This is a genomic window from Bradyrhizobium sp. Kon56 (assembly GCF_055807635.1).
In genome coordinates, this window is record NZ_JBVVOU010000002.1 from 112,274 (window position 1) to 167,856 (window position 55,583).

Below are 55,583 nucleotides of genomic sequence, written 5' to 3' on the forward strand. Positions count from 1 at the left end.
CCTTCCTCACGTCCCCCGCCTCGGCCTCGCTCGCTTCCAGCGACGCCGGCTCGAGGTGATAACGCTTGGTCAGCGGCATCTGGGCGATGGCGAAGATCATGGTGATCGGTGTGACGCCGAACACCTTGAAGTTCACCCAGAAGTCGGTGCTCTGGGTGCGCCAGACGATCTCGTTCAACACCGCCATGCCGGCGAAGAACAGCGCCCAGCGTAGCGTCAGGATGCGCCAGCCCTGCGGCGTCAAATTGAACATCTGGTCGAACATGACGGCAATGAAGGAGCGGCCGAACAACAGGCCGCCGCCGAGGATCGCAGCGAACAACGCGTAGATGATGGTCGGCTTGAGCTTGATGAAGGTCTCGTCATGCAGCACCAGGGTCAGCGTGCCGAACACCAGCACGATGACGCCTGTCACGATCGCCATGATCGGGATGTGGCGCGTCACCACATAGGAGGCGATCATCGCCGCAACGATCGCGACCATGAAGGCGCCGGTCGCGGCGAACAGGTTGAACTTCGCATTCACGAAGAAGAACACGAGCAGCGGGCCAAGCTCGGTGGCAAGCTTGAACAGCGGATGCGGCTGGGTCTTGTCCATTCTTCAGCTTTCGATTCCGGCAATGGCGCGGGCGAAATCGCGCGCGGTGAAGGGCGCGAGATCGTCGACGCCTTCGCCGACGCCGATGAAGTGCACCGGCAGTTTGAATTTCTCCGCGAGCGCCACCAGGATGCCGCCGCGGGCGGTGCCGTCGAGCTTCGTCATCACGAGGCCGGTGACCCCGGCGGTGCGATGGAAGGCCTCGACCTGCGACAGCGCGTTCTGGCCGACGGTGGCGTCCAGCACGAGCAGCACCGCATGCGGCGCAGTCGCGTCCACCTTGCGGATGACGCGCACGACCTTTTCGAGCTCGTTCATCAGCTCGGCCTTGTTCTGAAGCCGCCCGGCGGTGTCGATCAGGAGCACGTCGATGGCCTGCTCCTTCGCGGCCGTCAGCGCGTTGAAGGCGAGGCTCGCCGAATCCGAACCTTGCGCACCTGATATGACGGGCGTCCTGGTGCGCTCGCCCCAGACCTTGAGCTGTTCGATCGCCGCTGCGCGAAAGGTGTCGCCGGCCGCCAGCATCACCTTGCGGCCTTCGGATGCGAATTTTTGCGAGAGTTTCCCAATGGTGGTGGTCTTGCCGGAGCCGTTGACGCCGACCACGAGGATAACGAACGGCTTCTTGCCAGCGTCGATCTCCAGCGGCTTCGCCACCGCCGCCAGTACCTTCTCGACCTCGGTCGCGACGACGTCCTTGACCTCGTCCGCTGAGATAGCCTTGTCATAGCGCCCGGTGCCGACCGCATCCGCGATCCGCACCGCGACGGAGGTGCCGAGGTCGGCGCGGAGCAGCACGTCCTCGATGTCGTCGAGCATGGCGCGGTCGAGCTTGCGCTTGGTGACGAGGTCGGCGACCGCGGTCCCGAGCGAGGACGAGGTGCGCTTCAGCCCGTCGGACAGGCGGCGCCACCAGCTCAGCTTGGGGGTCTCGGGGGTGGTATCGTTCATGGTGGCGGTGTGTTAGCCGTTCCGGCTCGCAAACGAAAGTCTTGACCGAAAGTCCTGCAATTGCTCGATGTTCCCGAATTGACGGCCGACGAAATCCTGGCGCGCGTGCTCCATCGCGACGGATTGATGCTGGTCATCGACAAGCCGGCCGGCCTGCCGGTGCATCGCGGACCCAAGGGCGGTGCCAATCTGGAAACCTCCTTTGAGGCGCTTCGTTTCGGCCTGCCGCGGCCGCCGGTGCTGGCCCACCGGTTGGACAAGGACACCTCGGGTTGCCTCGTGCTCGGCCGCCATCGCAAGGCGACGGCCTCGCTCGGCCTGCTGTTCAAGCATGGCAAGATCGGCAAGACCTACTGGACCATCGTCGAGGGCGGCCCCACAGAGGACGAAGGCACCATCGACATGCCGCTCGGGCGGCTGAACGCCGAACGCGGCTGGTGGCAGAAGCCCGATCCCGAGGGCCAGAAGGCCATCACCAACTGGAAGGTGATGGGCCGGGGCGACGGCCTGACCTGGCTCGCCATGGAACCGGTGACCGGGCGGACCCATCAATTGCGGGTGCATTCGTCCGCGACCGGCTGGCCGATCTTCGGCGATAACATTTACGGCAAAGGTCCGCGCTTCGGCGAGCCGAAGCTGCACCTGCATTCCCGCGAGATCGTGGTACCGATCTCCCGCAACAAGGAGCCGGTCCGCGTGGTGGCGCCTGCCCCGCCCCACATGCACGAGCGCCTCCGCGCCTGCGGGTGGAACGGGGAGTAGCCCGACTGCTCGCCTTCATGGTGAGGAGGCGCGCAGCGGCCGTCTCGAACCATGAAAGGCCCGCATCTCGCCCGTGGCCGTCCTTCGAGACGCCCGCTTTGCGGGCTCCTCAGGATGAGGAGCAGTGCCCGCCGCGCTCCCTATAGTTTACGAAACGTTCAGTGCTCGTCGCTAATGATAATGGTTGCTTAGAACAAGCTTCCGTTAATCTGCTCAGGACGAGCTGCGCGTCATGTCCACGGCCGAGTTATCGATCATCGACGAGGTCGAGTCCGCGCTTCGGACAGGCTCCGCGGAAAAGGGCCTGGCAACAGCCCGCCGCGTCACCGACCTGTTCCTGTCCTCCGCCGGCAGTTTCGACGACGAGCAGATCGCATTGTTCGACGACGTGCTCGATCGCCTGATCGGCACCATCGAGCTCCGCGCCATCGGCGACATGGGCGCGCGCGTAGCGCTCGCCGAGATCAGCGCGCAGCTCGCGCCGATCGCGCAGGCGCCGCCATCGGTCATTCGCCGCCTCGCCAACAATGACGAAATCCGCATCGCTGGTCCCGTGCTGCAGGAATCCGCGCGCCTCGACGACGGCGCGCTGGTGCAGATCGCATCATCCAAGGGCGAGCCGCATCTGCTCGCGGTCGCCGGACGCTGGTGGCTGAAGGAGATCGTCACCGATGCATTGCTGGCGCGACGTTATCCCAGCGTCAGCCGGCGGCTCGCCGCCAATCCCGGCGCGCGCGTCTCCGGAAGCGGATTTGCCGTCATCGTCGGACAGGCGGAGGCGGATCCCGAGCTCGCTGTCAGCGTCGGCGTCCGCGTCGATTTGCCGTCAGACCTGCGCCGTCAATTGCTGCGCTCGGCGAGCGAGGCCGTGCGGACCCGCCTGTTGTCGCGCGCGCCGCCGCATCTGTTCGAGGAGATCCAGAGCGCGATCGCCGCAGTCACCGTCGGTGTCGAGCGCGAGATGTCGGGTGTCGATTTCGAAGGCGCCAAGCGCGCCGTCGCAGGTCTCAGGGCGACCGGCCAGCTCAGCGAAGCGACGCTGCTCGGCTTCGCAACACAGCGCCGTTATGAAGAAGCGGTGGCCGCATTGGCGGCATTGTCGGGATCGACTGTCGAAGTCATCCGCCCGCTGATGCAAAGCCTGCGCGAGGACGGCCTGCTGGTGCCGTGCAAGGCAGCGCAGCTCAGCTGGGAAACCACCGCCGCCGTGCTCGTAAGCCGCTTTGCGAGCGGCGCGATGAAGCCGGCCGATATCGCAAGGGCTCAAAGCCATTACGCGCGCATGACCCCGGAGAATGCGCGGCGGACGCTGCGCTTCTGGCAGGTGCGGGCGTTGTAGTTTTTCCCTCTCCCCTTGTGGGAGAGGGTGGCTCGCCGCGCAGCGGCGAGACGGGTGAGGGGTCTCTCTCCGCGAGTCCACATTGAGTTGAGTACGCGGGAGCAACCCCTCATCCGGCGCTTCGCGCCACCTTCTCCCACAAGGGGAGAAGGGAAGGAACCGTCACACCGTCAGCCGCGCGCCATCACGACCGGCGATCCGCAGCGGCGCGATGCGGCCCACACGCTCGCCCGCAATCGCCACCGGCAGATAATGCTCCGTCCGTCCCTGACCGTCGCTCTCGATCAGCACCTCACGCGTGGCGCCTATCTCGGCTTGCAGCCGCTGCAGGAGCGCGGTCTCACCGGCCGAGCGCAGCCGCTTCGCACGCTCCTTGATTGCACCGCCCGCCACCTGTGGCATCCGCGCGGCCGGCGTGCCGGGACGCGGCGAATAGGGGAAGACGTGGAGGAACGTCAGGCCGCATTGCTCGACCAGATCGAGCGAGCGCGAGAACATCTCCTCGGTCTCGGTCGGAAAGCCCGCGATGATGTCGGCCCCCAGCGCGATATCCGGGCGCAGCCGGCGGACCTGGTCGCAGAACGCGATGGCGTCGCCGCGCGTATGCCGCCGCTTCATGCGCTTCAAGATCATGTCGTCGCCGGACTGCAGCGACAGGTGCAGATGCGGCATCAGCCGCGAATCCTCAGCAATTGCATCCAACAGATCGCTGTCCGCCTCGATCGAATCGATAGAGGAGATGCGCAGGCGCCTCAGCTCCGGCACATGCCGCAAGATCTGCTTCGTCAGCATGCCGAGTTTTGGCGTGCCCGGCAGGTCAGTGCCGTAGCTGGTGAGGTCGACGCCCGTCAGCACGATCTCGGCATGGCCGCGCTCGGCCAATGCCCGGACCTGATCGACCACGGCGCCCATCGGCACCGAGCGCGAATTGCCGCGCCCGAACGGAATGATGCAAAAGGTGCAGCGATGGTCGCAGCCGTTTTGCACCTGCACGAACACGCGGGGCAGCCCGCTCGCAAAGCCGTCGATGAGATGCGGCGCCATCTCCTTCACCGCCATGATGTCGCTGACGGCGATTTTTTCGCTCGTACCGAGATCGAACGCCGTACGCGCCTCGCGCCACGCAGACGACCGCATCTTGTCGTCATTGCCGACGACGCGATCGACCTCGGCCATCTCGGCGAACATGCCGCTTTGCGTCTGCGCCGCGCAACCGGTGACGACGATGCGCGCTCCCGGCCGCTCGCGCTTCAATTTGCGGATCGACTGCCTCGCCTGCGCCACCGCTTCGTTGGTGACGGCGCAGCTGTTGATGACGATGGCATCTGAAAGGCCCGCGCCCTCGGCCTCGCGGCGGATCACCTCGGCCTCGAAAGCATTGAGGCGGCATCCGAAGGTGACGATGTCGACGCTCATCACCCGACCGGCGCGAACAGCGCCGGATCGAAACGGCCTTCATATTCGAAGGTCGCCGTGCCCGTCATCAGCACGTGATCGTCGCGCTCGCGCCATTCGATCCCGAGCTTGCCGCCGGGCAGCGTGATCTCGACATTGCGCTCGGCGCGCTTCAGCCGCGCCGCCGCGACCGCCGTGGCACATGCGGCCGAGCCGCAGGCCCTGGTCAGGCCGGCGCCGCGCTCCCAGGTGCGGATCGTGATGTGCTGGGGATCGACGATATGGGCTAGCGTGATGTTGGCGCGCTCCGGGAAGATCGGATGGTTCTCCAGCAGCGGACCGAAACGCTCGAGGTCGTAGGCGTTGACGTCATCGACCCAGAAGATCGCATGCGGATTGCCCATGCTGACCACCGAGGGCGAATGCAGGATCGGATTGTCGATCGGGCCGATCTGCAATTCGATGTAGCGGGTGTCACGAAATTCCTGGTCGAGCGGAATGTCCTGCCAGCCGAACTTCGGCGCGCCCATGTCCACCGTATAAAGATCCGGCGCCGGACCCTGCCAGGCATTGAGCAGGCCCGCGGCCGTCTCGAACGTTGCCGTGCTCTGGCCAGTCTTTTCGAAGATGCGCCGCACGACGCAGCGCATGCCGTTGCCGCAGGCGCCGGCCTCGGAGCCGTCTCTGTTGTAGATGCTGATGAACGCTTCGGTGCCGTCGAAGCGCGGCTTCTGCAGCACCATGAGTTGGTCGTAGGGCACGCCGCCTCGCGGCGATGCCACCGCGCGGGCATCGTCCGGGGTGACCTTTGAGGTGGAATCGCGCATGTCGACAACGACGATCTCGTTGCCGATGCCGTTCATCTTGGCAAATGCGTGGTTGGCCAGCGCGCTCATGAAAATTCCCGAATTTCGCCTGCCTTATATGGCGATCCTTGGCCCTCTTGGCCAGTGATTTGCCGAGAAGAGCCAGGACGCTGCCATGACGCATCTGTCATGGGACGAATTCGGCGCTCGCGTGTTAGAACGGCGCAATTCGCGCGATCCGGGACATGCGGCCGGGCTAAGGCTTCGGGGACGTAAGGCCTTGGCGGATAAGCTATTGGGGAGAATAAAAATGTTCAGGTTTCGTCGTCTCGTTTTGGCCGCGCTGATCCCGGCAGCGGCCTTGTCGTTTAGTCTGTCCGCCACGCTGGCCCAAACGCCGAGCCCGGCACCGGCCGCATCAGCGAGCCCCTCGCCGGCCCCGTCGGCTTCGCCCGCCCCGGCCGCGAGCGCTGCCCCCGTCGCCACGCCCTCGCCGGCGGCCAGCGCCACGCCAAGCCCTGCAACGTCCCCTGCAACCTCGCCCTCGCCAGCCGCCAGTGCGTCACCCAGCCCGGCCACTCCGCCCCCGGCTGCCGCCGCGACGCCGGCTCCCGTGCAGACGGCCGATCCTTTCGGCCAGGAGACCACGCTCGAGTCCAAGAAGGTTTTGATGGTCAAGGGCACTGCCAATTGGGACTCGGCCTTCGACACGCTGATTGACGCCTTCAAGGCGCTGAACACGCTGCTGGACAAGCAGGGCATCAAGCACGCCGGCAATTCGATGATCGTCTACACCTCGACCGACGACACCGGCTTCACCTTCCTAGCCGAGATCCCGGTCGAGCAGGACCCGAAGAACCTGCCCAAGGACATGAACGTCGGCAAATCGCCGGAGGGCAAGGCGCTGAAATTCGTTCATCGCGGCTCCTACGACAACATGGACAACACCTATGAGGCGATCACCAATCACCTCGACGACAAGAAGCTGGAAGCCAAGGACACCTTCATCGAGGAATACCTCACCGATCCCCTGAAGACGGCGGAGGACAAGCTCGTGATCAATGTTTTCGTGCCGCTGAAGTGAGACCGATGAAAAAGCCTGCCATCCTTTTGACCTCCCTTGTTGCGTCCTTTGCCGCCACGATGCTGGCAACGCCTGCGCTCGCCGACGATTTTCCGTCCGCGATTTCGGTGAGCGGCGAAGCCACGATCTCCGCCGCGCCTGATCTGGCGCAGATCGACGCCGGCGTCGCCAACGACGCCAAGTCTGCGAAGGAAGCCTGCGACGCCAACAACGCCGCGATGGGCAAGGTGCTGCTGGCGCTGAAGGGCGCAGGCATTGACGAGAAGGACTACCAGACCTCGCGGCTGTCGCTGCAGCCGCAATACGGCCAGAACAAATCCACCGGCGCCTCGCCCGTGGTCGGCTTCCGCGCCTCCAACCGCGTCACCGTGAAGATCCGCGACGTGACCAAGGTCGCCGCCATCATCGACACGCTGGTCGGCGCCGGCGCCAATGATATCGGCAACATCTCCTTCGAGGTGACGCAGGCCTCGAAACTGCTCGACGATGCCCGCGAGAAAGCTGTCGCAGACGCCCGCCGCAAAGCGGAGATCTACGCCAGGGCCACCGGCGTCACGCTCGGAGCGCCGCTCAGCGTCTCCGAAGGCGGCGCCCCGATGCCGCTGTTCAAGGGACGCATGGCCGCAGCTCCCATGGCCGCACCGCAGGCCGCGGTCGCGCCGGGCGAGGAAACGCTAGCGGTGACGGTGAATGTGAGCTGGGCGATCAAGGCCAAAGAGCAATAGGCGCAGCTGCCGCTACAGACTCCATTGTCGTCCCGGCGAAGCTAAATCTCCACCACCTGCCCCGGCTTCATCGCCACAAATCTTTCCTGCGAAACCTTTGCCGCGTCGAGCGCCTCGACCAGCGCTTTCGCCGGCGCATCGATTGCTTCATCGGTCAGCTGAAACGTGCCGTGGTGATGCCCGAGTGCGGCTTGCGCGCCGCAATCCGCGAGCGCCTTCACCGCGTCTTCCGGGTTCATGTGCTGGTCGCGCATGAACCAGCGCGGCTCATAGGCGCCGATCGGGAGGATCGCCAGGCGGAGCGGCCCGTGCCTCTCGGCGACGCGGCGGAAATGCCCGCCATCGCCGTAGCCGGAATCGCAGACGACGTAGATTTTCCCCGCAGGCGTCTCCAGCACGAAACTCGCCCACAGCGCCTTGTTGCGATCGAACATGCCGCGCGCCGACCAGTGCCGGGTCGGCACCAGGGTCACGGCGATACCGCCGCCGAGCTCGACGCGATCATGCCAGTCGAACGCTTCCACCTTGATCGTCGCATCGGTGCTGCGCATCGTGACGTCATTGCCGAGCGGGGTCACCACACGCGGCGCAAAATTCTTGGCGAGCCGCGACAGCGTCGCCATGTCGAGATGATCGTAATGGCCGTGCGAGACCAGCACGACATCGATCTTCGGCAGCTTGTCGAACGCAATGCCGGGATCGTTGTGCCGTTTCGGCCCGGCGAAGCTGACGGGCGAGACCCGCGTCGACCAGACGGGATCGACGAGAATATTGAGGCCGCCGGTCTGGATCAGCCAGCTGGCGTGGCCGACGAAAGAGAGCCGCACCTTGTCGCCGTGGACGCGGTCGGGCGGGGCGTCGGCATGGGGGCTCGGCGCCCAATCCGGCCAAGTCGCGCGCTGCCGCTTGCCGCCGAATTGCCAGCGCAGGACCTCACGAAGCGATTTCGGCGGCACGCCGTCCGGATCGAAGAAGTTCAGGCCGTCGAAATGGTCGGAGACCGGGCCGTCATAGGTTTTCATGCGGGACATCCAAAGGGAGGGCACGCCGACCAATGCGCCGGCACCGGCGAGCAGTCCGAAAAGGCGGCGGCGGGTGATCGGCACGGAACTGGCTTCAAAGATGGTCGGAGGGGGAGGACATCACCGCTATATGGGCGGGGTCTGCGGAAAAGGAACCCGCCGCCGGAAAGTTCATCTTTTCAAGGCTTTGCCTTCCAAAGCAGCCCCGGCCACCCTAACTTTCCTTGACTTTCGGGCGTCAGCGGCGTTTAACCCCGGCACTTCTCGGAAAGGCTTTCTTTTCGACCCGCCGACTGGTCCCAGAGGCCAGAGGCCAACGCCCGACAGCGCGATGCGCCCTCGGGCGTGAAGGTGTTTGGATTTCTGCTCCCTCGCCCCGCGCTTGCGGGGAGAGGTGAAAAAAGGACAACGGCATTGTTCGACAATCTGTCGGAACGGCTTGGCGGCATTCTCGATCGTCTGACGGGGCGCGGTGCGCTGACCGAAAAGGACGTCGACGCCGCGATGCGCGAAGTGCGCCGCGCACTGCTGGAAGCCGACGTCGCGTTAGAGGTGGTGCGCAGCTTCACCGAGCGGGTCCGCGAGCAGGCGATCGGCGCCACCGTCGTCAAGTCGGTGACGCCAGGCCAGATGGTGGTCAAGATCGTCCATGACGAGCTGATCAACACGCTCGGCGCCGAAAGCCAGACCATCGACATCAATTCCGTGCCGCCGGTGCCGATCATGATGGTCGGTCTGCAAGGCTCCGGCAAGACCACCACCACCGCAAAGCTCGCCCGTCGCATGGTCCAGCGCGACAAGCGCAAGGTGCTGATGGCGTCGCTCGACATCTACCGTCCCGCGGCGATGGAGCAGCTGGCCGTCCTGGGCCGCGATCTCGACATTCCGACGCTGCCGATCGTCGCCGGCCAGCAGCCGGCGCAGATCGCGAAGCGCGCGCTCGAGGCCGGCAAGCTCGGCGGCTACGACGTCGTGCTGCTCGACACTGCCGGCCGTACCACGCTCGACGAAGAGATGATGGCGGAAGCGGCAGCGATCAAAGCCGCCGCCAATCCGCATGAAGTGCTGCTGGTGGCGGACAGCCTCACCGGCCAGGACGCCGTCAATCTCGCTCGCGCCTTCGACGAGCGCGTCGGCCTCACCGGTATCGTGCTGACGCGCGTGGACGGCGACGGCCGCGGCGGCGCCGCGCTGTCGATGCGCGCGGTCACCGGCAAGCCGATCAAGCTGCTCGGCACCGGCGAAAAGACCGATGCGCTGGAGGATTTCCATCCCGACCGTATCGCCGGCCGCATCCTCGGCATGGGCGACGTGGTCTCGCTGGTCGAACGCGCTGCCGCCAACATCGATGCCGAAAAGGCCGCGCGCACCGCCGAGCGCATGCGCAAGGGTCAGTTCGACCTCAACGACATGCGCGAGCAGCTGTTGCAGATGGCCAATATGGGCGGCATCAGCGGCCTGATGGGCATGATGCCCGGCATCGCCAAGATGAAGAACCAGATCGCGGCCGCCGGCATCGACGACAAGATTTTGAAGCGCCAGGTCGCGGTGATTGATTCGATGACGCGCGACGAGCGCCGTCATCCGGATTTGCTCAAGGCCAGCCGCAAGAAGCGCATCGCCGCAGGTTCCGGCCAGAGCGTCGAGCAGGTCAACAAGCTGCTCAAGATGCACCGGAACATGGCCGATATGATGAAGGCCATGGGCTCCGGCAAGCGCGGTCCGCTCGCGGGCATAGCGCAGGCGATGGGCTTTGGCGGCGGCATGAAGCCGCCTTCGCCGGAAGAGATGAAGGCGCTGCAGGAGAAGATGCAGGGTGGCGGCGGACAGGGTCTGCCCAGCCTGCCGAAGGATCTACCTGCCGGGCTGCGCCAGGGTCTGCCGAACGTTCCGGGCCTGACCGGGCTGAGCGGCAAGCCGATGCTGCCGGGTCTCGGCGGTTTCCCTGGCAAGAAGAAATGAGGAATTCGTCGCGGGAGATCGCAGCGGTCTCGCGCAACGCGGAATACCAATCAACCGAACAAAACGTACTTTGAAGGAGAACTTAGATGTCCGTCGTTATCCGTCTCGCCCGCGCTGGCACCAAGAAGCGTCCCGTCTATCACGTCGTCGTCGCCGATTCGCGCTTTCCGCGCGATGGCCGCTTCATCGAGCGTCTCGGCTATTTCAACCCGCTGCTGCCGAAGGACAACGAGACCCGGCTGAAGCTCGACATGGACAAGGTGAAGGCCTGGCTCGCCAAGGGCGCGCAGCCGTCGGACCGTGTATCGCGCTTCCTCGACGCCGCCGGCGTCAAGAAGCGCGAAGTGCGCAACAACCCCGAGAAGGCCGTGCCGCGCAAGGAGCGCAAGGCGCAGGCCGAAGCCGCCGCGAAGGGTTAAGGCCAGATCATGCCGGCGCTGGTCTGCGTCGCGCGGATCGGCGCCGCGCATGGTGTGCGCGGCGCGGTCAAACTGTGGACCTTCACGGAAGATCCGTTTGCCGTGCGGAGCTACGGTCTGCTTTCGTCCAAGGACGGCAAGCGCCAGTTCGAGGTCGCAACGGCGCGCGCGGCCAAGGATCATCTGGTTGCAACGTTCAAGGGCGTCACGACTCGCGATGAGGCCGAGCGCCTCAACGGCATCGAGCTCTACGTCGCGCGCGAAAAGCTGCCCGCGACGGACGAGGGCGAATATTACCACACCGATCTGATCGGGCTCGCCGCCGTCACCATGGCCGGCGATGCGCTCGGCCGCGTGCTCGCGATCCACAATTTCGGCGCCGGTGACATCATCGAGATTGCGCCGCCCACAGGCACCACGATGCTGCTGCCGTTCACCGATGCGGTGGTGCCGGAGGTCGACATCGCCGGCGGCCGCGTCGTGATCGCGCTGCCGGAGGAGATCGCGGGCGAGGATCCCTCCCCGGGTCGTCCCGGCGAAGGCCGGGACCCATAACCACCGCCAGAATTTTTAGCTAAGCTGATCGCTCCAGCCGTCGCAAAACGAAGTGCGGTGGTTCCGGGTCCCGGATCTGCGCTCCGCTTGTCCGGGACGACAATAACTGAGATCCGATGACCAACCCCTCACCCTGGCGCGCGACGGTGCTGACGCTGTTTCCGGAGATGTTTCCGGGGCCGCTGGGCGTGAGCCTGGCCGGCCGGGCGCTGGCTGGCGGGCTCTGGGAGCTGGAGGCGCGGGACATCCGGGCCTCGGCCACCGACCGCCACCGCAGTGTCGATGACACCCCGGCCGGCGGCGGACCGGGCATGGTGCTTCGGGCCGATGTTCTGGCGGCCGCGATCGATGCCGCCGGGATCGGCCCGGACCGGCCGAAACTGCTGATGAGCCCGAGGGGTCGGCCATTGACCCAGGCCCGGGTTCTCGAACTCGCCAAGGGCCCGGGTCCTCTGATCGTCTGCGGGCGGTTCGAGGGGGTGGACCAGCGCGTGATCGACGGGCGGGGCCTGGAGGAGGTCTCGATCGGGGACTACGTCCTCTCCGGCGGCGAAATCGCGGCCCTGGCCCTGATCGACGCCTGTGTTCGGCTGCTTCCGGGCGTGATGGGCAAGGAGGCCTCGGGAACCGAGGAAAGCTTCTCGGACGGCCTGCTCGAATACCCCCAATACACCCGGCCGCAGCGGTTCGAGGGAACCCCGATTCCGGAGATCCTGACCTCCGGTGACCATGCCAAGGTCGCCAGCTGGCGGCGGGCGGAATCCGAGGCCCTGACCGCGGCCCGGCGACCGGATTTGTGGGCCCAGATCCCGAGCAAAGTCCCGAATCGGGGCGGACGCCAAAAAACGCCAAAAAACAAGACAGACGGGTGACAAACGCTCCGGCTTGCCTTATAGCAGCGGCCACATCCGCAATGGCTGGATAAACGAATTTCGCGCAGCCCCCGTTTTCCAAGGCTGGGCGCGCCGATGGAGATTTACCCATGAACCTGATCCAACAGCTCGAAAAAGAGCAATTCGACAAGCTCTCCGCCAACAAGGAGATTCCGGAATTCGGCCCCGGCGATACCGTGATCGTCAACGTGAAGGTTGTCGAAGGCGACCGCACCCGCGTGCAGGCCTATGAAGGCGTTTGCATCGGCCGTTCCGGCGGCGGTCTCAACGAGAGCTTCACGGTGCGCAAGATTTCGTACGGCGAAGGCGTGGAGCGCGTGTTCCCGGTGATGTCGCCGATGATCGACTCGATCAAGGTGGTGCGCCGCGGCAAGGTGCGTCGCGCCAAGCTCTATTATCTCCGCAACCTTCGCGGCAAGTCGGCCCGCATCGTCGAGAAGAAGCAGGACCGACCGGCTGCTGCCGTCAACGAGTAAGCTCCGCTTACAGGCGAGTTTCCAAAAGCGCGGGGCCAACCCCGCGCTTTTTTGTTGCGTCAGCCGTGCGCGTCAAAGCCCTCGCGATTCCGGCTCGGCCTGCTATATATTCTCGGAATGTTTCCAGATTTGACCAGCCTCTCGCCCGTCAAGCGCGTCGTCATCGACGATCGCTCGCGGCTGCCTGGCCGGTTCTTCGGACGCTTCGCGACCTCGGCAACGTCAGAGCTTACGCGCGCAGCCTAAAAGCTGCGCTGACGATTTTGTTGCCCGCGCGCTATCCGCGCAACCCGCTCTACACAACATTCCTGGAGCTGACGCTCATGTCCAAGCCGACCACATTGTACGACAAGATCTGGAACGACCATCTGGTGCACGAAGCCGAGGACGGCACCTGCCTGCTCTATATCGATCGCCATCTGGTGCACGAGGTCACTTCACCGCAGGCGTTCGAAGGCTTGCGCGCCACCGGACGCAAGGTGCGCGCGCCGGAGAAGACGCTGGCCGTCGTCGACCACAACGTGCCGACCACCGACCGCACCAAGCCGAACCCCGACCCTGAAAGCATCGAGCAGATCAAGGCACTGGCCGACAACGCCCGGGAATTCGGCATCGAATATTACGACGAGTTCGACAAGCGTCAGGGCGTCGTCCATGTCATCGGCCCCGAGCAGGGCTTTACGCTGCCCGGCACCACCATCGTCTGCGGTGACAGCCACACCTCGACGCATGGTGCGTTCGGCGCGCTCGCGCACGGCATCGGCACGTCCGAAGTCGAACATGTGCTGGCGACGCAGACGCTGATCCAGAAGAAGGCGAAGAACATGCGCGTCATTGTCGACGGCAAATTGCCGGATGGCGTGACGGGCAAGGACATCATCCTCGCCATCATCGGCGAGATCGGCACCGCGGGCGGTACCGGCTACGTGCTCGAATACGCCGGCGACGCGATCCGTGCGCTCAGCATGGAAGGCCGCATGACGGTCTGCAACATGTCGATCGAAGGCGGTGCACGCGCCGGATTGGTCGCGCCGGACCACAAGGCGTTCGACTTCCTGCGCGGCCGCCCGAAGGCGCCGAAGGGCGCCGACTGGGACGCGGCGATGCGCTACTGGGAGAAGCTGCGCTCGGACGAGGGCGCGCATTTCGACCACGAGCTGCGGCTCGATGCCGCGAAGCTGCCGCCGATCGTGACCTGGGGCACGAGCCCTGAAGACGTGATCTCGGTCACCGGCAGCGTGCCCGATCCCGACAAGATCGCGGACGAGGCCAAGCGCCTGTCGAAGCACCGCGCGCTGAAATACATGGGCCTGACCGCGGGGACGAAGATCACCGACATCAAGCTCGACCGCATCTTCATCGGCTCCTGCACCAACGGCCGGATCGAGGATCTGCGCGCCGCCGCCAAGATCGCGGAAGGCAAGCAGGTCGCAGGCGGCGTCAACGCCATGGTCGTGCCGGGCTCCGGCCTCGTGAAGGAGCAGGCCGAGGCTGAAGGTCTGGACAAGATCTTCATCAAGGCCGGCTTCGAATGGCGCGAGCCCGGTTGCTCGATGTGCCTCGCGATGAACCCCGACAAGCTGGCTCCGGAAGAGCGCTGCGCCTCGACCTCGAACCGCAACTTCGAGGGCCGCCAGGGCTTCAAGGGCCGCACCCATCTGGTGTCGCCGGCGATGGCCGCAGCCGCTGCGATCGCGGGTCACTTCGTCGACATCAGGGAGTGGCGGTAAGCTGCTCCCTGCAATTTGAGTGATTGCGGCAAACCGCCGTTAATCGGCAGCGCCGACACTGCGTCCTCGCGAGCGTTTCGCGAGGACACCAGCTCATGGCCAGCAAGCCTGAATATGTCGATCTGATCAGCGCGGCGACGCCCCAGCACCGGCGGCGCGCGGCACCGCTGCGCATGGTCGCCAAGCCCGAGGTCGAGGAGGCCTCGAAGCTCAGCCGCTGGCCGCCGGCGATGTTCAAGCAATGGAAGATCGAGAACCTGGCGCGCTGGACGTCGGCGACGTGGAAACTGAAGGATTGGCTTTAAGCCACCGGATGAACAAAGGGCGCCGTCGAGGCGCCCTTTTCATTTCGATCGTGCTTACCAATAGCGGTACGGATGGTGCCAGCGATGCCAGCGGCAGACGCGGCGCGGGCCGTAATAGGTCCAGATGACCCGGCAGCGGCGCGGATGGTGGTAATAGGGATAGTAGCCGCCATAGTAGCGCCGATGGAAATGGCGATAGCCGTAATGCGGGCGATAGATGCCGTAGCGATGGAATCCGCCTCCGCCATAGTGGCGAACTCCGCCGTAGCGATAGCCGCCGCCATGAAACGCGGGCGCGGCGCGGAAGCCACCCGCGTGGAAGCCACCGCCGCGGAAGCCACCGATATGTCCTCCGCCACCGTGGAAGCCGCCGCCACCGTGGAAACCGCCGCCGCCATGAAAGCCGCCGCCATGTCCACCACCACCGCCGCCGCCGTGGCGAACCTGGATCATGTCGTCACTTGCGGCCTTCGCCGCAGGCAACGCGGTCGGATTGATTGGTGTCATCGCTTCAGCGCGGCGCGTCGTGCCGGCCGACAACATCAGCGTCGCGGCGGCCGCAATTCCGAGCAAGCGCATCGGGCTTGCCTTGAGACCCAATATCCTCAGCATCGACTTCTCCCTGAATCTGGACAGCGGAGTTGCGACGCTCGCTCCCGGCTCGCGTCATCCGTGTTCATTGGCGGTCGCTCCCGAGATTAAATTACGGACAGCGACGTGAACCCATCATGAATGAACGGCATTCCGCGGAAGCGCCTGCAGGCTAGTGCATCACCGCCACGGTCCATAGCCGAACACGAATGGCGCCGGCACGGCATAGGGATAGGGGCGGTAGAACACCGGCCGCGCGTAATAGTGCGGATCAGGACGCGGAGCGTAATGCATGATGTCGGGCCGCACATGTCGCCCTCCGTCGAACGCCGCGCGCCCTGCCGAGGCATCCGGCAGCTTCGTCACCCTATGCGCTGCAAAAGCGTGAGGCAGGCCTGCGGCAAGTCCGGCAGCGACGGCCAACGCGATCCATCTCATCATGACGGCCTCTGCCTGCAACATGGCGCTTCATCGGCGCGCGACGGCATCGCGCTCGTATCAGCCCCGGCGCCAGTAGCAGCTCATATGCGGCACGATCACCGTGCCGCTCGGGCGATATTCCTGCACATAGGTGGCGTTGCACTCGCGGACCGCATCGGGACCGGGATTGTAGCGGGGATAGACGCCATCCGGACTGTAATAGGGCGTGACGCGCAGGCGCGCCGGGGGCCGCTTGCGCGGCGGCGGCAGATCGTCTCGCGAGGCCGCTTGGGCCAGCCTGATCCCGAGAGCCGCGGTCTGGGCCTCCGCGCCAACGCAAAACTGCGAAAACAACCCCATGCACAGTAGCGTCAGCGCTGTTTTCGCTCGCATTTTTCTGCCCACCTGAACGTCCACTTCGAGGCCTACGCTCCCCGTTTTGACGGCGCTCGTCAACCTCGCCGCGCTTATAAAGCCGGATGCATCGCCGCGAAACCCACGCTATGAGAAGCCCATGTGGACGGAATTGAAAGCGCCCTCGCTGGCCGAGATGGAAGCGATGGCGCATGAAGTGTTCGAACGCCTGCCGGCGGAGTTTCGTAGGCTGTGCGAGGGCGTGATCATCCGCGTCGACGACTTCCCCACCGAGGAAGTCCTGGACGAGATGGCATGCGAGAGCGAGTTCGACCTGCTCGGCCTGTTCCAGGGCGTCGGCCTGCCGCAGCAGAGTTTTGCCGACGTGGCGCGGCTGCCCAACATGGTCTGGCTCTACCGCCGGCCGATCCTGGATTACTGGGCCGAGCACGACGAAAGCCTCGGCCATATCGTTCGCCACGTCCTGATCCACGAGATTGGCCATCATTTCGGCTTGTCGGACGACGATATGGCCGCGATCGAGGCTCAAGAGCCGGGTTGAGCAGAGAGCCCGGTTAGGCAGACGAGATCTGCCGAATTCGGCCTAGGATTTCCGCCCCGATCGCGATAAATACCGGTTCCCTAGACCATCCCGGGAAAGCGCAACCATGGACAAGTTCACCACGCTGGAAGGCGTCGCGGCGCCGCTGAAGATCATCAATGTCGACACCGACATGATCATTCCGAAGCAGTACCTCAAGACCATCAAGCGCACCGGCCTTGGCAAGGGGCTCTTCTCCGAGCAGCGCTACAAGGACGACGGCAGCGAGAACCCCGATTTCGTCCTCAACCAGCCCGCCTATCGCAACGCGAAGGTGCTGGTCGCCGGCGACAATTTCGGCTGCGGCTCGAGCCGCGAGCACGCGCCCTGGGCGCTGCTCGACTTCGGCATCCGCTGCGTGATCTCGACCTCGTTCGGCGACATCTTCTACAACAACTGCTTCAAGAACGGCATTCTGCCGATCCGCGTGGCCCAGGAAGACCTCGACAAGCTGTTCGACGACGCCGAGCGCGGCGCCAACGCGACGCTGACGATCGACCTGCCGAACCAGGAGATCCGCGGTCCCGACGGCGGCAAGGTCAAGTTCGAGATCGACCCGTTCCGCAAGCACTGCCTGATCAACGGCCTCGACGACATCGGCCTGACGATGGAGAAGAAGGCCTCGATCGACACCTATGAGGACAAGCTCAAGCGCGAACGCGCCTGGGCCTGATCTCAAGTTTTTGTTCAAGCCCCGGTGCTACAAGCGCCGGGGCTTTTTCTTTGTTCTGATTATCCCGTATCTTTCGAGCATGATCTTGTCGGAAAACCGCTGCACACTTTTCCGGATCATGCTCTAAGCTCCGCGCATGCTGCCCGACATCGTCACCTTCTGGCACGGCCCGATGGACGCCTTGCGCCAGACCTGTCTGCGCTCGCAGCTGGCTGCCGGCCACAAGGTCACGGTCTACAGTTTTGACACCATTCCCGGCCTGCCCGCAGGCGTCGAGAATGCCGATGCCGAAGCTATCCTGCCACATGCGTTCTCCGAACGATTGCGACCGCCGCAGCCGGACGGCAGCTGGCGCGACTGGACCACGCTTCAGTTCAGCGACTTCTTCCGCATGAAGCTGATGGCGAAGGACCTCGGCCTCTGGCTCGACGCCGACGTGCTGCTGCTCAGGCCCGTCGAGATCGATCCGGCAAAGCCCTATTTCGCGTGGGAGCGGCCGCGCCAGCTCGGCAACTCCGTGATTTACCTTCCACCTGAACACGGCATCGTTGCCGCTTTCGAAGAGCTGATGGAGCAGGAGGAGCTGACGCCGAACTGGCTGTCGCTGCGCCATCGCGTCACGTTTGCGATGCGCCGCCTGCGCGGCGGCTCGAACCGCCTCTCCGACATCCGCGTCGCGATCTTCGGGCCGGCGGCACTCACCGCGCTCGCGCGCCGCACCGGCGAGCTGCACTGCGCCTTGCCGAAGCAATCGTTCTACGCCGTGCATGCCGAGCCAAAACTGTTCTTCGATCCCTCGAGCTATCTCGGCCTCGTCACTGACCGCGACATCATCGGCCTGCATATCTCGCCCAAGGGCCGCGGCGGTGAGAAGCCGATCCCGGGCAGCCTGTATGCGTGGGCGGCGGAGCGGTTCGCATAATTTTCTCCGCTGTGCGGCGCTCTCGCGCCCGGACGCAGCGCAGCGCGAAGCGGTGCGTTGCTGAGCCGGGGCCCAGCGATGCGGCGAGATGGCTCCGGCTCTGCGAGCAGCGCTTCACGCTGCAGCGCGTCCGGGACACGAGAGCTGTCTTTGATCCAGCGCAACGCGCACCTGCACCATTGTGCCTAATCTCGCTCCAATTCCGTCGTTCGAATGGAGCTTCGCATGAGCACCGCAACCAGGCCTTATCCCATTGTCCAGGACCTCATCGAGTCCTTTGCAAGCTGGCTGAAGCATCGCCGCGAGCTGAACGAGATCCGGCAGCTCGACCGCGCCGATTTCGACCGGATCGCGCAAGACCTGCGGATCGCGCCTGACGATCTGGAATATCTGGTCCGTCACGGCAAGCACGCCGCCGACGAGCTGCCGAAGATGCTGGAGCAGCTCGGCATCAGCGCCGAAGGGCTCGGCCGCGCGCATCCGCTGCTGCTGCGCGACATGGAGCGGGTGTGCGCGCTTTGCAGCCACAAGGGCCAGTGCGATCGCGAGCTGGCCGACGGCACCGCCGCGGAGAACTATCTCGGCTTCTGCGCCAATGCCTCGACACTGGAGTCGCTCGACCGTGCGGATCACGCGCATCGCTAAGGCATTGCCCTTATCAAAGGATTAGTTTAGCGGCGGATGTCCCGCCGGTGCTAGATCACGCCCGTACGGGCACAAGCCTCGCGCCGGGCAAATCCTTTGACGAGCTTTCTGCAAACACGATAGCGCTCTTCCATGCTCGTCCCACTGACATTGCCTGACGGGCTCGGTTCGGCCGCGCGTTCCTTTTTGGCGGCACGAGGCTGCGAGGTTTTCTCGCGCTTGCTTGAAGCATCCTCCGGCGCTGGCACGAGCTTGCAGACAGGGCGGAGCTCTATGTTCGCCTTCTCAGTTGGATTTTCCTTGTTGACGGACGACAGCGTAAGGACGTTCTTGTCCATCCTGACGGTGACGGGTGTTCCGCTGATGGAAAATTTGTCGTTCACAATGTATTCGGCAAACGACCGGTACCCCGCCTCATCCTTCACCCACGATGCCTTTGTCGGCGGTCCCCAGAGGTAGTGTCCCTTGGCTAACCCGGTGGCAGAGACCTCCGTAACGATCAGCATGGCATACCGTCCTTTGCCATTCGTCCATCCACGTTTGTTGGACCACACGCCGACAAATCTGGAGTTAGCATTGAGCGGATCATTCTGATCAGGCGATATAGCGTAGCTTGGCAGTTTGAGTTGCTGAGCTGCCGCGATGGCTGCAACTTTCTGGTTATCTTCGGGCGCAAATAGATTTCGGACGACGGTTTTTGCGTCCGGTTTCGGAGGGGCAGCTGGGGATGAGAGCACCGCAACTTCGTTGGCCTTGAAATTCTTCACCCGCTGGCGCGCTTCTGCGGCGTGGCTGCTGCGGGGGTACCTGGTCAGAAACTCCTCGTAGAGGCCTGCCACCGTGGACGTCTGGATAGCCAGCCAAAACTTCTCGTCCTCCGCGGCATCTGCAGGCGCGGGAGCCGACGCGACTGGCGCTTGAGCGCTCGCCACCGGAGCTCTCAGGTAAATCTCTTCCTTCGACAAAGAGCCGTATACGAAAGGCTGCTGCTCGCGTCTGGTGGCCGCCATCACGTCGTCACGAACACGACGAAACAGAAACGATATCTCCAGCCCCGGCGTTTCAATGTGGCGAAGGAGCGATGCCGTGAATGGGCTGTTCCGGCCATCCCCGTCGCTTGCCGTAGTACCGTCCCGGGCGGCGTACGCAATCAGAACGTTATCGGATGGCTCCGTCGGAGCGAGTCCGCGAGCCACGGCCCGGGTGCTCAGCGAGCGTCTCATCTTTGCGGCAAAAGGATTGTTGCGGCATGCGTCCAGTATCACAAGGCCCAACTTTCGTGCCTTCGAAACCTGAAGGCTCACCGAGCGCAGGCTGATGGCCTCGCTTTCGATGTCGGTATCGCTGCGCAGCTCTGCGCCGACCGGAATCAGCCAGTTCTCGCCGCTGACCTCCATGCCGTGCCCGGCATAGAAAACGACCGCAAGGTCTGCTCCCTCCGCAGAGCGGCCGAACTCGACGACAGACTTCCTCATCTCTTGCGCAGTCGCGTTCTTGACCTGGGTGACTTTGAAGTCGAGCCGCTCCAGCGCGCGGCCGATGTCGGCCGCATCGCGCGTCGGGTTCGGCAACTCGGGTACCTTCTCGTAGGCGCCGTTACCGATGACGAGCGCAACCCGAACCTGCTGCGCAAGCGCCGGCGTGGCGAATGAAAATGACGTAACGAGAAGGACTGCTAGAAAAAAAATGCGCATCAAATGCTTGCCCGGATCAATATCGAGCGTGAGGGTAGCATTGTCTTTCACCACCGCAACGGGAAAAGCCGGGATCGTGGTCGTTCAGAGAACCACGGCTCCCCGAGCATACCGGTGACCGCGTCAATGTTCGTTCGGCTTGAGCGCAACCGCGTGCCCTCAGCCCTTCCCCATCGCCGCAATCGCGTCCGCGATCTCGATCGTGCGCCGTGCCATGTCGGCGTGCAGGCGCTCCACCATGGCGCCGTCGAGACGGATCGCGCCGCGCGAGACGTTCTCCGGCAATCCGAACGCGGCGATGATCTTTCGCGCGCGCGCGACTTCCTCCTCCGGCGGGGTGAAGATCGCGTTGCAGGCTTCGATCTGCGAGGGGTGAATCAGCGTCTTGCCGTCGAAACCGAGATCGCGGCCTTGCGCGCATTCGGTGGCGAAACCATCGGAGTTGGCGATGTCGCTATAGGGGCCGTCGAGGATTTCGAGGCCATGGGCGCGCGTCGCCAGGATGCAATGGGAGATCATCGGGATCATCGCCGCGCGGCCCGGCAGCATCTTGATGCGCGTCTCGCGCGAGATGTCGTTGGGCCCGAACACGAAGCCTGACAGGCGCCGCGCTGGATCGCGCCCGGCGGCAGCGAGTTCCTCGGCATGCAGCACCGCGCGCGCGGTCTCGATCATGGCCCAGACCTTTACGGTCGGCGCCGCGCCGAGCTCGGCGAGACGGCGGCCGATCGTGTCGAGCTCCTCCACGCGTGAAACCTTTGGAACCAGGATGCCGTCGGGCGAGGCCTTCGCCGCCATCGCGACGTCGTCGGCCCACCAGGGCGTGTCGAGGCCGTTGGTCCGGATCAGGATCTCGCGCTTGCCGAACCCTTTGGCCGCGATCGCGGCCGCGATGCCATCGCGTGCCACTGCCTTGGCATCGGGCGCGACGGAGTCTTCCAGGTCGAGGATCAGGCCGTCGGCGGCGAGATTGCGCGCCTTTTCCAGCGCGCGGGGGTTGGAGCCGGGCATGAACAGATGGCTGCGGCGCGGGCGGGTCATGCAAGCGTTCCTTCCGGTTTCCTCATCTCATTCCGACCGAAGCCGATAGCATCTGGCCTGCCTATTCGAAAGGCTTGTTCGTCCCAGCGGTATATGATTAGGCATAGGCCATGACCACATTCCCAGAGCATTTGCTGGAAGGCTACAAGGCCTTCGCCACCCAGCGGCTGCCGACCGAGCAGACCCGCTACCGCGAGCTGTCGGTGAAGGGGCAGTTCCCTGAAGTGATGGTGATCGGCTGCTGCGACAGCCGCGTCTCGCCCGAAGTGATCTTCGACGTCGGGCCGGGCGAACTCTTCGTCGTCCGCAACATCGCCAATCTGGTGCCGGTGTATCAGCCCGACGGCAACGCGCATGGCGTCTCGGCGGCGCTGGAATATGCCGTGACGGTGCTGAAGGTGAAGCACATCGTGGTGCTCGGGCACGCCCAGTGCGGCGGCATCCGTGCTTTCGTCGACAAGATCGAGCCGCTCACGCCGGGCGACTTCATCGGCAAATGGATGCAGATGTTCATCAAGCCGGGGGAAGTGGTGGAGCAGCGCGACCACGAGACCATGGCGCAATTCGTCGAGCGCATCGAGAAGGCCGCGGTGTTCCGCAGCCTGGAAAACCTGATGACCTTCCCGTTCGTGCAGAAGGCGGTCGAGAGCGGCCAGATGCAGACCCACGGCGCCTATTTCGGCGTCGCGGAGGGATCACTGTTCGTGCTGGACAAGGCGGCGAAGGAATTCAGGAACGCGCGCGAGATGGCGTAGGTCCGCAGCTCTTGTGGGGTGGGCAAAGCGAAGCGTGCCCACCACTTTTATAGCAATTGTGGAGAGATGGTGGGCACGGCGCTTCGCGTCTTTGCCCACCCTACGGCAGCACGGCTTACGCCGCCTTCTTCTTCGCGCTGATCAGCTTGCGGTTGATCAGGACTTCCGCGATCTGGATCGCGTTGAGCGCGGCGCCCTTGCGTAGATTATCCGAGACGCACCACAGCACGAGACCGTTCTCCACCGTCGCGTCCTCGCGGATACGGCTGATATAGGTGGCGTCCTCGCCGGCGGCTTCATACGGCGTGGCGTAGCCGCCGGGCTCATGCTTGTCGATGACGAGACAACCCGGCGCCTTGCGCAGGATGTCGCGTGCTTCGTCCGCGCTGATCGGGTTCTCGAACTCGATGTTGACGGCCTCGGAATGGCCGACGAAAACTGGCACGCGCACGCAGGTCGCGGAGAGCTTGATCTTGGGATCAAGAATCTTCTTGGTCTCCGCCATCATCTTCCACTCTTCCTTGGTGTAGCCGTCCTCCATGAAGACGTCGATCTGGGGGATGACGTTGAAGGCGATGCGCGCCGGAAACTTGTTATTGATCAGCTCCTGGTTGGTGTAGACGGCCTTGGTCTGCGAGAACAGTTCGTCCATCGCGTCCTTGCCGGCGCCCGACACCGATTGATAGGTCGAGACCACGACGCGCTTGATCGTCGCCTTGTCGTGCAGGGGCTTGAGCGCGACCACGAGCTGCGCGGTCGAGCAGTTCGGGTTGGCGATGATGTTCTTCTTCTTGAAGCCCGCGGTGGCGTCCGCATTCACTTCCGGCACGATCAACGGCACGTCCGGATCCATGCGCCAGGCCGAGGAATTGTCGATCACGACCGTGCCGGCGGCGCCGATCTTCGGCGACCATTCCTTCGACACCTCGCCGCCGGCCGACATCAGGCAGATGTCGACGTCGGAGAAGTCGTAATGCTCGAGCGCTTTGACCTTCAGCGTGCGGTCGCCGTAGGAGACCTCGACGCCCATGCTGCGGCGTGAGGCCAGGGCCACCACCTCGTCCGCGGGGAATTTACGCTCATCAAGGATGTTGAGCATTTCCCGTCCGACATTGCCGGTCGCGCCGACGACTGCGACTTTGTAACCCATCGTTCACTCTCCGACGAAAAAGCTCTTTCCTGAAGCTCAGGCTTAAACAGGAAGAGCAGCGCTTCTATGCGAGAACCGGCCTCAAGACAACGTTGGACCATGCCTTAGGGACGTGGATGCAGTCGCCCGAGGCCAGCACGGCCACAACCCCTACCCAGATCCATCTGGCGCTTGCAGCCTTCGCCGACGAGGTCGTCGGCACGCTGGCGCGCCTGTTCGCCTATGTGGGGATTTTGGTACTGTTTGCCATCCTCGGCCTTGCCGCACTCGGCCAGCTGCCCAACTTGCGCGACGATGATCCGGCGCTGAAGCCCGATTGGAGCGTGGCCGACCGGTCGCCTCCGGCCTTCGCCCTCAGCCGGCTGGATTCGTCAGAAAAAACAGCTTCTTACGCGATCTTCAGGCATCCCGAAGGCGGCCGCAGGGACGTGATGCGCTGGGCCAGCGAGGCAGACAGGACCGTGGCCGAGCTCGAGATTTACCGGGAAGGCGGCGAATTCGACGTGACGCGTCCGGCAACAATGGATCTGGCCGTCCGGATGGGACTGGGCACCGCGACCCCGCTGGAGCAAGCCGGCCTGATCGACACGAAATTCGGCCCCGTCGCCCTATTCCAGCCGACCGGTCCGGCGGAGGGCGCGCGGGCCTGCCTCGGCTACCTCAAGCGCAGCGAGGAGCCGGCGCTCCAGATCTCCGGATTCTCCTGCCAGGGCGACAGCCTGCCTCCGCGGCGCGCCGCGATCGCCTGCACGCTGAACCGGCTAACGCTGCTGACCTCGGGCAACGAGCCGAAGCTGGCCGAATTGTTCGCCCATGCGGAGCTGAAGCGCCGCCCCTGCGCGCCCCCGGGCGCGTCGGACTGGCTGCTCGGCGCCGCCAATGCGCAGTTGCGCGGCGCGCTCTGATCGGCATCAAGCTCAAGTGGCTGTATCCATGCAACTTTTGCCGGCGCGCACGATTATTCAGCGCTGGTGTGACCCAATAGACCTAGTTGCAGCCGCCCCGGCCGGGTTAGTATGAGCGTGAAATTGATTGGCGGCTTGCCGCCTGAAGGGGACGTGATGAGCTCGAATTTCTCTGCCGCGAACAAACTGGCGATGTGGCTTACGGCCGGCGCCGTGATTGCCATGTCCTCAGCCTTCGCGACACCCGCCTCGGCCGACACCAAGAAGCAGCGCTATGACAGCGGCCGTCACTATTACGGCCCGAGCGGCCCCAATTCGAGCTATCAGCAGGGCCGCACCCGCATCTATGTGAGCAAGCGCTCCTGGCTCGACGGCGGCACCGAGGTCAATCCGGGCGACCGCAAGTTCTCCGACTACGCCTTCCCGCCGGCGGTAGGCTATCCGACCTTCGCGCGCGAAAATCTCAACCGCCCGATCGATCGCCAGCCGCTGAGCACGCCGCAGGATGTTGGCGGCTATCCGCAGAATTTCCCGCTGTACTGAGGCGGACATATCGACCGAATCAAATGGCCGGGCTCGCGCCCGGCCATTTTTGTTTGTCGTGTAGCCCGGATGGAGCGAAGCGCAATCCGGGATTTTCGACACGCGGGAAGAACGCCGGATTTCGCTTCGCTCCATCCGGGCTACGGCTCTAAGCGTGCAGCTTCTGCAATTCCTTCAAAATCGCTTCGCCCATCTGCGTGGTCGAGGCGGCAGTGGTGCCTTCCGACTTGATGTCGGCGGTGCGCAGGCCGCTGGCCAGCACCGCGGCGATCGCGGCGTCGACCTTGTCGGCGAGCGCGCCCATGTCGAAGGAGTAGCGCAGCGCCATGCCGAAGGACGAGATCATCGCGATCGGATTGGCGAGGCCCTGGCCTGCGATATCAGGCGCCGAGCCGTGCACGGGCTCGTACAGCGCCTTGCGCTTCTTGCTCTTGACGTCGACCTCGCCGAGCGAGGCCGAGGGCAGCATGCCGAGCGATCCCGTCAACATCGCAGCAATGTCGGACAGCATGTCGCCGAACAGATTGTCGGTGACGATGACGTCGAACTGCTTCGGCCATTTCACCAGCATCATGCCGCCGGAATCGGCGAGCTGATGCTCGAGCGTGACGTCGGGATATTCGCGCTTGTGGACCTGGGTCATGACCTCATTCCAGAGCACGCCCGACTTCATGACGTTGCGCTTCTCCATCGACGTCACCTTGTTCTTGCGCTTCTTCGCAAGCTCGAAGGCGACGCGGCCGATGCGCTCGATCTCATAGGTGTCGTAGACCTGGGTATCGATGGCGCGCTTCTGGCCGTTGCCGAGATCGGTGATGGTCTTGGGCTCGCCGAAATAGACGCCGCCGGTGAGTTCGCGCACGATCATGATGTCGAGGCCCTCGACCGCCTCGCGCTTCAGGCTGGAGGCCTCCGCCAGCGCCGGGTAGCAGACCGCGGGACGGAGGTTGGCGAACAGACCGAGATCCTTGCGCAGGCGCAGTAGGCCGGCTTCGGGGCGCACCTCGTAGGGCACCGCGTCCCATTTGGGACCGCCGACCGCACCGAAGATGATGGCGTCGGCCTCCTTGGCCTTGGCCATGTCGCCTTCCGAGATCGACACCTTGTGTGCGTCATAGGCCGAACCGCCAACGAGGCCGGTGTCGGTCTCGAACTTGGCGATGCCCGCCGAATTGAGCCAGTCGATCAGCCGCTTCACCTCGCCCATCACCTCGGGGCCGATACCGTCGCCGGGAAGCAGCAGCAGTTTGTGGGTCGCCATGGTCGTTTCCTCTGAGGTCGATTTCGGCCGGAGTGCTAGAGCGGCGTTGCGTGCTTGGCAAGACACCATTGCCGCTTCGGTTCTGTGCAACGCGGGCAGGGCCTGCCACACTGCGCATGCCGGAGTACCCATTTGCACGCCCCTGAACGTCCCCCGCCCGACGCCCATCCCGCGCGGCTGATCCTGACCCTGTCGCTGGCTGCGACGGTTGGGCTGGGTATCGGCCGCTTCGCCTATTCGCTGGTGCTGCCCGACATGCGGGAGGACCTCGGCTGGTCCTACTCGGCGGCCGGTTTCATGAACACCATCAACGCCGTCGGCTACCTCGCGGGCGCGCTTGTGGCATCCCGGTTGATCGAACGGGTCGGCTGGTCGGCCGCGATCCGTGGCGGAACCCTGGCCTGCGTCGCCGCGCTTGCGACTTGCGCGCTGACCGGGAACTTCGTTGCGCTGAGCCTGGCCCGTCTCGTGCTGGGCGTTGGCGCCGCGGCCGGTTTCGTCGCCGGCGGCGCGCTGGCCGCTTCCATTGCGCAGTCGCGCCCGGAGCGGGCCAATTTCCTGCTGAGCCTGTTCTATGCCGGACCCGGCATCGGCATTCTCGCCTCGGGCCTGATCGCCCCGTTCACGCTGCAATATTTCGGGCCGGGCTCGTGGTGGATCGTGTGGTGGGCGATGACGCTGCTGTCTGTCGTCATGACCGTGCCGCTGTTCCTGGTCCGCATCGAGAGCGGCGTGCGTTTCTCGCAAGGCGGCCACGGCGCCTTCGCCATTTTTCCGGTGCTGATCTACCTCGCCGGCTACTTCCTGTTTGGCGCGGGTTACATCGCCTACATGACCTTCATGATCGCCTATGTGCGCGACGGCGGCGGCGGGGCCGCAGCGCAGGCCGCGTTCTGGAGCCTGATTGGCTTGAGCGCCTTCGTCACGCCGTGGGCCTGGCGCCGCGTGCTCGCGCTCGATCGCGGTGGTCTTGCCACCGCCATCATCCTCGGCACCAACGCGCTCGGCGCCGCCCTGCCGATGCTCGGGCATTCGCCGGCATGGCTCGCGGTCTCGGCGATCGTGTTCGGCGTCGCCTTCTTCGCCGTAGTCGGCTCGACCACCGCCTTCGTGCGCTTCAACTATCCGCCCGAGGTGTGGCCGACCGCGATCGCGGCGATGACGATCTCGTTCGGCGTCGGCCAGACGCTGGGCCCGATCGTGGTCGGCGCGATCACGGACGCGCTGGGGAGCTTGAGTTACGCGCTGAATGTGTCGGCGGCGCTGCTGGCGCTGGGCGCGGTTGCCGCGCTGTGCCAGCGGAAAGTGGAGCCGGCCTCATAACAAGTGTCGTCCCGGCGAAGGCCGGGACCCATAACCACAGGGAGCATTTTGGGGAAGACTGGTCGTTCGGGATTGGCATCTAGCGAAAATCGATAGACCTCGCGGTATGGGCCCCGGCCTTCGCCGGGACGACAACAGCTAGCTTCCGCTGAACGAATTGTACCCCTGGTCTTCCCAATAGCCGCCCTTGTAGTCGTTGGTGACTTCCATCGACACCACGTATTTCGGGTTCTTGAAGCCGAGCTTGGTCGGCACGCGGATCTTCATCGGGAAGCCGTAGGCGCGCGGCAGGATTTCGCCGGCATATTTGAACGTCATCTGGGTCTGCGGATGCAGCGCGGTGCGCATGTCGAGCGGAGAATTGTAGCCGTCCTTGTCGGCGCACTGGAACCAGACATACTTTGCGCGGGTGTCGGCGCCGATCAGCTTAAGGAAGTCGCGCATGGGTGTACCGGTCCAGCTGCCGATCGCGCTCCAGCCCTCGACGCAGATGTGACGGGTGATCTGCGTAGCCTGCGGCAGCTTGTACAGCTCGGGAAGCGTCCACGACTTCTTGTTCTCGACGAGACCGCGGACTTCGAGCTTCCAGTCGGCACCGTCGACATCGGGCGCGTCGTCGAGATCGTAATAGGCGTTGAACGGAAACGGTTTTGTGATCGCGCTCTCGGGAAACGTCGGCGCCAGCGCGTCGGGATTGAAGATGAAATCCTGCACGGCATCGTTGAATTTCGAAACCGACTTCAGCATCTCCTCCGCGGAGGACGAGTCGATCACGTCGCAGCCGGTGAGCAGCGTCAGCGCCCCGAGGCTTGCGCCGCCCGCGATGAAGCGGCGGCGGCTGACCTCTGGCATCGTCTTGATGGAATCCTTGATCAGCAGCCGCTTGTCGACGCCCGGGATCAGGAATGAGCGCTTCGCCATGACTCTCTCTCCACTCAACGGCCGATGATCATCGCGCGCAGGCTCTTCGGCACCAGCAGCGCGAGTAAAACATGAATGACCAGGAAGGCGCAGATCGCGGCCATGCAGAAGAAATGGATGTAGCGCGCGGTCGGATAGTCGCCGAACAGGGACACGAGCCAGTGCAGTTGCACCGGTTTCCACATTCCCAGCCCCGACAGCACGATGATCACGCCGATCAATATGATGCCGGCATAGAGCACGCGCTGGACGTAATTGTAGACGGAGAGATCGGCATGGCCGAGCTTGAAGGTCAGCGCAGCCCTGACGTCGTGGAGCACGCCGGATGGGGTGATCGGCAGCAGTTTTTTCCGGAAGCGGCCGGTGGCAAGGCCGGTGACGAGATAGGCAAGGCCGTTGATCATCAACAGCCACATCGCCGCAAAGTGCCAGAGCAGGCCGCCACCGAGCCAGCCGCCGAGCGTGTACTCGCGCGGAAAGCTGAAACCGAACAGCGGCGAGGCGTTGTAGATCTGCCAACCCGACAGGATCATCAGGATCATGGCGAAAGCGTTGATCCAGTGCATGACCCGGACCCAGGCCGGCTGGATCACTTTGGCCGGGGTGGCGCTGACCTGCTCGTCGGTGACTGTGAGGCTCGACATGGCGGTTCCGTCCTGAACATCGTCTGACAGCAATTATACGCCGATGCTTCCGCTTTCGTTACGCCCTGTTCGGCATCGAATCCATGTCGGCTGGCTATCGTGGTCACAATAAAGCGAGCCGGGTACCCCCGGCTCGCCATTTCGTCGCATCCGGTTCGGGGATGAAGCCGGACGGCGCGGTGTTTACGTCGCCGGCATCAGCACGGTGTCGACCACATGGATTACACCGTTCGACTGGTTGACATTGGAGATCGTCACCATCGAGGTACCGCCCTTGGCGTCGAGGATCCAGACCTTGCCGTCCTGCTTCTTCACCGTCAGCTCCTCGCCTTCGGCGGTCTTCATCTTCTTGCCGTCGGTGAGGTCGGACGCCTCGAGCTTGCCGGGCACGACATGGTAGGTGAGGATCTTGGTCAGCGTCGCCTTGTTCTCGGGCTTCACCAGAGTGTCGACGGTGCCGGCCGGCAGCTTGCCGAAGGCGGCGTTGGTCGGCGCGAACACCGTGAACGGACCCTTGCCTTCCAGCGTCGGCACCAGGCCGGCCGCCTTCACCGCCGCCACCAGCGTGGTGTGGTCCTTCGAGTTGACGGCGTTCTGGACGATGTTCTTGGACGGGAACATCGCGGCGCCGCCGACCATGACGGTCTTTTCCTCGGCGCGGGCGGGCGCGACGACGGTCGCGGTGATGGCCAGCGCGCTGAAGGCCGCAGCGGTGAGATAGGCAATACGCTTCGACATGGAGGGTCTCCCGATTGGATTGTGACCGGCGATTGCCGGCGTTCGAGTTGGGCAACAACAGTGGCTGCGACCTGCGAGTGTGAAGCAGCAGCGCCGTCGTTGGCTCGAACTACGGGAGCGTTTGCGAAGCGGTTTCGAGCAAAACTTCTTTGTGATGGGTGAAACTAAGTGCGTGGTTCTCCGTGGGGGGCGTCATTGCGAGGAGCGAAGCGACGAAGCGATCCAGGCTGCCACCGCGGATGCACCGCTGGATTGCTTCGCTTCGCTCGCAATGACGCGCCTCGACGATCTACCTGCCGCTCAATCCCTGTTGTGCGGCGTCTGGATAAACCCGCGATTATGCGTCGGGCTGATCAGCAGTTCATTGATGCACACCCGCGCCGGCATGCTCGCGATGAACGCGATGGTGCGGCCGAGATCTTCGGATTGCAGCATCCTGGCCTGCTCCTCCTCGCTCGGTACCACCGGGCGCAGCTTCAGGATCGGGGTCGCCACCTCGCCCGGCATCAGGCAGCAGGCGCGCAAGCCGTTGACGCATTCGTCCATGTTGAAGGAATGCGTCAGCGCCAGCACCGCATGCTTGGTCGTGGTGTAGGCCGGGCCCGGCATTTTCGAGACGTGGCGGCCGGCCCAGGACGAGACGTTGATGATGGAGCCGTCCTGCTGCTTGCGCATCGTCGGCAGCACCGCGCGCATGCAATAGAGCACGCCGTTGAGATTGACCTGGACCAGCTGGTCCCAGCCCTCCAGTTCCATGTCCTTCCAGCTCCGCTTAGGGACATTGATGCCGGCATTGTTCACCAGCAGGTCGATCCGGCCGTGCTTCGCAACGATTTGATCGGCCGCCTTCTGGGCCGCGGCGGCGACCGACACGTCCAGCGCGATGGCCTCGGCGGCCCCGCCCGTCTGGGCGATCTTCGCGACCACGGTATCCAGGGCGTCCTTGCGCCGGCCCGAAACCACCACCGTCCAGCCGTCGGCCGCCAGCGCCTCGGCGCCGGCCTCCCCGATCCCGCTGCCCCCGCCTGTCACCCAGGCCACGCGTTTCCCGTTTTTGGTCATGCAAACTGTCTCCGTTGCTTCATCGGGGCGGTTTTTGCTAATCCAGCCCTCGGTTTTGACCGGCCTCTGACGATCGTTGCGGTCAAGCCTTGCGGTCGAGGAAATCTTGCATGAACCAAGCTGCCAACGCCAATCTGTTTTCCCGCCTGTTCGACGGCCTCGACGATCCGAAGCGCCTCGCGATCGAGACGCATGACGGGGTCCGCATCAGCTATGGTGATCTGATCGCCCGGGCCGGACAGATGGCCAATGTGCTGGTCGCGCGCGGCGTGAAGCCCGGCGACCGCGTTGCGGTGCAGGTCGAGAAGTCCGTGACCAACATCGTGCTGTATTTGGCCACGGTGCGGGCCGGCGCAGTCTATCTGCCGCTCAACACCGCCTATACGCTCAACGAGCTCGACTACTTCATCGGCGATGCCGAGCCCTCGCTGGTGGTCTGCGATCCCGCCAAGGCGGAGGGCCTCGCCCCCATCGCCGCCAAGGTGAAGGCCAAAGTCGAGACGCTCGGGCCTGACGGCAAGGGCTCGCTGACGGACGCCGCCGACAAGACGAGCAGCGAATTCACCACGGTGGCGCGCGCAAACGACGATCTCGCCGCGATCCTCTACACGTCCGGCACCACCGGCCGCTCCAAGGGCGCGATGTTGACCCACGACAATCTGGCGTCGAACTCGCTCTCGCTCGTCGGCTTCTGGCGCTTCACCGACAAGGACGTGCTGATCCACGCACTGCCGATCTACCACACCCACGGCCTGTTCGTGGCGACCAACGTGACGCTGTTTGCGCGGGCATCGATGATCTTCCTGCCGAAGCTCGACCCGGATCTGATCATCAAGCTGATGGCGCGTGCCACGGTGCTGATGGGCGTGCCGACGTTCTATACCCGTCTGCTCCAGAACGCTGCGCTGTCGCGCGAAACCACAAAGCACATGCGGCTGTTCGTCTCGGGCTCGGCGCCGCTGCTCGCCGAAACCCATCGCGAATGGTCGGCGCGCACGGGGCACGCGGTGCTCGAGCGCTACGGCATGACCGAGACCAACATGAACACGTCGAATCCCTATGACGGCGAGCGCGTGCCCGGCGCGGTCGGCTTTCCGCTCCCCGGCGTGTCCGTACGCGTCACCGATCCCGAGACCGGCAAGGAGCTGCCCCGTGACGAAATCGGCATGATCGAGGTCAAGGGCCCGAACGTGTTCAAGGGCTATTGGCGCATGCCGGAGAAGACCAAGGCGGAATTCCGCGACGACGGCTTCTTCATCACCGGCGACCTCGGCAAGATCGACGCCAAGGGTTACGTCCATATTCTCGGCCGCGGCAAGGATCTCGTGATCTCCGGCGGCTTCAATGTCTACCCGAAGGAAATCGAGAGCGAGATCGACGCCATGCCCGGCGTGATCGAATCCGCCGTGATCGGCGTGCCCCACGCTGATTTCGGCGAGGGCGTCACGGCGGTGCTGGTCTGCAACAAGGGCGCCGATGTGACCGAGGCCGCGGTGCTGAAGGCGCTCGACGGCCGGCTGGCCAAGTTCAAGATGCCCAAGCGGGTCTTCGTGGTCGACGAGCTGCCGCGCAACACCATGGGCAAGGTGCAGAAGAACGTGCTGCGGGATACGTACAAGGATCTTTACGCGAAGAAATAGGGGCGCAACTGCTCCGGGCTGGGGGGACATGAACCGAGAGCAAGCTAAGAAGATACACAAGCACCTGCTCGATGCCGCCGCAGCATTCCGGCGAGCGGAGGCCGCGATCGTCGATGTTGGCGATGACGGCCGAAAGCTGTTTGCAGATCCGCTCGTAACGGCGGTTTTCCATTTGCAATTCAAGCTTCTGCGATTGATCTACAAGCGATTTCCGGATCTTGAACCGCCGGGACGGCCTGCCACCATCGACAGCACACTCTGGTGGGAAGACGTTTCACTTCCGTCCTCTGTGCTGGAGACCGATTTGGATCGCGTCATTTTCTCTGTCATGAAGTCGCGATGGCAGAAGTTCGCAATGGTCCTGTACTGCGCGGTTGAGAGGGTCGAAAAGGAAGAAGCGCTAGCGGCTCCCGTCGATTTTGAGGTCTTTGCGGCCCGCATTCAGGCGTTGGTTGAGGCCGACCTCCTGGAGGCGCAAGGCAATCTTCAAATGTGGGGCCACAGCGAAGTGAGATTGAAGGACCGGTCCGTCAATTAGTGCCCACCCACCAGGCTCATCACAAACCTGCTGCCGACGATGAACAGATAGCACCCGAACGCGACTTCCAGCGTCCGCTTCGACATTGCATGCGCAGCCTTCACACCGAGCGGTGCCGTCACAAGGCTCATTGGCATCACCAGGACCGCGCCGATCAGCGAGACGTAACCGAGCGCGAACGGGACCTGCAGGGCTGCAACGGCCGGGTAGCTCACCGCCGCAGGCCAACCGGCATAGATGTAGCCGAGCGCGCCGGGGATCGAGATCAAGACCGCGAGCGCCGACGATGTCGCCACTGCCTGGTGGATCGGGCGGCCGTAGAACGTCATCAGCAGGTTCGAGAACAGGCCACCGCCGATGCCCATCAACGTCGACAAAATGCCGACGCAGAAGCCGTAGATTCGCATCAAGGGGCCCTTCGGCAGATCATCGCCGAGCTTCCAGCTCTCGCGCGCGAAGATCAGCCGTACCGCGGCCGACCAAGCGACGGCGACGAACACGATCTTGAACAGTCGCTCCGGCGCGTAACGCGCGACCACGCTGCCGGCGACGACGCCGATCAGGATCGGCAGCCACCAGACCCGGAGGATCGCAAGATCGACGGCGCCGCGCCTGTAGTGCGCCTGGAACGAACGGATCGAGGTCGGAATGATGACAGCGAGCGAAGTGCCGATGCAGAGCGGCATGCGCACCTCGAGCGGCACACCGGCGATGCGGAAGCACTCGTAGAACACCGGCACCAGAATCGCGCCGCCGCCGATGCCGAACACGCCGGCCAAAAATCCGGAGAGCGCGCCGGTTGCGATCAGCAGCAGCGCGAGTTCGGCGATCTCCTTGATATCAAGTCCTGCAATCACCCCTGACCTGCCCCGGCGATGGGTCGCAACTTCTCCGATGCATCGCTCGGAAACGGCTGCCCGCAATGCTCTAGGCGATCTGATTTGTCGGGTCGACCGCCGCATCTCCGGTCCGGGGTGGGATGCGGACTGCGCATATCCGCCCGTCTCGCGAAAAATCGGCGCGCTTCGCGGAACTTGGAGATTGCTTGCCGACCATCCCTACCGGTTCGAACGTCATGAACTGACTGGCTCGAACCCTGGCCGGCCCGCAGCGGCTTGGAGCCGTTCCAATAGTAATTTCAATGCGTCTCGGGTCTCATTACAAGAGGTGAATTTATATTCTATCTTTAGCCGGTGCGCCACCCCTCTGGTATACCAAGTCTCCGATTGGCCTTGTTACATCAAGGGCCTAGAGCTGAACTCAAGTTCGGTTTATGGCGATTTGGTGATTGCGCAGGTGAAATCGACTCCGTAAATAGAGCCGACCTTTCGCGATCCCCGCGCGCCCCATGCTGGGCCGCAATAAAGCAATTGAAGCCCATGACCGCACGGATCGAACGACCGCTTTCGCCGCACATTCAGACCTACCGCTGGACCCTGACGATGGCGCTTTCCATCGTCCATCGCGCCACCGGAATTGCCCTCTACGCCGGAACGCTGCTGCTGGCCTGGTGGCTGATTGCGGCGGCCTCCGGCCCCGCCGCCTATAGCCACGTCCAAGCCTTCACCGGCAGCATCATCGGCCGCCTGATCGTGTTCGGCTACACCTGGGCGCTGATGCACCACATGCTCAGCGGCATCCGGCATTTCGTCTGGGACCTCGGCTACGGCTTCAAGGCCAATGAGCGCGAAGCGTTGACCTGGGGCGCCCTGATCGGCGGCATCGTGCTCACGGTCCTCATTTGGATCATCGCCTACGCGATCGGAGGCGGACGATGAGTTTCGACGAATCCCACGGCGCCCCGAAGGGCTCCTCCATGCGCACCCCGCTCGGCCGCGTGCGCAATCTCGGCGCGGCGCATTCGGGCACCTCCGATTTCTGGCGCCAGCGCATCACCGGCGTCGCCATGACGCTGCTGATGATCCCCGTGATCGTGATCGTGATGATGCTGCTCGGCCGCAACCAGGCCGGCGCCGCACAGATTCTCGGCTCGCTGCCGATCGCGGTGATCCTGCTGCTCTTCATCTTCGCCAGCGCCTGGCACATGAAGATCGGCATGCAGGTCGTGATCGAGGACTACATCCATAACGAGAAGCTGAAGCTCATCTCGATCATGCTCAACAACTTCTTCTCGTTCGCCGTGGCGCTCGCCTCGACCTACGCGATCCTGAAACTTTCCTCCGGAGTCTAAACCCATGGCCACAGAGACCAATGGCAAGGGCAACGGCGCTCCCGCCACCAACGGCAAAGCCTATCCGATCGAAGATCACACCTATGATGTCGTCGTGGTCGGCGCCGGCGGCGCAGGCCTGCGCGCCGTGGTCGGCTGCAGCGAAGCCGGTCTTCGTACCGCCTGCATCACCAAAGTGTTTCCGACCCGCTCGCACACCGTCGCGGCGCAGGGCGGCATCTCGGCGTCCCTCGGCAACATGCACAAGGACGACTGGCGCTGGCACATGTACGACACCGTGAAGGGGTCGGACTGGCTGGGCGACCAGGACGCGATCGAATACATGGTGCGCAACGCGCCCGAGGCGGTCTACGAGCTCGAGCATTGGGGCGTGCCGTTCTCGCGCACCGAAGACGGCAAGATCTACCAGCGCCCGTTCGGCGGCATGACCATGGACTACGGCAAGGGCCAGGCGCAGCGCACCTGCGCCGCCGCCGACCGCACCGGCCACGCCATGCTGCACACGATGTACGGCCAGTCGCTGCGTCACGCGGCCGAGTTCTTCATCGAGTTCTTTGCCATCGACCTGATCATGGACGACCAGGGCACCTGCCGCGGCGTTATCGCGCTCAAGCTCGATGACGGCACGCTGCACCGCTTCCGCGCCCAGACCGTGATCCTCGCCACCGGCGGCTATGGCCGCGCCTATGCATCCTGCACCTCGGCGCACACCTGCACCGGCGACGGCGGCGGCATGGTGCTGCGCGCCGGTCTGCCGATGCAGGACATGGAGTTCGTGCAGTTCCACCCGACCGGCATCTACGGTTCGGGCTGTCTCGTCACCGAAGGCGCGCGCGGCGAAGGCGGCTATCTCGTCAACTCCGAGGGCGAGCGCTTCATGGAGCGCTATGCGCCCTCCGCCAAGGATCTGGCCTCGCGTGACGTCGTCTCGCGCGCGATGACCATCGAGATTCGCGAAGGTCGCGGTGTCGGCAAGAAGAAGGACCACATCTTCCTTCATCTCGACCATCTCGATCCCGCGGTGCTGGCCGAACGCCTGCCGGGCATCTCGGAATCCGCAAAGATCTTCGCCAATGTCGACGTGACGCGCGAGCCGATCCCAATTGTGCCGACCGTGCATTACAACATGGGCGGCATCCCGACGAACTATCACGGCGAAGTCCTGACCAAGAAGGACGGCGACGACAACGCCATCATCCCCGGCCTGATGGCGATCGGCGAGGCCGCCTGCGTCTCCGTGCACGGCGCCAACCGCCTCGGCTCCAACTCGCTGATCGACCTCGTCGTGTTCGGACGCGCCGCGGCGCTGCGCCTCGCCGAGAAGCTCACGCCGAACGCCAGCCAGCCGGAATTGCCGGCGAATTCGTCCGACCTGGCGCTCGGCCGGCTCGACCACTACCGCTACGCCTCCGGCGGCACGCCGACCGCGAAGCTGCGCGAAGGCATGCAGCACGTGATGCAGAACAATTGCGCGGTGTTCCGCACCGGCGACATCCTGAGCGAAGGCCAGAACCTGATCGAGAAGGTCCATAGCGGCATCATCGACATCGCCGTATCCGACCGCTCGCTGGTGTGGAATTCCGACCTGATCGAGACGCTCGAATTCGACAATCTGATCTCGCAGGCGGTGGTGACGATGAACTCGGCCGCCAACCGCACCGAGAGCCGTGGCGCGCATGCCCGCGAGGACTTCTCCGAGCGCGACGACAAGAACTGGATGAAGCACACGCTGGCCTGGCTGGAAGATTCCGGCAAGGTCAAGATCGAGTACCGCCCCGTTCACGACTACACCATGACCAACGACGTCCAGTACATCCCGCCCAAAGCTCGCGTTTACTAAACGGCGCGCGTGTACTGAGCGAACAGCGAAAGCTTTATCGAAATGGTTGAATTCGCACTTCCGAAGAACTCCAAGATATCAGGCGGCAAGACCTGGCCGAAGCCCGCGGGCGCGACTGAGGTCCGTGAATTCCGCGTCTATCGCTGGAATCCGGACGACGGCAAGACTCCCAGCGTCGACACCTATTACGTCGACACCCATGATTGCGGGCCGATGGTGCTGGACGGCCTGATCTGGATCAAGAACAACATCGACCCGTCGCTGACCTTCCGCCGCTCCTGCCGCGAAGGCGTCTGCGGCTCCTGCGCGATGAACATCGACGGCCAGAACACCCTGGCCTGTACCCGCTCGATGCACGACGTGAAGGACGGCGCGGTGAAGATCAATCCGCTGCCGCACCAGCCTGTCGTGAAGGACCTCATCCCCGACCTCACCAATTTCTATGCACAATACGCTTCGGTCGAGCCGTGGCTAAAGACGACCTCGCCGACGCCGCAGAAGGAATGGAAGCAGAGCCACGAAGACCGCGAGAAGCTCGACGGCCTCTATGAATGCATCCTCTGCGCCTGCTGCTCGACCTCTTGCCCGAGCTATTGGTGGAACAGCGAGCGCTACCTCGGTCCCGCCGCGCTGCTCCAGGCCAACCGCTGGGTATCGGATTCGCGGGATGAGGCGACCGGCGAGCGGCTCGACAATCTCGAGGACCCGTTCCGCCTCTATCGCTGCCACACCATCATGAACTGCGCCAAGGCCTGCCCGAAGGGCCTCAACCCGGCGGAAGCCATCGCCGAGCTCAAGCTCAAGATGGTCGAGCGCCAGATCTAGGCGTCATTCATGCTGCGATCCCCGGCCGGAACGGCCGGGGCATTCTACGACGGGCAGGTGTTCGAGTAGATTTTGCCTGCACCCCTGCGCGCGCAAGCAGGCGGGTTGCAACCTCTGGTTCCCGCCACAAGCCGCTTCCTTCCCGGCGCGAAATTCAAGTAAGCTCTCCGGCGTGGGACCGGAGCGACCGTGCAGGGCGCACAACGCAATTCGCTGAGATTGCTGCAGTGGATGATGGCTGCGTCCCTGGCGCTGCCGATTGCGCTGTTCGCGATCGCCGCCTCGATCTCCTACACCTCGACGAAAGATATCGCCGACCGCGAGATCGAGCGCACCCTCGATGTCGCGCATGAGCATGCGCTCAAGGTGTTCGAGACCATCGACCGCAGCCTCGCCGAGATCAACGAGGTGGTGCGCGGCATGCCCGACGACATCATCCGCTCGCGCGAGCCGGCCCTGCACCGCCGCCTGAAGCAACTCTCCGATTCGCTGCCGCAGCTCAAATCGGCATGGATCTTCGATGCGGACGGAAAGTCGCTGGTCAACAGCCTGGCCTCGCCGCCGCCGGCGCAGAGCTTTGCGGACCGCGACTACTTTGCCGCCCATGTCGACCAGACCATCGGCAGCTACATCGGTGTTCCCCTGACGCCGCGCCAGCCCTATCAGGGCGCGCGCTTCTTCGGGGTCAGCCGCCGCCGCGGCTCCGACGACGGCAGCTTCATCGGCGTGATCCAGGCCTCTGTCCTCCCGGAATATTTCGAGAGCTTTTATGCCCGGATCGGCTCCGACCCTGGCAGCTTCCTCGCCATGGGACGCACCGACGGCGTGGTGCTGGCGCATCTTCCGCGGCTGGATCGCGACCTCAGGCTCGATCCTAACGGGCCGGTCGGCCGCAGCATCGCAGCTCACCCCGAGCATGGCCTCATCACCATTGCCTGGCCATGGGACGAGGTCGAGCGCCGCATCGGCTACCGACGCATCGCCGAATACCCGATCTATGTCAGCGCGGGGTTGGAGACCTCGGCGATCCGCGCGCGCTGGTTCGCCACCATGGGCCAGCATCTGGTGTTCGGCATTCCCGCCACCGCGCTGCTGTTTCTGCTGCTGGCGTTCGCGTTCCGGCGCACCCAGCATCTCCAGGCCGAGGCCGCCGCGCGGCGCGAAGCCGAGGAGGCGCTCAAGCACAGCCAGCGCCTTGAGGCGCTCGGCCAGCTCACCGGCGGCGTCGCGCACGACTTCAACAACCTCCTGACCGTGATTCGCGCCTCCGTTGACCTGCTGAACCGGCCGCAGCTGAGCGAGGAGCGGCGCCAGCGCTACATCACCGCCATCGCAGACGCGGTCGGGCGCGCAGCCAAGCTGACATCGCAGCTGCTCGCCTTCGCGCGCCGCCAGACCTTGAAGCCGGAGGTGTTCGACGTCGGCGCGCGGTTGCAGTCGCTGCACGACATGCTCGCGACGCTGCTCGGACCCGCGATCGAAATCGCGATGCGGCTGCCGGCCGAGCCCTGCCTCGTCAATGCCGATGCAAGCCAGTTCGAGACGGCGTTGATCAACATGGCGACCAATGCGCGCGATGCCATGCACGGCAAGGGCAGGATCGTCTTCAACGTCGAGGCCGCGGCGACCATTGCGGACACGCGGGCTCCCGTCTCGGGCAACCCTGATCTTTCAGGCGGCCGTGACCTTGCTGGCAAACACGGTTTCGTCGGCATTGCCGTCAGCGACACCGGCATCGGCATTCCGGCTACGCGGCTCGAGCGCATCTTCGAACCGTTCTTCACCACCAAGCAGATCGGCCACGGCACCGGTCTCGGCCTATCGCAGGTGTTCGGCTTCGCCCGGCAGTCCGGCGGCGAGGTGACAGTCACCAGCGAGGTCGGCCACGGCAGCACCTTCTCGCTCTACCTGCCGCGCGTGGCGCCGGATTTGCTGCCGCAGCGGCAGGCACCGAATACGGCCCCGGCCGTGGCCGGCAGCGGCATGTCGGTGCTGCTGGTCGAGGACAATATCGAACTCGCCAATTTCGCGGCCGACGGCCTCACCGAGCTCGGCTACAGCGTCACGCTGATCGACAACGCAACCGATGCACTCGCCGAGCTGGTCATGGATGCCGATCGCTTCGATGTCGTTTTCTCGGACATCGTGATGCCCGGCATGACCGGGCTCGATCTCGCGCAGGCGGTCCGCGACCGCGGCATCGGCGTGCCGGTCGTGCTGACCACCGGCTACAGCGAGGCGCTGTCCCAGGACGGCAAGGTCGATTTCGAGCTCGTGCAGAAGCCCTACGCGATCGATCAGCTATCGCGCGTGCTGCACCGGGTCGCGCGGCGCCGGGTGCGCGACGGCGCCGCCCAGTGAGCTGACGCCCGGAACCTACGGGAACCTTTTGATTTAGCTTGCGTTATCCGGCCATGCAAAAGCCGGTCAGAAAACGCGAATCGGGCAAGAAGCCGCCCATCGTCGAAATCATCGGCGAGACCGGCGGGGAAGTGGCTCCGCCGCCGCCCGAGCTGGTCGAGCCCGACCCGGAGCTGTCGCCTGAAGAGGCCGAGCAGGCCCGCAAGGACTATCTCCTCACCCGCTTCTGGATCAGCGCGCGCGGCTTCTGGGGCGGCAACGGCGACCGGCTTGCGTGGCTCTACTCCGTCGGCCTCGGCCTGCTGATCGTCCTCACCGTCGGCTTCCAATACGGCATCAATGTCTGGAATCGGGCGATCTTCGACGCGATCGAGAAGCGCGAGGCGTCCACCGTCTTCCATCTCACCGCGGTATTCTTCCCGCTCGCGATCGGCAGCATCGTGCTCGGCGTGGCACAAGTGTTCGCGCGCATGGGCATCCAGCGGCGCTGGCGGGCGTGGCTGACGGCAAGCGTGCTGACGCGCTGGCTTGGCAACGGCCGCTATTACCAGCTCAATCTCGTCAGCGGCGACCACAAGAATCCGGAATACCGGATCGCGGAGGATCTGCGCGTCGCGACCGATTCGCCGGTGGATTTTCTCGCCGGCGTGACGTCCGCGCTGCTGTCGGCCGTGACCTTCATCGTCGTGCTCTGGACCATCGGCGGCGCGCTCACCGTCACCCTTGCGGGATCGTCGGTGACCATTCCCGGCTTCCTGGTGATCGCCGCGATGCTCTATGCGGGAATCGCATCGGGCTCGATCCTGGTGATCGGCCGCCAATTCGTGCAGGTCTCCGAGGACAAGAACCAGGCTGAGGCCGATTTCCGCTACACGCTGACGCGCGTGCGCGAGAACGGCGAGAGCATCGCGCTGCTCGGCGGCGAGGAGGAGGAGCGCGACGGCATCGACCGCAATTTCACCAACGTGCTGCGGCAATGGGCGCGGCTCGCGGGTCAGCACATGCGCACCACGCTGGTGTCGCAGGGATCGAGCCTCGTTGCGCCGGTCGTGCCGCTTCTGCTGTGCGCGCCGAAATTCCTCGACGGCAGCATGACGCTGGGTCAGGTGATGCAGGCGGCTTCCGCCTTCACCATCGTGCAGAGCGCGTTCGGCTGGTTGGTCGACAATTATCCGCGGCTCGCCGACTGGAATGCCTGCGCTCGCCGCATCGCCTCGCTGATGATGTCGCTCGACGGCCTCGAGCGCGCCGAGCTGGGCGACGGCTTCGGCCGCATCAAGCGCGGCGAGACCAGCAATGACGCCATGCTGGAGCTGAAGGATCTCTCCGTCACGCTCGATGACGGCACCGCCGTGGTCGGCGAGACCGAGGTGGTGATCGAGCGTGGCGAGCGGCTGCTGGTGGCCGGCGAATCCGGCACCGGCAAGAGCACGCTGGTGCGCGCCATCGCCGGGCTCTGGCCATGGGGTGGCGGCAGCGTCAATTTCCATCCCGACCGGCGGCTGTTCATGCTGCCACAGCGACCCTACGTGCCGTCGGGCTCCTTGCGTCGTGCCGTCGCCTATCCCGGCGCGGAAGACGACTGGACGGTCGAGGAGATCGGCGAGGCCCTGCACAAGGTCGGCCTCGACCATCTCAAGGAGAAGATCGAGGAAGAAGCACCCTGGGACCAGACGCTGTCCGGCGGCGAGAAGCAGCGCCTCGCCTTCGCGCGGTTGTTGCTGCACAACCCGGATATCGTCGTGCTCGACGAGGCGACCTCGGCGCTCGACGAGAAGAGCCAGGACAAGATGATGAAGATGATCACCGACGAACTGCCGAAGGCCACCATCGTCAGCGTCGCGCATCGTGTCGAGCTGGAAGCCTTCCACAGCCGCAAGATCGTGCTGGAGCGCCGCAAGGGCGGCGCAAAACTCGTCAGCGATATCGACCTGATCCCGCGCAAGGGCAAGCGCAAGCTGCTCGGCCGCTTCCTGCGCCAGCGCAAGGCGCCGAAAAAGGCGGCGTGACGGGCGGTCTCTTTTCTTCGTCGTCCCGGCGAAGGCCGGGACGACCCAGAGATTGTTGCCCGGATCGAGCGTTGGAGTCCCCGGCAAAACCGGCTATGCATGCGCCGCTTGCAACGAGGACTTTGACTTGGCGACCGATAATGCCCCTTCGTCCGCGCCGTTCGGCGCGTTTGCGCCGAACGCGGCGCAGGCCGCGATCATTCGCCTCGCGACACAATCGGGGCTGAAGCGCGGCGCGTTCCGGCCCTGGCTGTCGCGATTGGTGAACCTGCTGCGCGGTGGTCCCATCGACGTGCAATACCAGGGCGCATCGTTCCGCTTCTATCACCAGGGCAGCGCCACCGAGCGCGGCGCGCTGTTCAATCCCGATTACAATCTCGACGAGCTCGACTTCCTGCGCCAGCACACCCCGGAGGGCGGCGTGTTCGTCGACGTCGGCGCCAATGTCGGCACCTTCGCGCTGGTGATGGCGCGACAGGTCGGGCCATCAGGCAAAGTGATCGCCATCGAGCCGCATCCGATGACGTTTGGACGGCTGTCGTTCAACCAGGCCGCGTCGAAAGCGACGCAGGTGCGCCTGGTGCAGGCGGCCGCCGGCGACAGCGACGGCGAGCTGATGATCGAGAGCGGCGGCGACAATCTCGGTGCCACGCATGTCGTCACCGGCACGGCCAGCGCCGAGGCGATCAAGGTGCCCTCGCTGCGGTTGACGCGCATTCTCGGCGAGGCCGGCGTCACCAAGGTGGACGCGCTGAAGATCGACGTCGAGGGCTTCGAGGATCGCGTTTTGATCGGCTTCTTCCGCGACGCGCCGCAATCGCTATGGCCGCGCGCGGTGGTAATCGAGCATTTGTCGCAAAAGGAATGGCGGGACGATTGTATCGCCGACATGGTCGCGCGCGGTTTCGTGGTTGCGCGCAAGACGCGGAGCAATACGTTCCTGTCGCGCTGACGACGAACAACGGAGGTTACGAATGATCGACCATATGGGCTTCCCGGTCTCCAACTATGAGCGCGCCAAGGCGTTCTACGCCAAGGCATTGGCGCCGCTCGGCTACAGCCTGATCATGGAGGTCACGCAGGAGCAGACCGGACACGATCCAGCCGCCGGCTTCGGCGCCGACGGCAAGCCGGATTTCTGGATCGGCGGCGAGGGCGCGCTGAACAAGCCGGTGCATGTCGCGATTCTGGCGAAGGACCGCGCCACGGTGGACGCGTTCTACAAGGCGGCGATTGCAGCGGGCGGGCGCGACAACGGGCCGCCGGGCATCCGGGCGCATTACCATCCGACCTATTACGGCGCCTTCGTGCTCGACCCTGATGGACACAACATCGAGGCGGTTTGCCACGCGCCGGAATAGATAAGTTCCATCCTTCGGCCGGAACCTCGTTCCGCGCGCGCCGTTGTCGTCCCTTGCAAGAAGGAGCACGACATGGCCAACGACAATGCCCGCGACGTCGACCGCGTATGGGATCTGATGAAGACGATCGGATTCGCGATGCTGGTGACGCGCGATGGCGACAAGCTCCGCGCGCGGCCGATGAGCGCCTATCTCGACCGCAACGCGAACACGATTTATTTCCTCACCGACGCGCGGCGTCACAAGGACGAGGAGATCGCGCGCAATCCGTCCATCAACCTGTCGTTCGCAGATGCCGGCAGCCAGAAATACGTGTCGCTGACGGGCACCGCAATGATCTCCAATGACCGTGCCAAGATCAAGGAGCTGTTCTCGACGCCGGCCAAGGCGTGGTGGGACTCTGCGGAAGATCCGAACATCCGCGTGCTCAAGGTCACGCCTGACGATGCCGAGTTCTGGGACTCGCCCGGCACCGTGATTTCCTATGTGAAGATGGCGGCCGCGGCGGTGACGAACACGCGCCCCGATCTCGGCGACAACCGCAAGGTCTCTATGTAATGCCGATCGAGCCGCCCGAGATACCGCCGTCGACGCCCGGTACGCCCACCGAACCGCCGCCGGGGATTCCGCCGAGCAATCCGCAGCCTGAAATCGCACCGCCGGTGCGCGAGCCCGGCTCGCCAGCGCCGCCCGACGAATTGCCGGGCCGCATGCCTGAAGAGATTCCATCACGCGGACCGAACGGACCGCTCACGCCGAATCCCGCGACGGATGCAAGTCCGCCGCGGGATCGCGCATGAGGCGACGCATCACATCCGAGGCAATTGCAACCTGCGTCTGAATGCGCAATGAACGTCACCATAGTGAGGTGATTTGCGTGCAGAAATAAATCGGGCCGCGTCCGCTTCGTCTGCCACAATCCGGCCTAACGCGTAGCTGTTCATCCCAACACTTCGTCAAAGAACCTTCCGGGGAAGTTCACCACATGACCAACCTTCGTTTCGTGCTGCTTGCCACCACGGCTCTGACCGCGATGCAATTCGCAAGCTCCGCATCGCATGCACAAGGCGCGCCGCCGCTTGTCGTCGCGCAGGCGCAGCCACAAGAGACCGGCCCTGACGGAAAACCGAAGCAGCCGCCGAAGGGACCACCAGCGGCCGCGCCGCCTGCGGCGCCCGCGCGCCCGGCCGCACCGCCGCCCGCAGCTGCACCTCCCCATCCGCCGGCAGCGCCTCCGCCGGCTGCGGCACCGCCGCGCCCAGCAGCGCCGCCACCGCCCCCGCCACCACCTGCGGCCCGTCCGGCACCGCCGCCGCCGCCACCTGTGGCCCGTCCGGCACCGCCGCCGCCCGCACCGCCGCCCGCCGCCCCGAAGCAACCTGCGCCGCCCCCGGCTGCGGCTCCGCAACAGCACGCGCCGACACCGCCGCCTCCGGCACCGCCTTCCGCGCGCCCGGCTCCCCCGCCGCCAGCACCGCCGTCCGCCGCGGCTCCGCAGCACGCACCGACGCCGCCTGCGGCAGCAACTCCGCAGGGACGCCCAGCGCCGGCGCCCACGGCAACACCGTCGCCTGCGCCGGCCGCTCCGACCGCGCGACCGGGTGCTCCGGCTGCACCTGCAGCCACACCGTCACCGACGGCGACTCCTGCGCCGACCGCGACGCCGGCTCCAGGCAGCACGCCGGGCACGCCGCCGACTGGCCGCCCCGGTACGCCGCCTCCCGGCGGACGTCCTGGTGCGCCCCCGGCTGCAGGGTCACCTGCTCCAGGCGCCACGCCCGCGCCGACGGCCACGCCGACCCCCGGTGGCACTCCGACGCCGCCGCCCGTCCTTCCAGGTTCGCCTCCTGCGCCTGGTGCAACTCCGGCTCCGACAACGACGCCGGCCCCCGGTGGCGCCGTGACACCGCCCCCTGGACGCCAGGGTGGTGCGCCTCCTGCTGGTGCACCCGCTGCCGGAGCTCCGCCGACCCAGCCGCAGGCAGGCGCCCCGCCCCGGCCGCCGGCTCCCCCCGCCGGCGCCGCCGCACCGAGCACCGTGCCGGGCTCGGCGGCTGCGACCCCGCCGCCCAACAGGGCGCAATACGCGGCGCCCACGGTTGCGCCGGCGTTCCGCGCCGCGCCCACGACGACCACGCCCCTGCCGCCACCGCCGCGTCCGCCGCAGCGTGACCTGACGCCGCTCGCGATCGGTGCAGGTGTCGTCGCCGGTGCCGTGATCGGCGCGACCATCGCCGACTACCGCAACCAGCGCCGCGAGTCGGTCGAAGGCGGCCGCACCGTCTACACCGAGCCGGACCGCATCATCATCCGCGATCCGGGTGGGCAGACCTACGTCCGCGGCAACGATCTCTATCGCTTCCGCTATGGCGCCCGCGACATCCGCACCGAAACTGTCGGCGTAGATACCCGCACCGTGGTGATCCGTCCCGACGGCAGCGAGATCATTACCGTTGTAGGTCAGGACGGTCGGCTGCTGCGGCGAATCCGCAGGGACCCGGCCGGGCGCGAGCTCGTCATCATCGACAACAGCTACCGCGATCCGCAGTCGGTCGGCGGTTTCTATGTCGACGCGCCGCCGCCCGTCGTCAACATGCCCTACGATCGCTATATCGTCGACGCCCAGGAGGCCTCGCCGGACGTGATCTACGAGACGATGGTGGCGCCGCCGGTGCAGCGGATCAACCGTCGCTACACGCTCGACGAGATCCGCTACAGCCCGAATGTTCGCATGCAAATGCCGAGCATCGACCTCAACACGATCAACTTCGAGACCGGATCGTGGACCATCCCACCGGACCAGGCGGCGAAGCTGCAGTCGATCGCCGACGGTCTCAACCGTGCGATCCAGGCCAACCCGCGCGTGGTGTTCCTGATCGAAGGTCACACCGACGCGGTCGGCAACGACGTCGACAATTTGTCATTGTCGGACCGTCGTGCGCAGTCCGCGGCCGAATTGCTGACCCAGCAATTCGGTGTGCCGTCTGAAAACCTGACGTCGCAAGGCTATGGCGAGCAGTACCTGAAGGAGCAGACGCAAGGACCGAGCGCGATCAACCGGCGCGTCACCGTCCGCAACATCACGCCGTTGCTCAACGGCGGCCAGGCCTCGCTGCCGCCGCCCCCGCCCGGCACCGCGCCGCCGCGTTGAGGCGAAGCACAAAATGCAAAATGGCCGGGAGCAATCCCGGCCATTTTTTGTTTTGTTTCGTAGCCCGGATGGAGCGTGTCAGCTCTTGTCGCTCTCCAGCCGGAAGATCTGCGAGCCTTCGCTGCCCGAGAGCAGGCCCGTGTCGCTGTAGAGCTTCAGCTTGGCGCGGGTATCGTTGATGTCGAGGTTGCGCATGGTGAGCTGACCGATGCGATCGGCCGGCGTGAACGCCGCGTCCTCGACCTTCTCCATGCTGAGCCGCTCCGGCGCATAGGTGAGGTTCGGGCTTTCGGTGTTGAGGATCGAGTAGTCGTTGCCACGGCGCAGCTCGAGCGAGACCTCGCCGGTGACGGCGCGCGCGACCCAGCGCTGCGCGGTCTCGCGCAACATCAGGGCCTGCGAATCGAACCAGCGGCCCTGGTAGAGCAGGCGTCCGAGGCGCATGCCGCTGATGCGGTACTGCTCGATGGTGTCTTCGTTGTGGATGCCGGTGACGAGGCGCTCATAGGCGATGTGCAGCAGCGCCATGCCGGGCGCTTCATAGATGCCGCGGCTCTTGGCCTCGATGATGCGGTTCTCGATCTGGTCGCTCATGCCGAGGCCGTGGCGGCCGCCGATGGCGTTAGCTTCGAGGAACAGCGCGACGGGATCAGAGAAGGTCTGGCCGTTCAGCGCGACCGGCTGGCCTTCCTCGAAACGCACCACAACCTTCTCGGCCTTGACGTTGCAGTCGTCACGCCAGAACGGCACGCCCATGATCGGGTTGACGATCTTGATGCCGCTGTCGAGACTTTCAAGATCCTTGGCCTCGTGCGTCGCGCCGAGCAGATTGCTGTCGGTCGAATACGCCTTCTCGGCGCTCATCTTGTAGGCAAAGCCCTGCGCCGTCATGAACGCCGACATCTCGGCGCGGCCGCCGAGCTCGTCAATGAACTGCTGGTCGAGCCAGGGCTTGTAGATGCGCAGGCCCGGATTGGTCAGGAGGCCGTAGCGATAGAAGCGCTCGATGTCGTTGCCCTTGAAGGTCGAGCCGTCGCCCCAGATGTTGACGCCGTCCTCCTTCATCGCCGCGACCAGCATCGTGCCGGTGACGGCGCGCCCGAGCGGCGTGGTGTTGAAATAGGTGATGCCGCCGGTCGAGATATGAAAGGCGCCGGACTGGATCGCGGCGATGCCTTCGTGGACGAGCTGCGTGCGGCAATCGACCAGCAGCGCTTTCTCCGCGCCGAACTCCATCGCCTTGCGCGGGATCTCGTTGTAATCGGCCTCATCCGGCTGGCCGAGATTGGCGGTATAGGCGTAGCAGCGCGCGCCCTTCTGCTTCATCCAGAGCAGCGCCGCGCTGGTATCGAGGCCGCCCGAAAAAGCGATGCCGACTTTCTCCCCCTTGGGCAGGCTTTTCAGGATCGTGGTCATGGGGCTTCCAATCGGTCTCGAAGGGCTGATGTCGTTTCACGGGTTGACCGCGCGAATATCAAATTTCGCGGGGCTCGGCACCCCTTTAATGGCTCAAACTGACGGCTCGGCACCCGTCTTGCGTCCGAACAGGCGCTGGCGGAGCCGGTAAGCGGGCATGTTCAGCCGAGTCAGGGCGGCATCGACCGCCTCGTCGGAAAACCGGGTCCGCGGCCAGCGGTAAATCAGCGCGTAGGCAAACCAGATCACGACGAAGGTGACGAGGCCGGCGATCGACACGTCGGTGAAGAAATGGCCGCCAAAGGCCATCCGCAGCCCGCTGGTCACGAGGCCGAACACCACGGCTCCGGCATAAGCGAGCGGTCGCCACGCCGGCGGTGCCAGTGCGGCCGGCGCCAGCGTCCAGAACGCGGTCGCGCCCTCGCCCGAGAAGAACGAGCAGTTGCGCGCGCAGCCCCCGCGCGGATCCCACCACGGCACGAATTGCTGGTCGCCGGCGAACTGCGTCACCACCACCGGGCGCGGCCGGCCCCAATAGGACTTGAAGGCGAGATTGGTGAGGATGCCGGCCGACATGATGATCGTGACCAGCAGGAAGACGATCGCGCGACCGGATACCATCAGCGGGCGGTCGGGCCGGACCATCTTGACCACGAGCGCGATCAGCGCAGGCAGCACGAACGCCCAGGCGACCCACATCGCGGCGTCGCGCGCGAAGCCGGCCCAACCGTTCAGCTTGAGCGGAAACGTTTTCGTCTCAGGGGCGAAGAACAGCGCGGCGAGCTTGAGATCAAGCTCGGGATAGAGGCCGAAAACGACGCCGATCACGAGCCACAGCGCCAGGGCGATGAAGAGTCCAGTCCGGTTCATGGCGCGCGGTTTAGCCCAGTGGGAAAGGGATGAAAACCCCGTGACAAGTCAGAAAGTCACCGCGCATCCGGCCGCGAATTCGACGGCAGCGGCGGAGGCGGCTGGCGCGCAGGCGGCGGATTGCGCCAAGCGCCGGCATTGCGGCCGGCGATCAGCCAGTAGACGACGCCGGCGACGATGCCCGCGCCGGTCATGATCTCCAGATGCCGCCGCACAATGCCTTCGAATTGCAGCGTGTCGGAATGAAACGGGACCAGGCCGAGATAGCAGGCGAGCCCCACGACGCCTCCGCCCACGGCATAGGCGAGCGCGCTGCGGATGTAGAGCGCCTCGGTGATCGCGACGATCACCGCCGCCGGCACCAGCGCAAAGCCCGAGACGAAGATGAAGCCGAACCCGAGCAGGATATCGATCGTGCCCTGATCGACGGGACCGGCGCCGAGATCGGCGAACTCCGGAAACAACAGCGCGACGACAACGATCATGCCGCCGACGAAACAGGCGGCGAGGAAGCCGATGAAGATGACGACGAGGCGGCCGATCAGGGACATGATGGGAACGAATTGGTGACTGACGGCGTCGCCACATCCACAATCGTCATGCCCGGGCTTGACCCGGGCATCCACGACTTGCTCTCTCGTGGCTCGACGTGGATGGCCGGGTCAAGCCCGGCCATGACGGGCGTTGAGAGCGTCGCCATCATCAATATCAATCCGTCATCGCCATGGCCCGCAGCGTCTGGCGTTCACGGGCCGAGAGCTTTTCCGTCTCCGACTTGAGCTGGCCGCAGGCGGCGAGGATGTCGCGGCCGCGCGGAGTGCGCACCGGCGAGGAATAGCCGGCGTTGAAGACGTATTCGGAGAATTTTTCGATCTGGTCCCAGTCCGAGCACTCATAGGCGGTGCCGGGCCAGGGGTTGAACGGGATCAGATTGATCTTGGCGTGAATGCCCTTGAGCATCTTCACCAGCAGCTTGGCATCGTCGAGCGAATCGTTGACGCCCTTGAGCATCACATATTCGAAGGTGATGCGGCGCGCGTTCGAGGCGCCGGGATAGTCGCGGCAGGCCTGCAGCAATTCCTTGATCGGATATTTGCGGTTGAGCGGCACCAGCTCGTTACGCAGCTCGTCGCGCACCGCATGCAGCGAGATCGCGAGCATCACTCCAATCTCCTCGCCCGCGCGCACGATATTCGGGACCACACCCGAGGTCGACAGCGTGATGCGGCGGCGGGAGATGCCGATGCCTTCGTTGTCGCCGACGATCAGCAGCGCGTCGCGCACCGCGTCGAAATTGTAGAGCGGCTCGCCCATGCCCATCATCACGATGTTGGTGACGCGGCGCGTACCGTCTTCGCGATCGGCCCAATCATTCAGACGATCGCGCGCCACCATCACCTGTCCGACGATCTCCCCGGCGGTGAGATTGCGCACCAGGCGCTGCGTGCCGGTGTGGCAGAACGAGCAGTTCAGCGTGCAGCCGACCTGGGAGGACACACACAACGTGCCGCGATCGGTTTCGGGGATGTAGACGCACTCGACTTCATGCGCCCGCTCGACATTGTCGCCGCTCGGCAGCCGCAGCAGCCATTTGCGGGTGCCGTCGTTGGAGATCTGCTCGGCCACGACTTCGGGCCGGTCGACGGTGAAATGTTGCGCGAGCTCGGCACGAATGCCCTTCGAGACCGACGTCATCTCTTCGAAATTCTGGGCGCCACGGAAATACATCCAGTGCCACAGCTGCTGCACGCGCATCTTGCGCTGCGCCGGTGCAACGCCGATCTCGCCGAGGCGATCGGCAAGCTCGGTGCGCGACAGGCCGATCAGCGAGGGCCTCGCCGGCGGCACATAGGTCTCGAGCGGAGTCTTCTCCACCAGTGTTGCGTTGTGCGGCTCGGTCGTCGGTTGCATGGAATGGCCTGATTTAGGTGGTCGTTCTGGGATGGTCCAAAGGACTAAACCCGGAACCTCGAGATTCCGAGTTCGATGCTACGCATCGCCCCGGAATGACGGGAGAAAATCTGGAACGCGCCCTATATAGCAACCGGAACGGCCGATTGCGACCTTATCGACCGCAGGCTTAACGCCTGCAATCCTGCGCGATCTTGTCGAGCGCCTGGGCAAGGCCCTTCAGCGAAAAGGTGTCGGTGGTCTCGGTCCCCTTGGACGACATGCCCTTGACCACGAGATCGGCGGATTTGCGCATGGCCTCGACCATCCGCTCTTCCTCGGCCGCGTTCTTGATCCAGAGACCGTCGCCCTGCGAGTACATGGCGAAAGCGGCGCCGCCCACCTCGACCGAGGATTCAGAGCCCGGCTTCAGCGCATAGCCGATCATGACCGAGACTTCGTTGTTGACCTTCTCCGCCGGGCGGGTGGAGACGAAGGCATAGGCAGGATCGCGCGGCCGATTCGGCGGGTTGGTCTTCGACGACGACGGCTTGGCCAGCGCGAAGCAGACCTTTTTGCCGTTGGGCGCGGCCGAATAGGCGCCCCAGGTGCCGAACTGACCGATCAGGGTTGGCTCCGCGCCGCCGGCAACCGCCGCGTGCGGGGCCGCCGGCTTGCTCTCGGGCTTTGCAGCCGTCTTTCCAGTCGTATTGGCCGCCGGCGCGGCCGGTTTCGGCGCGGCCTCTTTCGGTGCAGTCTTGGGCGCAGGCTGCGCCGTCTGCGCCCGCGCGGAATCGATGATTCCACAGGCCGCCACGCCCGTCATCAAAGCTAAAATCAGCACCCGCCACATGCTGGAGTGGTTCCCTCAATATTGTGACTGGAAGATGGCCCGGTCGCGCATTGTCCCCGGGGCAGGGATAGCCGGGAAAGTCCAATTTGGGAAGGCAGTTAGCGAAGGTCGCGGCGACTAGGCCCTGGATCGCGCCGCGCGTTGCTCCGCCCATTGCGCATCGGTCCAGCGCAACAAATCCTCGGCGCCGGAGCTGCGCAAATGCGCGCCACCGTCGATCACCACCATCTCGCCGTTGATGTAGCCGGCACGGTCGGAGACCAGGAAGCTGGCGAGGTCGGCAAGCTCGGGGTGCTCGCCGGCTCGTCCCATCGGGTTGCGCGCGGCCCACCCTTCGTCGCGACCCTCGGGGCGGAGCTGGCCCGAGGCGCCGGCGGTCGGGAACGGTCCCGGCGCGATCGCGACGGTGCGGATTCCCTTCGGGCCCCATTCCACGGCGAGACTTTTGGTCATCGCCAACACGGCCGACTTCGCCATCGCCGACGGCACGGTGAAGGCGCGACCGGTGATGGTCGAGGTCGAGAGGATCGAGAGCACGACGCCGCCATGCTTGCCGTCGATCCAGCGCTTGCCGGCGGCAAGCGTGCAATACATCGCACCATGCAGGGTCGGCGCGAGAATCGCATCCGCGGCGCGGAATGAGAGATGCTCACTCTGCGCGATGAAAGTCGCAGCCGCATTGTTGACGAGAATATCGAGCGGCGCCCCGCGCCAGATCGCGTCCATCATGCTCTCGACGGCGGTGCCGTCTCGGATATCGCAGGCGATCGTGGTGACCTTGCCGCCGGTCTCTTCGCGCATCTTGCTCGCCGCCGCCTCGAGCCGATCGAGCTTGCGGCCGCAGATCACGAGCTCGGCGCCGAGCGCGAGGAAACGGTGCGCCATTGCAGCACCGAGGCCCGAACCGCCGCCGGTGACGAGGATGCGCTTGTCCTTGAGCAGGCCTGTTTCAAACATGGTTTGAATCCTTCTTGTTTCGTCGTTGCGCGCGCAGCGGGAAACCGTACCGCGGAAATAGGCTTCGCTACGCTCCCAATGACGGGAGGATAGGCTCCTGCGTTCCAACTGACAAAGAAACCGGATTGTCGCCCGCACCTAAATCCGGCAGAAACGGGCAAACTATAAATCCACTCGAAACGCCCAGTACTTCACTTCTCAAGAAGGTGCCGCCATGAAAGCCATCCTCTGCTCGCAATATTGCCAGCCCGACGATCTCGTTCTGGCCGACGTGCCGGATCCGGTGGCCGGTCCCGGCGAAGCCGTGATCGCGATCAAGGCTGCGGCGCTGAACTTCTTCGACATCCTGATGATTCAAGGCAAGTACCAGATCAAGCCGCCATTCCCGTTCTCGCCGGCCGCCGAAGTGGCTGGGGTGATCGAGAGCATCGGTCCCGGCGTGACTGATCTGAAGATCGGCGATCGCGTCGTCGCCTCCTGCGGCCACAACGGCGCGCGCGAAAAGATCGCGCTGCCGGCGGCATCGATCGTGAAGATCCCCGACAATCTCGATTATGACCGCGCGGCCGGCATCATCATCATCTACGGCACCGCGCTGCATGCGCTGGAAGATCGCGCGAGCCCGAAGCCGGGCGAGACGCTCGCGGTGCTCGGCGCCGCCGGCGGCACCGGACTTGCCGCGTGCGAGCTCGGCAAGCTGATGGGCCTGAAGGTGATCGCCTGCGCCTCGTCGGACGAGAAGCTCGAATTCGCGAAGGCGCACGGCGCAGAACTCGCGCTCAATTACGGCAAGGAAGATTTGAAGGAAGGCCTGCGAAAGCTTACGGGCGGCAAGGGCGTCGACATCATCTTCGATCCGGTTGGTGGCACCTATGCCGAGCAGGCCCTGCGCTCGATTGCCTGGGAAGGCCGCTTCCTCGTGATCGGCTTCGCCGCCGGCGACATTCCGAAGATGCCGCTGAACCTCGCGCTGCTGAAGGGCTGCGATATCCGCGGCGTGTTCTGGGGCGCCTGGACCCGGCTCAACCCGGAAAAGAACCGCGCCAATCTCGAGAAGCTCGTGAAGTGGACAGCGGAAGGAAAGATCTCCTCGCATGTCGATCGCGTCTTCCCGCTGGCGCAGACGGCGGATGCGCTCAAGGTGCTCGCCGGACGCCAGGCGATGGGCAAAGTGATCCTGCATCCGTGAGGCTATGCGGCACGACGTGTGTCGGTACGGCCGCTCGCCACGAGCTCAACTGTCATCGCCCGGCTTGACCGGGCGACCAGTACTCCGAGACGTCAGTCATTGAATCGAGAAGCCGCGGCGTACTGGTTTCCCGCCTTCGCGGGGAATGACCGCGAGCGCGGGACAGGCAGTGTCCGCGCCGCCGCCGGGTCAATCCCCGTCAACCATTGTCGACAAAATTGCGGGGCATTCCTCCGCCTCGCCTCAATCAAACCCAAATATCTCCCGATTCGCGCAAGCCGCCGACGTTTTTTGGGCTGATTCAGACGGCGATTTACCGGCTCCAGTTTGCGGGGCATTTCTGGACAACAACAAAAAGACTGAAGCCGGGATGCCCCAGCGTTGCGTTAGTAGTGGGGAGCATCACCATGGAGACGACGGCGTACCGCCCGTCCAGGGAATCGAGATCGTTCGATTCCGATCAAGCTGCATCACATCCGGCCGTCGCGTCCTATATCCGTGCGCGCGCCGCGCGGCTCGATCTGTCACCGGAAGATCCAATTCCACTGTTCCTGTCCGATCCGCTCGGTGTGCCGGAGTCAGGCGAATATACGGCGCGGGCGTTGGGTCCCCGGCTCAGAATTGTCCCGCGTGTTCTCGCGGCGGTTCTCATCGCATCCACGCTGGCCGTTGCGGCCGCGCTGTATCAGCCCAGTCTCCGCAATCTCTTCGCCGCCGACGCTGCCGGCCCGACGGGTGCCGAGCTGGACCAGGCCATGGCGTCGGCCAACGTGCCGGACAGGCCTCAGACCGCGTACAAGGACCCGGCGCGCTTGAGCAACACAAGGCTGGCGAGCGCTGACGCGCAGGATCTCCCCGCAGCCTCAGCTCCGAGCCGCGAAGCGATTGCGACTGCCTATCAAACCGCGCTGCAAGCCCAGGTGCCCGGGCCAGTCGCGGCGCCGCCTGCGCCCCCACCGCCCGCTAAGACGCTCGATGCCGACACACTGGCTGGGCTGATGGCGCGCGCGAACGGTCTGTTGGCCGTCGGCGACATTGCCGCGGCGCGCCTGCTGCTCGAACGGGCCGCCAATGCACAGGATGCAACGGCTGCATTTCTGCTCGCGCAAACCTATGACCCGGCGGTGCTGGGCACGAGCGACGCGCGGCGCGTTGCTGCCGACGCGACCGCCGCGCGCGACTGGTACCAAAAGGCCGCAGGCCTTGGATCGGCGGAGGCGCGGCAAC

The 55,583-nt window shown here is 64.8% G+C and carries 57 protein-coding genes (2 of these 57 running past the window's edge); 34 read left to right on the forward strand and 23 right to left on the reverse strand.

Annotated features, from left to right (window positions below; genetic code table 11):
- Window positions 1-598, reverse strand: the 5' portion of a protein-coding gene (locus AC0L3B_RS03600; protein ID WP_007598838.1) for a septation protein A. 5 nt of this gene lie to the left of the window's left edge; the window shows 598 of its 603 coding nt (coding positions 1-598); it begins with the start codon at window positions 596-598; the stop codon falls past the left edge of the window.
- A gap of 3 nt (window positions 599-601) precedes the next feature.
- Complete coding sequence (ftsY, locus tag AC0L3B_RS03605; protein ID WP_247284929.1) at window positions 602-1,549, reverse strand: signal recognition particle-docking protein FtsY; 948 nt, start codon at window positions 1,547-1,549, stop codon at window positions 602-604.
- A 60-nt stretch (window positions 1,550-1,609) separates the two neighbouring features.
- Between ftsY and AC0L3B_RS03610 the strand changes: the two genes are divergently transcribed.
- The gene (locus AC0L3B_RS03610; protein ID WP_473380032.1) at window positions 1,610-2,311 is read left to right on the forward strand and encodes an RluA family pseudouridine synthase; all 702 of its coding nucleotides are present in this window, start codon (window positions 1,610-1,612) and stop codon (window positions 2,309-2,311) included.
- Window positions 2,312-2,543: 232 nt separating this feature from the next.
- On the forward strand, window positions 2,544-3,650 hold the full coding sequence (locus tag AC0L3B_RS03615; RefSeq protein ID WP_473380033.1) for a DUF2336 domain-containing protein: 1,107 nt from the start codon (window positions 2,544-2,546) through the stop codon (window positions 3,648-3,650).
- A 162-nt stretch (window positions 3,651-3,812) separates the two neighbouring features.
- Here AC0L3B_RS03615 and mtaB read toward each other — a convergent pair whose 3' ends face one another.
- Together mtaB and dapF are read right to left on the reverse strand one after the other, a co-directional pair.
- Window positions 3,813-5,066, reverse strand: coding sequence for a tRNA (N(6)-L-threonylcarbamoyladenosine(37)-C(2))-methylthiotransferase MtaB (mtaB, locus tag AC0L3B_RS03620; RefSeq protein WP_085348227.1), 1,254 nt, complete (start codon window positions 5,064-5,066; stop codon window positions 3,813-3,815).
- Entirely contained in the window at window positions 5,066-5,941 is an 876-nt protein-coding gene (gene dapF, locus AC0L3B_RS03625) for a diaminopimelate epimerase (protein ID WP_018459810.1), read from the reverse strand. The genes mtaB and dapF overlap by 1 nt, the downstream gene beginning before the upstream one ends.
- A gap of 220 nt (window positions 5,942-6,161) precedes the next feature.
- Between dapF and AC0L3B_RS03630 the strand changes: the two genes are divergently transcribed.
- The gene (locus tag AC0L3B_RS03630) at window positions 6,162-6,935 is read left to right on the forward strand and encodes a GyrI-like domain-containing protein (RefSeq protein WP_247475288.1); all 774 of its coding nucleotides are present in this window, start codon (window positions 6,162-6,164) and stop codon (window positions 6,933-6,935) included.
- A 5-nt stretch (window positions 6,936-6,940) separates the two neighbouring features.
- Window positions 6,941-7,660, forward strand: coding sequence for an SIMPL domain-containing protein (locus AC0L3B_RS03635; protein ID WP_473380034.1), 720 nt, complete (start codon window positions 6,941-6,943; stop codon window positions 7,658-7,660).
- Between the two features lie 41 nt (window positions 7,661-7,701).
- On the opposite strand, the gene AC0L3B_RS03640 is transcribed toward AC0L3B_RS03635, so the two are convergent.
- Window positions 7,702-8,766 carry an MBL fold metallo-hydrolase gene (locus tag AC0L3B_RS03640; protein WP_473380035.1) on the reverse strand — a complete coding sequence of 355 codons (1,065 nt, stop codon included), beginning with the start codon at window positions 8,764-8,766 and terminating at the stop codon, window positions 7,702-7,704.
- Between the two features lie 330 nt (window positions 8,767-9,096).
- Here AC0L3B_RS03640 and ffh point away from each other — a divergent pair, with 330 nt between their 5' ends.
- The 7 genes from ffh to AC0L3B_RS03675 all read left to right on the forward strand — a co-directional run bounded on the left by ffh (window position 9,097) and on the right by AC0L3B_RS03675 (window position 15,022).
- Window positions 9,097-10,644: a signal recognition particle protein gene (ffh, locus tag AC0L3B_RS03645; protein ID WP_018459806.1), complete on the forward strand. Its 1,548-nt coding sequence runs from the start codon at window positions 9,097-9,099 to the stop codon at window positions 10,642-10,644.
- Between the two features lie 86 nt (window positions 10,645-10,730).
- Window positions 10,731-11,063, forward strand: coding sequence for a 30S ribosomal protein S16 (gene rpsP, locus AC0L3B_RS03650; RefSeq protein WP_007598827.1), 333 nt, complete (start codon window positions 10,731-10,733; stop codon window positions 11,061-11,063).
- Window positions 11,064-11,072: 9 nt separating this feature from the next.
- Entirely contained in the window at window positions 11,073-11,618 is a 546-nt protein-coding gene (gene rimM / locus AC0L3B_RS03655) for a ribosome maturation factor RimM (protein WP_473380036.1), read from the forward strand.
- A 116-nt stretch (window positions 11,619-11,734) separates the two neighbouring features.
- Window positions 11,735-12,490, forward strand: coding sequence for a tRNA (guanosine(37)-N1)-methyltransferase TrmD (gene trmD / locus AC0L3B_RS03660; RefSeq protein ID WP_085348440.1), 756 nt, complete (start codon window positions 11,735-11,737; stop codon window positions 12,488-12,490).
- A gap of 110 nt (window positions 12,491-12,600) precedes the next feature.
- Entirely contained in the window at window positions 12,601-12,987 is a 387-nt protein-coding gene (rplS, locus tag AC0L3B_RS03665; protein WP_007598824.1) for a 50S ribosomal protein L19, read from the forward strand.
- A gap of 323 nt (window positions 12,988-13,310) precedes the next feature.
- Window positions 13,311-14,717 (forward strand): 3-isopropylmalate dehydratase large subunit, encoded by a 1,407-nt coding sequence (leuC, locus tag AC0L3B_RS03670; RefSeq protein ID WP_473380037.1) that lies wholly within the window; start codon window positions 13,311-13,313, stop codon window positions 14,715-14,717.
- Between the two features lie 95 nt (window positions 14,718-14,812).
- Window positions 14,813-15,022: a hypothetical protein gene (locus AC0L3B_RS03675; RefSeq protein WP_473380038.1), complete on the forward strand. Its 210-nt coding sequence runs from the start codon at window positions 14,813-14,815 to the stop codon at window positions 15,020-15,022.
- 54 nt (window positions 15,023-15,076) lie between these two features.
- On the opposite strand, the gene AC0L3B_RS03680 is transcribed toward AC0L3B_RS03675, so the two are convergent.
- From AC0L3B_RS03680 to AC0L3B_RS03690, 3 genes are all read right to left on the reverse strand, one after another.
- The gene (locus AC0L3B_RS03680; RefSeq protein ID WP_473380039.1) at window positions 15,077-15,634 is read right to left on the reverse strand and encodes a hypothetical protein; all 558 of its coding nucleotides are present in this window, start codon (window positions 15,632-15,634) and stop codon (window positions 15,077-15,079) included.
- 159 nt (window positions 15,635-15,793) lie between these two features.
- Window positions 15,794-16,054, reverse strand: coding sequence for a hypothetical protein (locus AC0L3B_RS03685; RefSeq protein WP_026233878.1), 261 nt, complete (start codon window positions 16,052-16,054; stop codon window positions 15,794-15,796).
- Between the two features lie 57 nt (window positions 16,055-16,111).
- The gene (locus AC0L3B_RS03690) at window positions 16,112-16,393 is read right to left on the reverse strand and encodes a hypothetical protein (RefSeq protein WP_473380132.1); all 282 of its coding nucleotides are present in this window, start codon (window positions 16,391-16,393) and stop codon (window positions 16,112-16,114) included.
- 154 nt (window positions 16,394-16,547) lie between these two features.
- Between AC0L3B_RS03690 and AC0L3B_RS03695 the strand changes: the two genes are divergently transcribed.
- The 4 genes from AC0L3B_RS03695 to AC0L3B_RS03710 all read left to right on the forward strand — a co-directional run bounded on the left by AC0L3B_RS03695 (window position 16,548) and on the right by AC0L3B_RS03710 (window position 19,228).
- On the forward strand, window positions 16,548-16,949 hold the full coding sequence (locus tag AC0L3B_RS03695) for a metallopeptidase family protein (RefSeq protein ID WP_085357586.1): 402 nt from the start codon (window positions 16,548-16,550) through the stop codon (window positions 16,947-16,949).
- Between the two features lie 106 nt (window positions 16,950-17,055).
- Window positions 17,056-17,661, forward strand: a complete 606-nt coding sequence (leuD, locus tag AC0L3B_RS03700; protein WP_018459795.1) for a 3-isopropylmalate dehydratase small subunit — start codon at window positions 17,056-17,058, stop codon at window positions 17,659-17,661.
- A gap of 136 nt (window positions 17,662-17,797) precedes the next feature.
- Window positions 17,798-18,583 carry a glycosyltransferase family 32 protein gene (locus tag AC0L3B_RS03705; protein WP_018459794.1) on the forward strand — a complete coding sequence of 262 codons (786 nt, stop codon included), beginning with the start codon at window positions 17,798-17,800 and terminating at the stop codon, window positions 18,581-18,583.
- 225 nt (window positions 18,584-18,808) lie between these two features.
- Window positions 18,809-19,228 carry a hypothetical protein gene (locus AC0L3B_RS03710; protein ID WP_368509011.1) on the forward strand — a complete coding sequence of 140 codons (420 nt, stop codon included), beginning with the start codon at window positions 18,809-18,811 and terminating at the stop codon, window positions 19,226-19,228.
- 50 nt (window positions 19,229-19,278) lie between these two features.
- Here the strand turns inward: AC0L3B_RS03710 and AC0L3B_RS03715 are convergent, their stop codons facing one another.
- Together AC0L3B_RS03715 and AC0L3B_RS03720 are read right to left on the reverse strand one after the other, a co-directional pair.
- Window positions 19,279-20,973, reverse strand: a complete 1,695-nt coding sequence (locus AC0L3B_RS03715) for a caspase family protein (RefSeq protein ID WP_473380040.1) — start codon at window positions 20,971-20,973, stop codon at window positions 19,279-19,281.
- 108 nt (window positions 20,974-21,081) lie between these two features.
- A complete protein-coding gene (locus AC0L3B_RS03720; RefSeq protein WP_368509009.1) occupies window positions 21,082-21,963 on the reverse strand; it encodes an HpcH/HpaI aldolase/citrate lyase family protein in 882 nt (293 codons plus the stop codon).
- Window positions 21,964-22,073: 110 nt separating this feature from the next.
- Between AC0L3B_RS03720 and AC0L3B_RS03725 the strand changes: the two genes are divergently transcribed.
- Window positions 22,074-22,718 (forward strand): carbonic anhydrase, encoded by a 645-nt coding sequence (locus AC0L3B_RS03725; RefSeq protein WP_018459791.1) that lies wholly within the window; start codon window positions 22,074-22,076, stop codon window positions 22,716-22,718.
- A gap of 115 nt (window positions 22,719-22,833) precedes the next feature.
- On the opposite strand, the gene AC0L3B_RS03730 is transcribed toward AC0L3B_RS03725, so the two are convergent.
- Window positions 22,834-23,868 (reverse strand): aspartate-semialdehyde dehydrogenase, encoded by a 1,035-nt coding sequence (locus AC0L3B_RS03730; RefSeq protein ID WP_018459790.1) that lies wholly within the window; start codon window positions 23,866-23,868, stop codon window positions 22,834-22,836.
- A 116-nt stretch (window positions 23,869-23,984) separates the two neighbouring features.
- On the opposite strand from AC0L3B_RS03730, the gene AC0L3B_RS03735 reads away from it, so the two are divergent.
- On the forward strand, window positions 23,985-24,773 hold the full coding sequence (locus AC0L3B_RS03735) for a hypothetical protein (RefSeq protein WP_473380041.1): 789 nt from the start codon (window positions 23,985-23,987) through the stop codon (window positions 24,771-24,773).
- 156 nt (window positions 24,774-24,929) lie between these two features.
- Window positions 24,930-25,316 (forward strand): hypothetical protein, encoded by a 387-nt coding sequence (locus AC0L3B_RS03740; RefSeq protein WP_018459788.1) that lies wholly within the window; start codon window positions 24,930-24,932, stop codon window positions 25,314-25,316.
- Window positions 25,317-25,464: 148 nt separating this feature from the next.
- On the opposite strand, the gene leuB is transcribed toward AC0L3B_RS03740, so the two are convergent.
- On the reverse strand, window positions 25,465-26,577 hold the full coding sequence (gene leuB, locus AC0L3B_RS03745) for a 3-isopropylmalate dehydrogenase (RefSeq protein ID WP_473380042.1): 1,113 nt from the start codon (window positions 26,575-26,577) through the stop codon (window positions 25,465-25,467).
- Window positions 26,578-26,709: 132 nt separating this feature from the next.
- Between leuB and AC0L3B_RS03750 the strand changes: the two genes are divergently transcribed.
- Window positions 26,710-27,900 carry a YbfB/YjiJ family MFS transporter gene (locus AC0L3B_RS03750; RefSeq protein WP_018459786.1) on the forward strand — a complete coding sequence of 397 codons (1,191 nt, stop codon included), beginning with the start codon at window positions 26,710-26,712 and terminating at the stop codon, window positions 27,898-27,900.
- Between the two features lie 138 nt (window positions 27,901-28,038).
- On the opposite strand, the gene AC0L3B_RS03755 is transcribed toward AC0L3B_RS03750, so the two are convergent.
- The 4 genes from AC0L3B_RS03755 to AC0L3B_RS03770 all read right to left on the reverse strand — a co-directional run bounded on the left by AC0L3B_RS03755 (window position 28,039) and on the right by AC0L3B_RS03770 (window position 31,265).
- Window positions 28,039-28,821: a molybdopterin-dependent oxidoreductase gene (locus AC0L3B_RS03755; protein ID WP_204512876.1), complete on the reverse strand. Its 783-nt coding sequence runs from the start codon at window positions 28,819-28,821 to the stop codon at window positions 28,039-28,041.
- A 14-nt stretch (window positions 28,822-28,835) separates the two neighbouring features.
- Window positions 28,836-29,465: a cytochrome b/b6 domain-containing protein gene (locus AC0L3B_RS03760; protein WP_018459784.1), complete on the reverse strand. Its 630-nt coding sequence runs from the start codon at window positions 29,463-29,465 to the stop codon at window positions 28,836-28,838.
- A gap of 183 nt (window positions 29,466-29,648) precedes the next feature.
- Entirely contained in the window at window positions 29,649-30,203 is a 555-nt protein-coding gene (locus tag AC0L3B_RS03765) for a fasciclin domain-containing protein (RefSeq protein ID WP_018459783.1), read from the reverse strand.
- A gap of 300 nt (window positions 30,204-30,503) precedes the next feature.
- On the reverse strand, window positions 30,504-31,265 hold the full coding sequence (locus AC0L3B_RS03770) for an SDR family oxidoreductase (protein ID WP_018459782.1): 762 nt from the start codon (window positions 31,263-31,265) through the stop codon (window positions 30,504-30,506).
- 110 nt (window positions 31,266-31,375) lie between these two features.
- Between AC0L3B_RS03770 and AC0L3B_RS03775 the strand changes: the two genes are divergently transcribed.
- Together AC0L3B_RS03775 and AC0L3B_RS03780 are read left to right on the forward strand one after the other, a co-directional pair.
- Window positions 31,376-32,905 carry a malonate--CoA ligase gene (locus tag AC0L3B_RS03775; RefSeq protein ID WP_018459781.1) on the forward strand — a complete coding sequence of 510 codons (1,530 nt, stop codon included), beginning with the start codon at window positions 31,376-31,378 and terminating at the stop codon, window positions 32,903-32,905.
- Window positions 32,906-32,933: 28 nt separating this feature from the next.
- Window positions 32,934-33,443, forward strand: coding sequence for a hypothetical protein (locus AC0L3B_RS03780; RefSeq protein WP_473380043.1), 510 nt, complete (start codon window positions 32,934-32,936; stop codon window positions 33,441-33,443).
- On the opposite strand, the gene AC0L3B_RS03785 is transcribed toward AC0L3B_RS03780, so the two are convergent.
- Entirely contained in the window at window positions 33,440-34,300 is an 861-nt protein-coding gene (locus AC0L3B_RS03785; RefSeq protein WP_018459779.1) for a sulfite exporter TauE/SafE family protein, read from the reverse strand. The genes AC0L3B_RS03780 and AC0L3B_RS03785 overlap by 4 nt on opposite strands.
- 522 nt (window positions 34,301-34,822) lie before the next feature.
- On the opposite strand from AC0L3B_RS03785, the gene sdhC reads away from it, so the two are divergent.
- The 11 genes from sdhC (at window position 34,823) to AC0L3B_RS03840 (ending at window position 47,181) form a co-directional block, all read left to right on the forward strand.
- Complete coding sequence (sdhC, locus tag AC0L3B_RS03790) at window positions 34,823-35,221, forward strand: succinate dehydrogenase, cytochrome b556 subunit (protein ID WP_018459778.1); 399 nt, start codon at window positions 34,823-34,825, stop codon at window positions 35,219-35,221.
- Window positions 35,218-35,634, forward strand: coding sequence for a succinate dehydrogenase, hydrophobic membrane anchor protein (sdhD, locus tag AC0L3B_RS03795; RefSeq protein ID WP_007598776.1), 417 nt, complete (start codon window positions 35,218-35,220; stop codon window positions 35,632-35,634). The genes sdhC and sdhD overlap by 4 nt, the downstream gene beginning before the upstream one ends.
- 4 nt (window positions 35,635-35,638) lie before the next feature.
- On the forward strand, window positions 35,639-37,474 hold the full coding sequence (gene sdhA, locus AC0L3B_RS03800; RefSeq protein ID WP_018459777.1) for a succinate dehydrogenase flavoprotein subunit: 1,836 nt from the start codon (window positions 35,639-35,641) through the stop codon (window positions 37,472-37,474).
- A gap of 42 nt (window positions 37,475-37,516) precedes the next feature.
- Entirely contained in the window at window positions 37,517-38,299 is a 783-nt protein-coding gene (locus tag AC0L3B_RS03805) for a succinate dehydrogenase iron-sulfur subunit (protein WP_018459776.1), read from the forward strand.
- 189 nt (window positions 38,300-38,488) lie between these two features.
- Window positions 38,489-40,660, forward strand: coding sequence for a hybrid sensor histidine kinase/response regulator (locus AC0L3B_RS03810; protein ID WP_473380044.1), 2,172 nt, complete (start codon window positions 38,489-38,491; stop codon window positions 40,658-40,660).
- A 53-nt stretch (window positions 40,661-40,713) separates the two neighbouring features.
- Window positions 40,714-42,669: an ABC transporter ATP-binding protein/permease gene (locus AC0L3B_RS03815; protein ID WP_026233875.1), complete on the forward strand. Its 1,956-nt coding sequence runs from the start codon at window positions 40,714-40,716 to the stop codon at window positions 42,667-42,669.
- Between the two features lie 127 nt (window positions 42,670-42,796).
- On the forward strand, window positions 42,797-43,621 hold the full coding sequence (locus AC0L3B_RS03820) for an FkbM family methyltransferase (RefSeq protein ID WP_377787128.1): 825 nt from the start codon (window positions 42,797-42,799) through the stop codon (window positions 43,619-43,621).
- Between the two features lie 22 nt (window positions 43,622-43,643).
- Window positions 43,644-44,030: a VOC family protein gene (locus AC0L3B_RS03825; RefSeq protein WP_377787131.1), complete on the forward strand. Its 387-nt coding sequence runs from the start codon at window positions 43,644-43,646 to the stop codon at window positions 44,028-44,030.
- Between the two features lie 72 nt (window positions 44,031-44,102).
- Complete coding sequence (locus tag AC0L3B_RS03830) at window positions 44,103-44,588, forward strand: pyridoxamine 5'-phosphate oxidase family protein (protein ID WP_018459773.1); 486 nt, start codon at window positions 44,103-44,105, stop codon at window positions 44,586-44,588.
- Window positions 44,588-44,830 (forward strand): hypothetical protein, encoded by a 243-nt coding sequence (locus AC0L3B_RS03835; protein ID WP_018459772.1) that lies wholly within the window; start codon window positions 44,588-44,590, stop codon window positions 44,828-44,830. Before AC0L3B_RS03830 ends, AC0L3B_RS03835 begins: the two co-directional genes overlap by 1 nt.
- A gap of 185 nt (window positions 44,831-45,015) precedes the next feature.
- Window positions 45,016-47,181 (forward strand): OmpA family protein, encoded by a 2,166-nt coding sequence (locus tag AC0L3B_RS03840; RefSeq protein WP_473380045.1) that lies wholly within the window; start codon window positions 45,016-45,018, stop codon window positions 47,179-47,181.
- A 78-nt stretch (window positions 47,182-47,259) separates the two neighbouring features.
- Here AC0L3B_RS03840 and argG read toward each other — a convergent pair whose 3' ends face one another.
- From argG to AC0L3B_RS03870, 6 genes are all read right to left on the reverse strand, one after another.
- Window positions 47,260-48,597: an argininosuccinate synthase gene (argG, locus tag AC0L3B_RS03845; protein WP_018459769.1), complete on the reverse strand. Its 1,338-nt coding sequence runs from the start codon at window positions 48,595-48,597 to the stop codon at window positions 47,260-47,262.
- A gap of 93 nt (window positions 48,598-48,690) precedes the next feature.
- Entirely contained in the window at window positions 48,691-49,467 is a 777-nt protein-coding gene (locus AC0L3B_RS03850; protein WP_473380046.1) for a phosphatase PAP2 family protein, read from the reverse strand.
- Window positions 49,468-49,523: 56 nt separating this feature from the next.
- Window positions 49,524-50,018 carry a hypothetical protein gene (locus AC0L3B_RS03855; protein WP_018459767.1) on the reverse strand — a complete coding sequence of 165 codons (495 nt, stop codon included), beginning with the start codon at window positions 50,016-50,018 and terminating at the stop codon, window positions 49,524-49,526.
- A gap of 157 nt (window positions 50,019-50,175) precedes the next feature.
- Window positions 50,176-51,378 carry a dual-specificity RNA methyltransferase RlmN gene (gene rlmN, locus AC0L3B_RS03860; protein ID WP_018459766.1) on the reverse strand — a complete coding sequence of 401 codons (1,203 nt, stop codon included), beginning with the start codon at window positions 51,376-51,378 and terminating at the stop codon, window positions 50,176-50,178.
- Between the two features lie 169 nt (window positions 51,379-51,547).
- Entirely contained in the window at window positions 51,548-52,210 is a 663-nt protein-coding gene (locus tag AC0L3B_RS03865; protein WP_018459765.1) for an invasion associated locus B family protein, read from the reverse strand.
- A 117-nt stretch (window positions 52,211-52,327) separates the two neighbouring features.
- Window positions 52,328-53,167: an SDR family oxidoreductase gene (locus AC0L3B_RS03870; protein WP_085354310.1), complete on the reverse strand. Its 840-nt coding sequence runs from the start codon at window positions 53,165-53,167 to the stop codon at window positions 52,328-52,330.
- A 214-nt stretch (window positions 53,168-53,381) separates the two neighbouring features.
- Between AC0L3B_RS03870 and AC0L3B_RS03875 the strand changes: the two genes are divergently transcribed.
- Window positions 53,382-54,356: an NADPH:quinone oxidoreductase family protein gene (locus AC0L3B_RS03875; protein WP_018459762.1), complete on the forward strand. Its 975-nt coding sequence runs from the start codon at window positions 53,382-53,384 to the stop codon at window positions 54,354-54,356.
- A gap of 407 nt (window positions 54,357-54,763) precedes the next feature.
- Window positions 54,764-55,583 carry the 5' portion of a hypothetical protein gene (locus tag AC0L3B_RS03880; RefSeq protein WP_473380047.1) on the forward strand. 23 nt of this gene lie beyond the right edge of the window, so the window shows 820 of its 843 coding nt (coding positions 1-820); its start codon is at window positions 54,764-54,766; its stop codon lies off the right edge, out of view.

Bases quoted from the DNA above. Each gene is read 5' to 3' on its own strand.
- ftsY (WP_247284929.1), bottom strand. From the start codon at position 1,549: ATGAACGATACCACCCCCGAGACCCCCAAGCTGAGCTGGTGGCGCCGC.
- AC0L3B_RS03615 (WP_473380033.1), top strand. From the start codon at position 2,544: ATGTCCACGGCCGAGTTATCGATCATCGACGAGGTCGAGTCCGCGCTT.
- mtaB (WP_085348227.1), bottom strand. From the start codon at position 5,066: ATGAGCGTCGACATCGTCACCTTCGGATGCCGCCTCAATGCTTTCGAG.
- dapF (WP_018459810.1), bottom strand. From the start codon at position 5,941: ATGAGCGCGCTGGCCAACCACGCATTTGCCAAGATGAACGGCATCGGC.
- AC0L3B_RS03630 (WP_247475288.1), top strand. From the start codon at position 6,162: ATGTTCAGGTTTCGTCGTCTCGTTTTGGCCGCGCTGATCCCGGCAGCG.
- AC0L3B_RS03635 (WP_473380034.1), top strand. From the start codon at position 6,941: ATGAAAAAGCCTGCCATCCTTTTGACCTCCCTTGTTGCGTCCTTTGCC.
- rpsP (WP_007598827.1), top strand. From the start codon at position 10,731: ATGTCCGTCGTTATCCGTCTCGCCCGCGCTGGCACCAAGAAGCGTCCC.
- rimM (WP_473380036.1), top strand. From the start codon at position 11,073: ATGCCGGCGCTGGTCTGCGTCGCGCGGATCGGCGCCGCGCATGGTGTG.
- trmD (WP_085348440.1), top strand. From the start codon at position 11,735: ATGACCAACCCCTCACCCTGGCGCGCGACGGTGCTGACGCTGTTTCCG.
- rplS (WP_007598824.1), top strand. From the start codon at position 12,601: ATGAACCTGATCCAACAGCTCGAAAAAGAGCAATTCGACAAGCTCTCC.
- leuC (WP_473380037.1), top strand. From the start codon at position 13,311: ATGTCCAAGCCGACCACATTGTACGACAAGATCTGGAACGACCATCTG.
- AC0L3B_RS03675 (WP_473380038.1), top strand. From the start codon at position 14,813: ATGGCCAGCAAGCCTGAATATGTCGATCTGATCAGCGCGGCGACGCCC.
- AC0L3B_RS03680 (WP_473380039.1), bottom strand. From the start codon at position 15,634: ATGCTGAGGATATTGGGTCTCAAGGCAAGCCCGATGCGCTTGCTCGGA.
- AC0L3B_RS03685 (WP_026233878.1), bottom strand. From the start codon at position 16,054: ATGATGAGATGGATCGCGTTGGCCGTCGCTGCCGGACTTGCCGCAGGC.
- AC0L3B_RS03690 (WP_473380132.1), bottom strand. From the start codon at position 16,393: ATGGGGTTGTTTTCGCAGTTTTGCGTTGGCGCGGAGGCCCAGACCGCG.
- AC0L3B_RS03695 (WP_085357586.1), top strand. From the start codon at position 16,548: ATGTGGACGGAATTGAAAGCGCCCTCGCTGGCCGAGATGGAAGCGATG.
- leuD (WP_018459795.1), top strand. From the start codon at position 17,056: ATGGACAAGTTCACCACGCTGGAAGGCGTCGCGGCGCCGCTGAAGATC.
- AC0L3B_RS03705 (WP_018459794.1), top strand. From the start codon at position 17,798: ATGCTGCCCGACATCGTCACCTTCTGGCACGGCCCGATGGACGCCTTG.
- AC0L3B_RS03710 (WP_368509011.1), top strand. From the start codon at position 18,809: ATGAGCACCGCAACCAGGCCTTATCCCATTGTCCAGGACCTCATCGAG.
- AC0L3B_RS03720 (WP_368509009.1), bottom strand. From the start codon at position 21,963: ATGACCCGCCCGCGCCGCAGCCATCTGTTCATGCCCGGCTCCAACCCC.
- AC0L3B_RS03725 (WP_018459791.1), top strand. From the start codon at position 22,074: ATGACCACATTCCCAGAGCATTTGCTGGAAGGCTACAAGGCCTTCGCC.
- AC0L3B_RS03730 (WP_018459790.1), bottom strand. From the start codon at position 23,868: ATGGGTTACAAAGTCGCAGTCGTCGGCGCGACCGGCAATGTCGGACGG.
- AC0L3B_RS03735 (WP_473380041.1), top strand. From the start codon at position 23,985: ATGCAGTCGCCCGAGGCCAGCACGGCCACAACCCCTACCCAGATCCAT.
- AC0L3B_RS03740 (WP_018459788.1), top strand. From the start codon at position 24,930: ATGAGCTCGAATTTCTCTGCCGCGAACAAACTGGCGATGTGGCTTACG.
- leuB (WP_473380042.1), bottom strand. From the start codon at position 26,577: ATGGCGACCCACAAACTGCTGCTGCTTCCCGGCGACGGTATCGGCCCC.
- AC0L3B_RS03755 (WP_204512876.1), bottom strand. From the start codon at position 28,821: ATGGCGAAGCGCTCATTCCTGATCCCGGGCGTCGACAAGCGGCTGCTG.
- AC0L3B_RS03760 (WP_018459784.1), bottom strand. From the start codon at position 29,465: ATGTCGAGCCTCACAGTCACCGACGAGCAGGTCAGCGCCACCCCGGCC.
- AC0L3B_RS03765 (WP_018459783.1), bottom strand. From the start codon at position 30,203: ATGTCGAAGCGTATTGCCTATCTCACCGCTGCGGCCTTCAGCGCGCTG.
- AC0L3B_RS03770 (WP_018459782.1), bottom strand. From the start codon at position 31,265: ATGACCAAAAACGGGAAACGCGTGGCCTGGGTGACAGGCGGGGGCAGC.
- AC0L3B_RS03775 (WP_018459781.1), top strand. From the start codon at position 31,376: ATGAACCAAGCTGCCAACGCCAATCTGTTTTCCCGCCTGTTCGACGGC.
- AC0L3B_RS03780 (WP_473380043.1), top strand. From the start codon at position 32,934: ATGAACCGAGAGCAAGCTAAGAAGATACACAAGCACCTGCTCGATGCC.
- sdhC (WP_018459778.1), top strand. From the start codon at position 34,823: ATGACCGCACGGATCGAACGACCGCTTTCGCCGCACATTCAGACCTAC.
- sdhD (WP_007598776.1), top strand. From the start codon at position 35,218: ATGAGTTTCGACGAATCCCACGGCGCCCCGAAGGGCTCCTCCATGCGC.
- sdhA (WP_018459777.1), top strand. From the start codon at position 35,639: ATGGCCACAGAGACCAATGGCAAGGGCAACGGCGCTCCCGCCACCAAC.
- AC0L3B_RS03805 (WP_018459776.1), top strand. From the start codon at position 37,517: ATGGTTGAATTCGCACTTCCGAAGAACTCCAAGATATCAGGCGGCAAG.
- AC0L3B_RS03815 (WP_026233875.1), top strand. From the start codon at position 40,714: ATGCAAAAGCCGGTCAGAAAACGCGAATCGGGCAAGAAGCCGCCCATC.
- AC0L3B_RS03825 (WP_377787131.1), top strand. From the start codon at position 43,644: ATGATCGACCATATGGGCTTCCCGGTCTCCAACTATGAGCGCGCCAAG.
- AC0L3B_RS03830 (WP_018459773.1), top strand. From the start codon at position 44,103: ATGGCCAACGACAATGCCCGCGACGTCGACCGCGTATGGGATCTGATG.
- AC0L3B_RS03835 (WP_018459772.1), top strand. From the start codon at position 44,588: ATGCCGATCGAGCCGCCCGAGATACCGCCGTCGACGCCCGGTACGCCC.
- AC0L3B_RS03840 (WP_473380045.1), top strand. From the start codon at position 45,016: ATGACCAACCTTCGTTTCGTGCTGCTTGCCACCACGGCTCTGACCGCG.
- argG (WP_018459769.1), bottom strand. From the start codon at position 48,597: ATGACCACGATCCTGAAAAGCCTGCCCAAGGGGGAGAAAGTCGGCATC.
- AC0L3B_RS03850 (WP_473380046.1), bottom strand. From the start codon at position 49,467: ATGAACCGGACTGGACTCTTCATCGCCCTGGCGCTGTGGCTCGTGATC.
- AC0L3B_RS03855 (WP_018459767.1), bottom strand. From the start codon at position 50,018: ATGTCCCTGATCGGCCGCCTCGTCGTCATCTTCATCGGCTTCCTCGCC.
- rlmN (WP_018459766.1), bottom strand. From the start codon at position 51,378: ATGCAACCGACGACCGAGCCGCACAACGCAACACTGGTGGAGAAGACT.
- AC0L3B_RS03865 (WP_018459765.1), bottom strand. From the start codon at position 52,210: ATGTGGCGGGTGCTGATTTTAGCTTTGATGACGGGCGTGGCGGCCTGT.
- AC0L3B_RS03870 (WP_085354310.1), bottom strand. From the start codon at position 53,167: ATGTTTGAAACAGGCCTGCTCAAGGACAAGCGCATCCTCGTCACCGGC.
- AC0L3B_RS03875 (WP_018459762.1), top strand. From the start codon at position 53,382: ATGAAAGCCATCCTCTGCTCGCAATATTGCCAGCCCGACGATCTCGTT.